The organism is Mesorhizobium sp. dw_380 (assembly GCF_018588885.1).
GTDB lineage: Bacteria > Pseudomonadota > Alphaproteobacteria > Rhizobiales > Rhizobiaceae > Mesorhizobium.
In genome coordinates, this window is record NZ_JAFFIW010000044.1 from 1 (window position 1) to 52,325 (window position 52,325).

A 52,325-nucleotide genomic window follows, 5' to 3' on the forward strand; every position below is an offset into this window, starting at 1 on the left:
AGGGGCGGGGCATTGTGATACAGGGAGAGCTGTGGGGTCCCTCCTTCTCGGCCTCGACGATGTGGAAGGAGCCTGTGCGGCGAAACGGGCTAGACGCCCCCAGGCCCAGAACTTGGGCGAAACCAACTCCCACCAAAGGACAGCCGGTTTAGTAGCCGAACAATGAAACCTCGCTCGACGAGCCGCCGTCTCTACTGTCTCCGGCCTCACGCGGTTGAAGCGAACAGCGCAGCAGCTACTGTTCCGCACAACTCGGATGGCAATTGGGACAAGTCCGCACATGTCGTCACGTACGCTGAACGCCGCAGGTACAGCCAAACTGGGGCGGGGCGTTTCTGCCGTTTTGATAGAATTCTATCAAACTGACAATTTTCCTTGCATAAATGCAAGGAGAGCTCGGTTGACTCCCCTCCTTTCTTGTCAAGGATGAGTTTGCAGGCTGCGGTGCGGCAGAAGCCGGACAGAACAGCGACCGGTCGAGTAAAGGCCTGCGCAAACCGCATATTGCGAGCGCCCGCGCGGAGGAAGACGCTCGTCCTGGTGAAAGGCAACGATGCTCAGGCGCCATTGCCATTTGCCGAGGGCGTCCGCGCGCCGAAAATTTCGAAGCAACAAAGGTGAGATCGAGAATGATGATGACGAAATACAACACAGCTCACCGTCCAGTGCAGTTCTACCGGCGGGTGGCGGAGTGGGATGGGCTGCCAAATGGAACGTAAAAAGATCAGCAAGGAGATGCTTGGCGATAGTCAGGCGCTGCGCAAGCTGCGTGAGCACCTTGTCAAGGTGGCCAAGGCGAAGACTACGGTCCTGTTGCGAGGTGAATCCGGAACCGGTAAGGAGCTGGTTGCCAAAGCCATTCACGAGCTCTCGCCTCGCGCCAAGCAGCCCTTCATCAAGGTCAATTGCGCGGCGCTCACCGAGACGCTTCTGGAATCTGACTTGTTCGGTCATGAGAAGGGTGCCTTCACCGACGCGAGCAGTTTGCGCAAGGGGCGCTTTGAGGCTGCCGACAAAGGCACATTGTTTCTGGACGAGATTGGCGAAATATCAGGTTCGTTCCAGGCTAAGCTGCTGCGTGTCCTGCAGGAGCAGGAGTTTGAGCGCGTCGGCAGCAACCACACCATTAAAGTTGATGTTCGCGTGATTGCCGCAACGAACAGGGACTTGGAAACGGCAGTTCAACGCAAGGAGTTCCGGCAAGACCTCTATTATCGCATCAACGTCGTCACTTTACGCGTGCCGGCATTGCGCGAAAGGCGAGGTGATATTCCGCTCTTGGCCGCTCAGTTTCTCAAGAATTTCAATACTGAGAATGATCACACGCTGACCTTCGCTCCCGAAGCGATTGAGGTGCTAATGAACTGCGAATTTCCAGGCAACATCCGAGAGCTCGAAAACTGCGTTCAGCGGACGGCAGTTCTGGCGACGGGTCCATCAATCCTCAGAACTGACTTTGCCTGTTACGCGGATCAGTGCTTGGCCGCGGCGCTGTGGAAGAACGGACCGCCGACGTCAGAGAAGTCGACTACGATCGAGCCTTCCGCCGCCTGTGCCGCCCCGCCCGTCGGCGACGGGCAAGCGCCGATAGGCCCTGCCACGAGTCGTGGTAGGGTGCCCGATGCCGATACGGTCATTGCTGCCATGGAAAAGTGTGGCTGGGTGCAGGCAAAGGCGGCGCGCCTGCTCGGTTTGACCCCGCGCCAGATCGGCTACGTGCTGAGAAAACGCGGTATCGAGATCAAGCGTCTCTGAAACAACCCGCCGAGCAAGAGCTGGAGCAGGTCAAGCATTGGTGCTCTGGCGAGCCCATCGGCCAGGCTTACGAAGTGGGTGTGAACAGCGCTGCCAAGATTCCGGCCGTGTGCTTTCTACCACGTAGTCATACTGGGGCTCTGCGACTGACAAACTAAAAAGGAGTAATCCTATGGCTAGTAACTTCGCTCTACACCGCAAGGGCAAATCAATTCGACGTGCCTGGATCCAGAAATAATCGATGTATTATTGGTGACACGCCAGCATGCGTAGAGGCGACGCGCAGATCTCCGCTGGCGGGACCTGGTCGATACATTAGCTGATGGCTTACCGCTCGATATCACGCAATCTGAGATGGGCATGAAAGTGAGTTCGACCGCTGGACAGTTGCCGACCTCGTCAGGTATTGGCCCCTGCGACCGGTTGATCTGCGATATCCAAATTCGCGGAAGTTGGTCGAGACGAAACTGTCGCCCCGGCTCGTGACCGACCGCGCGCCCGGCAAGACCGAGTTACAAAGTTGCCGAGGCAGTTTGATGTGCGTTCCTGCATCACTGTACGGGACACGACCTGACGGGAGACTATGATGCGTAGCCAAAAAGAAAAGATGCTCGCAGGCGAGTTTTACAATGCGGCGGATCCGGAGATCCAAGCTGACCTGTTGGCCACCGGGGCTTGGCTCAAGCGGTACAATGATACGCTGGGGCAGACCACGGGGCATTGGCATGAGCTTTTGTCCGAGCGGCTGGGAGAGGTTGGGCGCGGAACGGTCATCCGTCCGCCCTTTTTTTGCGACTACGGATTCAATATCCGCATTGGAGCCAATGCCTACATCAACTTCAACTGCGTTATTCTTGACGTGGTAGAGGTCAAAATCGGGCAAGGAACGGCAATTGGGCCTGCTGTGCAGATTTATACCGCCGATCATCCACATGATGCCGAGCAGCGGCAGGCCGGCCTGCAGGTCGGGCGTCCTGTTCACATTGGCAGCCGTGTCTGGATCGGCGGTGGAGCAATCATTCTGCCTGGCGTCACGATTGGTGATAATGCAGTGGTAGGCGCTGGCTGCGTGGTCACACGAGATGTTCCCGCCGGGGCAAAGGTAGTGGGAATTCCTGCTCGCGTGGCCGACCCACATAAACAGGCATAATCAACCTCGTTGACCCTGGAGGTGCATGCGAACTGTCGAAACTGTGCCGAATTTTTGTCGAAGCCATTGAGCGCTGCATATGTTGTCGCGACTCGGGCGCTTCAGTTCTTTTGCCACGGGGGTCACAAGATCATGTGCGTAATGCCGCCGCAACGTGCTCACGTCCCGCAGCAGCGGACCCTTTCACATCGCCCAACGAATTCAGAGCCTACGTTGTGCTGCCACTAGCATTACTACTCACGAATGTATTCCCAACTGAGTTTTCGCCCTTGGAGGCAAGCAGCGACTCACCAGCAATCGCCGGCCATTAATCCTGGCTAGCATCGACCCCGACGAGGCGAGCCGCGGCGTTGCGGATCGGCATGTCGATGACCGTGATTGCGCCTTCGGCAAGGAAACGACGTTCGTTTCTGGTCAGCGTAGCCGAATCGATCACCGCAAAATGTGGGCCAGTGGAGCGCTTCATCAGCTGTCTGGCATATGTGCGCAGCATCTGATCGTTGAAGCGGCAGCCCACGAAGAAAAAACCCCGGTTGACGCGCCGTTGCTTCACCGCGTCCGGGATCGGCGTCTGGATATCAATTTCGGTTAGGACTTCGACGTAATCGGAATCAGCCACGAGGAAGTTTGCCGCCGGCCTGACGCTGCCGTGCGGCGCATAGAGCACCGTCCTAGCCACTTGTTCGGCCTCGAGTTCTGTTCCTGACAAATCGTAAGTTCTCGTCCAGATGTTACCGATTCCGGTCGCGCGCGTCGTTCCTTGTATCTCGACAACGTCTGTTTGGCCGGCCTCTGCAAGGGCTGCTCGCATGGCGCCATCGTACCAGCTGTCGATGATGACAGACAGTTGAAGGGTTGCGAGCCAGGCGTGAAGAACGGTCGGCTCGGCGGGGGCTGCGAATATCTCCGCCATCCACGCTTGGAGAGTCCGACGATGTCGGCGCTGCTCGATAAACTGCGCGACCGACCACATATTGGTGCGAATCCTGGAAGGGGCAGGCGCCCGCTTGTTGAGGGCCGCGGCGACATCTTCAGGGGTGCAAGGTACAGGTGATTCCGGTGGGTTAAGCTGCAGAAGACCAGGACCGAGATAGGGGATCACTCGATCGGCCTTGAGAGCGCCGTTCAGCAGGTCAATCAGTTTTTTGGCAAAACTGCCCCGGACGACGACGAGATGGTCCCAGCTCAGCATCGTGTTCATACGCGTTTCCTCTCCGCCACTGAACCCACCGGCATCAGGCCCCGTCGGAAATCTTCATCGCCTCGACGGTGATCGGCAAACGCGTGTCGCGCGGAAGGTCGGGCAGCATGAGCCGCCAACCGTTCCTGAGCGTCACGGTCCCGCCCCATAAGTCAGCGTTCTCAATCTCGGTGATCGGCTCTTCGAGATCCTTCTTGGGGACATAAGCCGACAAGCCAGTAGCGGTCCTGCGAATCATTACTTTCATCCGGCTGTTCCCCCGTTGGAAATGCCTTCAGCTCCGCAGGGAACCTCGACTTTGTCGAGGCTAATGAGTTCGCGCGCTCGCATGCCGACGACCGTGCCACGATCGATCCATTCGACCGCATAGATGAAGAATTGCTGGAGAAAGGTTCCAATGTCGCGCACGTAGCCTTCGTCGCCCTTCCGCACGAGGTTTTCGCCGATCTCCTTGCCGGGATAGGTGCCGTCGTTTTTTATGTGGCGTATCGCACGGACCCGCTCACCCTGCATGAACCGTGGCGGTCTGCCGATTTCGACCTCCTGTTCGCGTCTGGACCACATGCTGTCCATTCCTTTCTCGAGGTTTTTGTTGTGGTCGCGGGTTGCAGGCGTCGTCGTGCGGCGAACCCGACCGTTTCGGTAGGAATCAAGCGGGAACGCAGGTTTTCGGTACCGGACAGACCGACACGCATTGCTGCGTATCGAAGGCCTCCTTGCATTCGGTGCACTTGTTTGGATCGATCACATAGGCGTCGCCCTTGAACTTGATCGCTTCCGAAGGACATTCGAACTCGCAGGCCCCGCATTGGGTACATTGGGATGCGATGATCTTTAAAGCCATTCTAACTCCTGGTTATCGGACGAGACGGCTCAGGCCGTCGCCGCTAGTGGTCTGATCCCAAACTCTGCCGCGTAAAGTGCGCTGACTGCGGTCTCGATGTAGTCATGGCCATAGGCGTCGGTTACGCGCAGTCCAGCTCGCGAGAGTTGTTCCTTCGGGCGATTTCCGATCTTGGCGCATAGCACTATGTGTATGCCTTCGAGCGCTGCGATGACGCCCTCGAGGATGGCGTCTTCGCCCCCGCCTCCGAGGCAATACCGCTCGACCTTCCGATGCCCGACCAAGCTGATCCCTCTAGGCGAGACTTCATAAACCTGGAATTCCTTCGCGTGGCCGAAGTGTTCGTTGACCCGTCCACCTCCCTTAGTGGCCACCGCAACCAGAAGCGACTTTTCGGAGTCTGTTGCCTTGACCATACCGATGGCCTCGCTCCTCGCCGCCTCATGATCACGGCGCTCGTGTGCGACCACCTGCCGATAGGCCTGACGCTTGCCAGCATCGTAGGCGACATCGTCGGGAATCCCGTCCAGCGTGAATTCCTGGCCACGATCTTCACCGAGCAGGCCGACAGCATCTGCCCGGCACTGCCGGCAGTGGCGCATCAACTTGGCGCCACCTTCAAGTCGATCCTGAAGAGCCATCATCTCCATTGCCGTTGGGCCGCGCTGCCCGATGAGTCCGTAGTGGGTACCGTGCGCCGGGTCCGAAATCAGAGGCATCACGTTGTGCAGAAACGCGCCCCGCTCCCTGACCATTTTGTTCACCTCAAACAGGTGCTGGTCGTTCACTCCAGGAATCATCACCGAGTTGATTTTGGTGAGGATGCCGCGCGCGCTCAGCATCTCCAGGCCCAGCATCTGCCGCGCGTGCAAGATTCGAGCGGCTTCGATGCCGAAGTAGCGGCGATTTTCATAAAAGATCCAAGGATAAATCTTTGCGCCGACTTCCGGGTCGACCATGTTGATGGTGATCGTCACGTGATCAACATTCATTTCGGCAAGCTCGGCGACATGGTCCGGCAGCACGAGCCCGTTGGTGGAGACGCACAGCTTTATGTCGGGGATTTCCCTGATGACGCAGTCGAACGTTGCCTTCGTTTTCTCCCAGTCGTAACAGGCATCCCCCGGCCCAGCGATGCCAAGAACCGAAAGCTGCGGAACTTTGTTGGCAACCGCGATGACCTTGCGTAGCGCTTGGTCGGGCGTCAGCTTCTCAGACACAACACCAGGCCGGCTCTCGTTGGCGCAATCGTATTTGCGATTGCAGTAGTTGCACTGGACATTGCAAGCCGGCGCGACCGCCACATGCATACGCGCGAAATAGTGATGCGCTTCCTCCGAAAAGCAGGGGTGATCCTTGATCCTTTCCCAAATAGCCGGATCCCCTTCGCCCGGGCTGGTCGGCGACGAGCCGTAGGAGGACGATGCGCAGACGGATTTCGCGGCTGCCAGAAAACCCTCGGATGTCGTGCTAGTCGGACCCTCAATCGAAACTGTCGGTGAGGACATCAAACGGCTCCGTTGCTGGTAACGTCGCGGTTCAAGGTGCAAGAGCCATACCAACTTAAAACAGCGGCTTCAGTTCACTATTTGGGTCAATATCGCATTGTGTCAGGCGGGCGCGACACAATTTTGTCCTGCTTGCGACAGCACAAGTCCAAATCCGTTCAGAAGCACAAAGCACTCCTTGTCGCGCACAGGGCGCGCAAGACCACTGGCCTGACGATTGGCTCATCAGGCTCTTAGAATTTCCTTCGGCTCGATACTATGCCGGCGTATCGCCTAGCCGACTTGTCGCAGCGTGAGGCCGAGAATTCGAGCCGCATTAGCCTGAACCCAGCCGGCCTTCTCCATTGTGTCGATCAGCCGTCAGGCTCCGTCCGCCGCGGTCCCAGCCCCCGTCCGGCCGTATCGTTAGAATCGCAACCGGCTATTTCGTGCTCAGGGGGCGCCGATGCGCCGAACCGGCATCGTGCTGGCCCGTGAGAGCTCGTCGATGACATTGCCACGTTCCGAAAGATTGGTTCCTTCCAGAGGAGAACGCCAAGCACGCAGTTCTCCGGCTCGCGGACGTTGCCGGGGAAATAGCATTGCGAGATCAGCTCAACTGCCGACGGCGCAAAGCCATGGTTCTCCATATTTCAAGGGTAAGCGCTGTGTCCTTCCAGGAGGACCCGGCGATCTGTGGGCCTGCCGATTCTGACGTGGATCGGAGATCGGCTTGTGTCTGAACTTGAACTTAAGATTGACGCTGAGCGGCAGCCTCGGCGTTTTCGAGGGTGATCAACGGCGCTGTTGGTCGGCGGCGTTGGTCGATGGACGACAAGGCACGGAGTCATCTCCGAGACCCTGGAGCCGACGCGGTGATCTCGGAGGTTGCCCGGCGCTACGGGCCGCGGCCGCGGCGGAACGCTCGCAAGCTTGCGACGCTGGCAGGACAGGCCACTCCCGCCTAGTGGTTTCGGTGGCGCCACCGGAACGACCCGTTGGGCCAACATCCGTGCACCAGAGCTCAAGGCCACGGCCTGAGAATCGGCCGCCGCTCACCCTTTACTTGGTTCCTCAGAGAAGGAGAGCAACTTCCGTCGGTGCGAGGGTCATTGCGTCGGCCAGTGGCGAGTTCCTGCCACGCCCAGCCATCCTGCTTCGCGACCCATTCTCGCGCTCCCGCCATCGCGGGTGGAGTGGATTAGTGCAGACGACATAGGTTCGGGGCCTGCCGTTGCCGAGCGGGTGCTCGAGCTTAAGTCCGCTTTCGTAGGTGCCTGCCTGCGCCGCACTCAGTCCGTGAGCGAGTGTCCCTCGGGAATGCCGAATGCTGTTGGCGGCGGAGTCGGCATGAAGATACCCGTCCTTCCTCCGCAACCAATTTTCGACGGGCGGCAACGATGTCGGGGGGCATGGTGCTGAATCCACTTTGACCGCTCTCGACGATGGCGCCGTCGAGATAAACGAGATGGCTGATATGGTCGGGTATCCGGTCGGCGGCGCCGGTGATGCTGATGCCGCCTAGACTGTGACCGACAAGGATCACATCGCTCAGTTCTTCCGTCACAATGTGGTTGACGATGTCGGTCACGAATGTGTCGGGCGTGATGTCCTTGCACAGCAAACGTGCGCGTTCGCCGACACCTGTCTGGGTCGGCGTGGTCATGTGGTATCCCATCTTACGAAGATTGGCGGCCACGTCCCGCCAACACCATCCGCCATGCCAGGCACCATGCACTAGCACATACGTCTTTGCCATGGGTTGTGCCGTTCCACTTGCTCACCGGCCGTTGTGGCTGCCATCCGGCACGATGGCCGGGCGTTGTCCCAAAGGGGGGCTCGACCACGTGACCGGTGGTAAGTCCGGCGCACAGGGCAGCGCCGTGGCCTCGAGGACACCGCTAACGAGTCAAGGAAATTTGAATTGCGAAAGGCCAATATTCACTAGCTCTTTGCAAGTGGATGGAGAGGCTCATGGTGTGCCGCAGTTGCTCGCTGCCGGCATGCTCTTGGCACGGTTCCGGCTGATCATCCGAACTTGAACAGGACACCAAAGCCGCCGCGCGGATAGTTCCACTCGATGTCGCCGCCTTTCTCGCACAATATCCGGCAGGTGCCGCATTCCATGCAGCCGTCGGCGGTGATCTCGACTTGACCCTTGTCATTCAACTCATAGCATTTCGCCGGACAGACGTAGGTCAACGCAAGCAAGTTCGCGCTTGGCTTGTCGTGCGGTCGCACTATAATATGGGGGCGGCCGGAATCGACCAGATAGCGGTTCTGGTAAAGTTTGTCCTCGACACGAACCTTCGTCACTGCGATCGTCATCTTGTACCCTCTTCAGCGCCATGCCAATGCCAGGCGGACCGCGTCGCTGACCAACCCCCAGCGCGAGCGCGCGTTGATGAAGGCGGCCGTGGTGTTCTTTTCCTTCTCGATCTTCGGCGTGCCGTCGACACGCATGAAGTTCTGAGCGGCATGCGACATCAACCGCGGATAGCTGTCAAAAAAGTTGCTGGAATTGGTGTGGAGCAAGGCTGGCATGTCCTTGTATTTCTTAAGATCCTTGATCACAAAGGAGTCATCCAGCATCGTCTTGTAGAGCGCAAGGTTCGCTTTGGTCATAGGACTGTTGCGGCTTTTGACTTTGATGATCGCCTCAGCCGCGACACGACCCGAGGTCATGGCAAGGTTCGAACCCTCACGGTGAATGGCATTGTTCAGTTGCGCTGCGTCGCCGACGATGACCCAACCGTCGCCGAAGAGCTGCGGAATGGCCTTGTAACCACCTTCGGGGATAAGATGGGCGGCATATTCTTTCACCTCCGAGCCAGCGATCAGCGGCCGGATCGAAGGATGGTTTTTCATCGCATCTAGGAGGGCGGACGGGCTCTCCATCGTCGCGGCGAAATCCGAGACCAGGCAGCCGATGCCGAGTGAAATCGACTCCTTGTTGGTGTAAAGGAAGCCGAGCCCGGCCATGCTGCGAGAGATCGTGCCCACGGCCTCGATTACGCAGCCTTCATCGCCCTTGACCCCGAACCGCTGGCCAATGACCTCTTCGGGCAAGAAATGCATTTCCTTGACGGCAAGCGCCACGGTCTCCGGCTTCGGCATCTCGCGCAGGCCTGCGCGAGTGCCAAGCAATCCCGACACCCCTTCTGCGAGAACGACCACATTCGCGAAGACCACTCCGCCAGCCCGGTCTGTGCGGACGCCGATCACCTTGCCATTGCCATCACGGACGAGTTCCGTCGCGGTCGTCTCACACAGGACCGTCGCGCCAGCCTCGCGCACCTTGCGGGAAAACCATTTGTCGAACTGGGCGCGGATGATCGTGTAGCGGTTGGGTTTCGCCTCATTGAAGTCGTCCGACCGGTAATGAATTCCGGTGTGAGACGTGTCGTCCATCACCCAAAGTCGCTGTTCGACCAGGTGCCGCTCGAGGGGCGCATCATCCCGGAAGTCCGGGATGATCTTCTCCAGCATGTTCGCGTACATTATGGCACCCTGGACGTTCTTAGAGCCCGGATATTCACCGCGCTCCAACTGCAGTACCTTCAGCCCCTGGCTTGCCAAAGTGTAAGCAGCTGCGTTTCCAGACATGCCGGCTCCGACCACAATGGCATCGAATTGTTCAATCATGTCCTCTCCCTCAACTCGCAAGCTTGTCTCGACTGTGCGGCGACAGCCGCCGGGTGAAGGCTTCCGTCAGTGCGGGCAGGAAGCGGATTGCATCCGTGACGATCCCGAGGTGGGCGAACTCGAAAATCGGCGCGTTCGGATCGGTGTTGATCGCGACGATGAGATCGGCCCCCTCGACCCCAACTCGGTGCTGGATGGCGCCGGAAATTCCGGCCGCGATGTAAAGCTTCGGTCGAATGGTCTTGCCAGTTTGTCCAATCTGTCGATTAGCCGGCATCCAGCCCTTCTGGACCAAGGGGCGCGAACAGCCATGCTCGGCGCCGATCGCTCGGGCAAGATTCTTCACAAGCTGAAGGTTCTCCGCCGCTCCGAGACCGAGGCCTCCCGCAACCACGACATCCGCATAGGCAAGATTTGCCATTGCCGACTGGTTATCCGGTAGGAAGCCGAGGACTTTGGTGACGATATCGTCCTCAACGAGCGACAGCTTGTGCCGCATGACACGCCCGACCGGCTTATCCACCCGTTGCGGCATAGGCATGACCCTTGGTCGCACCGTCGCCATTTGCGGCCGGTAATTTAGTGTATAGATCGTACACAACAATGAGCCACCAAAAGTCGGACGGGTCGCGGCGAGTGAACCGTCGGAATCTACATCAAGTTCGGTGCAGTCGGCCGTGAGCCCCGTCTGCAGGGTCGTCGCTACCGAGCCTGCAAGATCCCTGCCCAGTGTGGTCGCGCCGAGAAGGAGGATTTCGGGTTTATGGGTATTGACCAGATCCGTGAGCGCCTTGGCGAACGGCTCGTTCCGGTAGTCGGCGAGCGGCGGCGCATCGACGATGTAGACAAGATCCGCCCCGTAAGCGAAGGCCTCGGCAGCAGCGTCCTCGACCATCTCGCCCGGCGGTCCCAGCACGACGCCCGCGAGCTGGACTTCAAGCTTGTCGGCCAATTTGCGGCCTTCGCCCAGCAGTTCGAATGATACAGGATGCACATTGCCGCGTTCGAGCTCGAGGAAGACCCACACGTGCCGGTAGTCTTTGAAACGGTCGGGAAGTTCTTTCTTTACACCGGCACGGCCGGGGGCAATGCGAGGGGTAGTTTGGCTTGCGGTCGACATTTTCTGCTCCTGGCCGTCACGTGCCGCTGTTGAAGGCCAGCTCATGTTCCAGCGCCGGCCGGCGGGTTAAGATATCGGCGATGAGTTCATCGGCTATGTCCTGCAAGCCCCTTTCCGCGGTGTCGATCTGCGCCGCGCTTTCTGCCCGTGCGGTGGGGGCGAAAACACGCTTGACGACTGTAGGCGAGCCACGCAGACCGCACCGGGTGAGATCGTCAATGCCGGCGTCGGCTGCAGTCCACTTCACGACTTGGCTGCGCGCCGCGCACAGAGCCTGCTGGAGCGAGCCCCGGCGGATTTCGTTGGTGTCTTCCAGCATGGTAATGAGGCAAGGGAGTCTGCTCTTCAGCAACTGGGTGCCGCCTTCGGCGCGACGCGCGACTTCGATCTCTCGCGTATCGAGATCGATGGAGGCAATCTTCGCGACATAGGTAAGTTGCGATAAATCTAGGCGCTTGGCTATGCCCGGTCCGACCTGGGCGGTATCGCCGTCAATCGTCTGCTTGCCGGTGAAGACGATGTCCGGCCTGCCGAAAGTCTCCCCAATTTTTGCGATTGCTTGCGAAAGAGCAAAGGAAGTCGCCAGCGTATCGGATCCGGCAAAATAGCGGTCCGTCAAGAGAACTGCTCGGTCAGCACCGTAACCGAGCGCCTTTCGCAGCGAGTCCTCCGCCATGGGCGGACCCATTGTGAGCACAGTAACCTCGCCACCATGAACGTCGCGCAGTTTGAGCGCTTCTTCGAGGGCGAACAGGTCGTAAGGATTGATGATGGTCGGAACACCCTGACGCATGATCGTGTTCGTCACCGGGTGCACGCGGATCTGTGCCGAATCCGGCACCTGCTTAATGCAGATTACGATATGCATTGGCGGTTTCTCTAAGCTCCCAGTCCGGATTCGTGCTTGGCGGTTCACCTCATTGCCTGCATCGTTCATGCCAAGTCGTCTTCCTGCCTCTATTCCAGAAGGTGGCTTCGTTTGCTTCCGAGGAGGCGTCATGAGGACTGGATTTGTCGACTTCTCGACATTGTCGCGTCGCAGCCGTGTCGGGCTCATTACTTTCCGAACCGCTTCAGTGCAGAGTCGAGCGGGACGAAGGCGCGGCCAGGTGCGGGACATATGTTTGGATCGTGGTCCCTTAGCACCTTGAACACACGTTGCGTGAGCGGCGAGGAAGTCGCGAAATCTTCGTAGGCGCGTTCCAGCTTGGCGCGCACCCGCGCGGCGATTACCTGGTTAGGCAGACCGGAGAAATCTTCTTCGGCAAGGTATTGGCCCACGCGCTTCATGATATGGAGCCGCGAGACATTCATCACTTTCGGGTCGTAGGAGACGCCAAGGCAGGCGAAGAAGTCCTCCGCGGCCGACAGGCCCTTCAGTCGCGCTAGGATATCGGTGCGATCGATCGGGCGGCTATCAGCGGAGCAGTTCATTGTATTCTCCCGGCGCGTAATTGTGGTGTCGATGCATTGGTGACATTGCTGACGGCGTGCCGACCTCTGGCACGGCGGCTGGGCAAGAGACTTGGCGATCTCAAGCTTTTCTGAAGTGGTGAAGGCGACCCCGAGTTTGACTGCTCTCCATTGCGCAGGGTCGTCACGTTGAGGAAGACCTCACGGCTCGTCGGCTATTGTGCCGCTCGGACCCGGGCCGGAATGAAGCTGTTCCGCACCTCGCCCGCACAGTCCAGCACTGGGAACGGCCCGTAGCTTCTCGGTGATCGCAGGCAGGACCTCAAGCACGCGGTCTACGTCATCTTCGCCGTTGTCACGCGACAAGGAGAAGCGGACTGCCCCACATGCCGCGTTCATAGCGATCAGAACATGGCTCGGTTCCAGTGAGCCAGAGGCACAGGCGGACCCGGCGGAACAGGCGATTCCCAGCCGGCTCAGGACAATTGGAATTGCATCGCCTTCGATACCTTCGAATCCAATGTTTGCAGTGTTTGGCAATCGCTCTTGCGGATCGCCGTTGATGGATGTGTTTGGGATGCGCTGGATGATCCCGTTCTCAAGGCGGTCGCGCAACCATTTTATTCGTTTTGTCTCGTCCATGAATTTCAAGGCGAGTTCGGCCGCCATGCCCAGTCCGACTATGCCGGGTGTGTTTTCAGTGCCTGCACGCCGGTCGCGCTCTTGGTGCCCACCCTTGATCATGGAGGAGAAGCGCACGCCACGTCTTACATAAAGCGCGCCTATCCCCTTTGGACCATGCAGCTTGTGGGCGGAGAGCGACAGCATGTCGATCGCGGTCGATTTCAGCTCAATCGGAAGCCTTCCGACCGCCTGCACTGCATCAGTGTGGAAAAGCGCGCCGACTTCCCTGGCTAGATCGGCAAGCTTAACCACGGGAAAGATCGTACCGGTCTCATTGTTCGCCCACATTATCGAGACGATTGCCACTTGTGGAGTGAGAGCGGTTCTGTAGGCGTCCAGGTCGAGCCGGCCGTGGTGATCGACTGGGATAATGTGCACCTTGACGCCGCGCGTCTTTTCAAGGTGCGCGCACAACTTCAGAACGGCCGGATGTTCAACCGCGGAAGTCACTATTTCCGTTCGGTCGGGCATCACCTCCAGCGCCGAAAGGATGGCTGTACTGTCGCTTTCAGTCCCGCCCGAGGTGAAGATGATCTCGTCCTCGAATCCCGCGCCGATGAGGGCTTGCAACTGTTGCCTCGCCTTTCTCACGGCTTCAGCAACCGATGCGCCATAGGCGTGCATGGACGAATGATTGCCAAATTGCTCCGTAAAGAAAGGCAACATCGCTCCAACGACTGCAGGATCAACCCGCGTCGTTGCGTTGTTGTCGAGATAGACAGGGTTCATGGGAGTGATCCTTCAACTGCTGAAATGATTCAAGGGTAGGCGGGCGGCCATTGAACCTCTGGCGCATATCGTATCTGGTAAGGTGGGCGGCCGGGCGAGCGATGGCTTGGCTGACCGGTCGCTGTCGACATTGCCCTTTGGTGGCGGCATCTGCCGGGAATTCAGCTGTTTCGGGCAATTTTGTTTGCTTGCCCACGGCAACGATCGATGATCGCGATTTGGCGCATCACCGAACGCAATTGTTCCGGGCCGACAGTGCGTGTCGGCCGGTTCCAGAGCGCCGGCGGTTACCGGTTCGACGCAGTATTCCTTGGCGTCGCTATAGTCGAACATAGCCTGTTCCCTAGCAATCATTTGCAGGACTTGCCGCAGCCGCACGTCTCACGCGCATTGGGGTTATCGAAAACAAAGCCGGATGTTTCGAGCCCATTGACGAAGTCCACGGTCATGCCGGCGGCATGGGGTTGGGAGCCTCTATCCATGAACACCTTGAGCCCATCTCGCTCGATGATCGCATCGCCCTCACGTGAGACGCTCTCCAGGCCCATTGAGTATTGGAAGCCGGCGCAGCCGCCGGCATGGACCATGATGCGAAATCCTTCCGCCGGCTCGCTGGCGCGGTAAAGAGCGGCCTTGATGGCGGCAACAGCGTTGTCGGTGAGCGTAATCATGGCTCGATTTCTCCTCGGTCCGACGTTTTCGCGGATCATCTCGCATGGACCGTGCCAAAGGGAAGACGTGTCAAAAACCGTAGGACATCCCGACGTCTCTTATGCTCGATTGCTGGGGAGACGTCCGACAACCGACACTTACTGTCGGATTTGTCGCGTCCGCGTCACAGGAAGGGCGCCTGAGTTCGCGATGCACTCACGCGTAAAGCAATGAACAGAGCCAAAGATGTTCAGAGCTTGCCGCGGAGCAACTGGCACGATTTTTGTGAAGCCTTCGTTGCGGCGGCAAAATTGCCGGCCGATTCACCTTTGGGTTGCCCTCGCAATCGAAGAACGAAGGAGAGCAATATGATCCATCAGACCCGCCTTGAGTGGGAAAGCAGCACCGCCGGTGGTACCCGAATGCTCGATCGGCCGATTGGCGCCGACCACCCAACAATCGCTCTCTACCGGCGATTGGCCGCTGACCGCCCGGAGACAGGATTCGACTGGCATGTGCCTGACGATCGATCGCGTCCGCCGTGCACACCCCTGAGGCCCGTTTTTCGATCGATCGTCAAAAGAAGAACGGGGCAGGGGTAAAAACATGGATCAGCGCAAGAAGCGGTCGCCCAACGAAATCCGGCGTGCGTGGGAAGTCTGTCCGAACATTCCCGCGCGTGATTTCGCAGCCCAATTGGCCATTTCGGAAGCGGAACTGGTCGCGGCCCATTGCGGTTTCGGCGCGGCACGCATCGACCCGCGCGTCAATCACGTTCTGACGGGCCTCGAATTCGTGGGCGAAGTGACGGCGCTGACCCGCAATCAAGGTGCCGTGCACGAAAAGATTGGCGTCTTCAACAGAGTGATAACCGGCAACAATCACGCCATGGTCCTTGGTGACGAATTCGACCTTCGCGTCTTCCCGCAAGCTTGGAGGTATGGTTTCGCTGTTGAAAGGCGCCATCGCGGCGGAATCCAGCGCAGTTTGCAATTCTTCGACGCCACCGGCGCAGCAGTGCATAAGGTGCATCTCAGGCCGGTCTCCAACCTTCATGCCTATCGAAAGCTGGTGGCCGAGCTCGTATCCGCCAACCAGGAGCCGACCATGTCGCTTAAGGCGAGAGTAGCCGACCTGGGCGCGAGGACTGCGGACTGGGCCGGCACGGTGGACGACCTACGCGAGCACTGGAGCCGGCTGACTGACGTCAACCTTCTAAAGACGCTCAAGCTCAGCCGCTGCCAGGCTTTGCGCATGGTCGGCCAGGATTACGCTTGGCTGCTCGACAATGCCGCAGTTGGCGCCGTGCTCCAGCGTGCGGCCGAAGACGAATTGCCGATCATGTGCTTCGTCGGCAACCGAGGTTCTATCCAGACCCATTCCGGCTTAATCAAGTCGGTCAAGCAGATCGGGCCGTGCATCCATGTGCTGGACGAAATGTTCCGGCTGCATCTCAGGACCCACCAAATCCGTGAGGTTTGGGCCGTGCGCAAGCCGACCAATGACAGTCACGTCACCTCGCTCGAAGCATATGGGTCCGACGGCAAGATCATCATCCAGTTGTTCGGTGCGCGCAAGGAAGGCGAACGCGAGCGCGACGACTGGCGGGTTCTGGCGGAAAACCTGCCTCGTTTCCCCGACAGCTACATGAGAAAAGACCGATCGTCGTCGGTGGGACGCCGGCGCCCATCTGCCTCCGCAGCCAGTAGCCGGGCATTGAAGCCGAGACCGGGGACACGATGACGCAATAAGCGCGCTGTATTATCGCAACGCGATGAGCAGGAAGCAATTTGGCGCTGCCCCATCGACCGCATGGTTACGACGAAGCCGCGGCCTTTGGGCCGAGCTCAGAGGTGGCAATAGCGTGAACGCCGCCGACCGTCACTCCCCACCAGGCGGTCAGGTTTTGCGGTTCGGGCCGAGCAAAAATACTGTCAAGACAGCGAGGAACGTGGCAACCGCGCTGTAGACAAAGACACTGGCAATACCCGTGTGATCCACCAATAGGCCACCGAAAGTTGTGCCGGCTGCGATGGCCACTTGGAAGGTTATGACCATCAGTACACCAGCGCTCTCGGCCTGTTTCGGAGCGGCGCGTAGCACCATCCATGTCTGCAATCCGACCGGGACCGCGCCAAAAGCAAAGCCCCATACGGCAACTGCAATTGCCGAGGTCAAGGCCGATGCTCCCATGGTCAGGAGCGAGACAGCGGCTACGGCAATGAGCAGGGGCGGCAGGGCCGCGACCGCCTTGAGACTGTGTTTGGTGAGGAATGCGCCGGCTAAATTGCCGAAGACGCCGGCCGTGCCAAAAGCAAGGAACACGAGCGGGATTGACTTCTTTTCGAGCGCAGGAACGCTCTCGAGAAAGGCGCGGATGTAGGCGAAGCTGGCAAAATGGCCGGAAGCGACCAATAGCACGACTAGCACCGCAACCTTCATCGCCGGATTCTTCGCGACATCCAGCGGGCTGCGGAATCTGCGCACTTCGATCGGAGGCAGTGGCGGAATGGTTACGAGTTGCACGAGCAGCGCAACGGCACTCACGATTGCGGCGACCTTGAACGAGGCTCGCCATCCCCAAATGTCACCGACATAAGCGCCGATTGGAGCCGCGCAGACGGAGGCGACAGAAACGCCGGTGAGGATGATCGACATGGCGCGCGGCATGAGGTGACTTGGAACCAGCCGCATCGCCAACGCTGCCGAAATAGACCAAAAACCACCAAGCGATATGCCAAGGACGACGCGTGCCGCCAGCAAAACCGGCAGCGACCCCGCAACCTCTGCCAGAACGTTCGACAGGATCAGCAGGAGCGTCATCGCCCAGATGACGACCCTGCGGTCCAGACGCTTTGTCACCATGGCGATTATCGGTGCCGAGATCGCCGCGACGATTGCGGTCGCTGTTAGCGCCTGTCCAGCCGTGCCCGTGGTGATACGGAGATCATGCGCGAGCGGTGTCAGAACGCTGGCGGGCAGAAACTCTGCCGTCACAAGCCCGAAGGTGCCGAAGGAAAGCGAAATGATGGCACCCCATGCAGGGCCAGAACGTTGATATGGACTTTCTGGGTCAAGCCGATCTCGGTCGAACAAAGCCGCGTCCACTAAATCTGTCGCCGATTCGGTCATGAATGAGTTCTCCGGCTAGGAGCTGTTGCAGCAGGGGTGGCTACATCGCCGGGGATCAAAGCCGCGAGACCTTCCGGCGGCGGCCAGTCGGCATCAGTCGAGGCCTCGGCGCCCGACGCATCCGAGGCCTCATCGGAGGGCCGACGGACCCAACCGTCGACAATGCGGGAGAGTTCTCGGCGCGGTCGCATCGATCGCATTCGTGAAGTGCGGTCTGTTCACTGCGAACCAAGCAAGCCGAACGCGGTGTCCTCGATCGAGGCCTTGATGGGGGGATGATCGACGATCTCTATATTGCTTTGAAGCAGGAAGTTCCGTCGCCATATGTGGTTATCCTGGCAGCCAGAATTGAGCGGTTGTCGCAAGCACCAAGGCGGTCGCAATGAGTGCAACGAGGCGGAAGTCTGATGGATGGCTGCGGTTCGATGGCCGCGCGATCGACAAAATTGAGGTGATGAGTTATCCCTTTTGAAGCCGTTGCTCCCAATTCTGGGATAAGGTAATTGCAGGCGGTCCCAGCAACGTCGGGCGGCCTTTTTGGTGATCGAATTCATGGGACGACACTCTCGGTCCGTGACGCATCTGCGAATGACTGCGCAAGTTCCGTGCCATCAACGACAAATCTGGCTCTGCTGAGCGGGTGGTGGAGGCACGAGCGTGGGCTATCCCAAGAGCTTGCCGCAAGGTTGTTCGAAGTTGAGGTGCCGGATAGACCGCAAATATGTCGGGCGGCCTGGGGTTGGCCAACACGAAGATGCGCAAGTTCAAAAGGACGAGCTGAACCCTTGCCGATATCCGTCCGAGGCTGATCTGGAGAAGGTCAAGAACTGCGTCTTGAAGGCTTCCGCCGCACCGGCAAATGCGAAGCCAAGGTGCTGGGCAAGATGGACAGGGCCATCCAACCCGTCGACTGGACGCTCATTAATGGCGTCGGTGTGGCTCTGTAGCTGGCGAGAAAAACGCCCTGCTGAAAGACAAAAGCTCGTGTGGCCGGCTCTGAAGGACGGCCAATGAGGCAGGCGAGGAGAGGCTATAGTCCATTCGTGTAGGCTGATCTTGTCCCACGGAGGCGGCTAACCACCCCGCCAGACATCATCGAGGGGAGCGCCACTAGGCTCACCCCAAGTGTTGGTCGTTTCCACCTGGTGACCTCGGCCAAGTCACCAAGCCGCTTAGCGCAAGCTTTCGAACTGGATGCTCCCCGGGCACATGATCGGCTAGCGATCCCACCAGTTGAGTTGCTCCAAGTCGGTGTCTAGCTTTCTACATTCTGTGTCCGACGCTGGACAAGAATGTTGCAATCCCGACCAGTAAGTCAGCACAGGCGCCACCTGTTGCCCAGCAAAACGGCAAGGATTATCGAAAGACGAATTCGGCACGGAGCTTGCACCAACGATTGCATGCAAATGCCGACAGCATCTCATGAACGGTCTCTCGATTCTGGCGCGGTTAAATCGCGGCCGGTTCCAGATCATGTCCCGCCCGAAATGGTGAGGGACTTCAACCTGTTTACGTCGCCCGGCATGTTGCCGACGGCTAACGGGGATCCGCATGCCGCGGTTGCTTGCGTTCATGCCGGGCCTCCGATCTTTTATTCAACCAGCAACACGCGCGACGGTCGGGGTACCTGGGTCATCACTCGCGCGAGCGACCAGCGCCGGGTGCTGCAGGACACCGAAACGTTTTCCAGCCATCGCAGCATCTTCGCCTCTGTGCTCGGCGAGAGCTGGCCGATGATCCCGCTTGAGCTCGATCCGCCATTCCACGGTGTTTTTCGCTCACTGCTCAATCCGCTGCTTTCGCCAAAGCGGGTAATGGCATTGGAGCCGGCTGTCCGGGAACGAGCGATCAAGCTGATCGACAGGATCGCCGCATCAGGCACGAGCTGCGACATCATGAAGGATTTTGCAGTTCCGTTCGCGGTCAATATCTTCCTTCGCTTTATTGGGCTTTCGGACGACGGACTAGAAACATTTGTCGGCTGGGCTAGAGATCTGCTCCACGGCGATAAGGAGCAACGACCACCCGCAGCCCGGGCGATCGTGGCCTTCATCGACGAACTTGCCACCGAGCGCCGCAAGGAGCCGGTCGATGATTTCATGACCTTCATCGTGAAGGCAAAGGTCGAGGGTCGTCTGCTCAGTGACGAAGAAGTCCGTGGCATCGGCGTGCTTGTGTTCGTCGCGGGACTCGACACGGTCTCAGCAGCCATATGCTTCGACTTGGCCCATCTCGCGCGCAACCCCAAAGATCAGGAATTGCTACGAAGCGAACCTGACCGGATTGCCGTCGCTGCGGAAGAATTGCTGCGCGCCTATTCGACCATTCAGATGATCCGAGTGGCAACGAAGGATGTCGACTTCAAAGGCGCGCCGATCCGCAAGGGAGATTATGTTTCCTGTGCCACGATGATTGCCAATCGTGACCCGGCGGAATTCGAATGCCCGAATGAGATCGATCTGGCGCGCGAGGACAACCGGCACGCTGCCTTTGGCTATGGTCCCCATCGTTGTCTTGGCTCACACCTTGCCCGGCGGGAGATTGTCATTGGCCTGGAGGAGTGGCTGGCGCGCATCCCAGCCTTTCGGATCAAGACAGGGACTGAACCTATCACCTTCGGCGGCCATGTGTTCGGGATCGAGAATCTGATCCTGGACTGGTCCTGAAGTTTCAGCCAACGACATTGGAGTTCGCTATGCGTGTCGTCGTACATAAAGCCAGATGCCAGGGTCATGCGCGCTGCTGGGCGCGGGCGCCGAGAGTCTTCAAGCTTGATGACGCCGGCTACATCTTGCCCGGTGATATTGATGTTGCCGATGGGGAGCAACTGCTTGCCTCAAAAGGGGTACGAGCCTGCCCCGAACAAGCTCTGGAAGTTGACGAGCCCCCCGCTAACTCAGTTGTAGAGAGAGACACACGCAAAGTGCAGACTGGCATCGGGAAGGACAAAACAATCATACAATTCGCGACAGACCCTGTCGACCACGCGAAAATTACCGAACTGCGTGACCGAGAGGCGATCCGCAACTGCCTGTATCGGTACTGCCGCGGGATAGACCGCGCCGATGAGGCGGCGCTGCGTAGCGCATACTGGCCCGAAGCGTATGACAGGCACGGTCCCTATTGCGGACCGGCAGAGGACTTCATCCAATTTGCTCTCGGTCTGCCGGGGCACCGTAACATCCATCAAATCACGAACAGCCTGATCGACTTCATCAGTTCAGCAGAGGCCGCGGTCGAGAGCTATTTCACCGCGCTGCAACGCGGACCGGATACAGACCAAGAAATACGTCAGACGCTGCTTTGCGGCCGTTACTGCGATCTGTTTCAGAAGAGGCAGGACGAGTGGCGAATTGCGGAACGGACAGTCGTCTACGATTGGGTTGAGGAGCAAATCCCGCCAGCGATTCTTGAGGCAGATAGGTTCGGCCAGCGACAGCCGATTGGAGCACCACATCCAGACGATCCCATCTACCAGTTGCTCAAGGGTCACATCCCCACCGACCAAGATGGCGTCGAGGGTCCCCAACTGGGAGCTGCATAAGTGGGTAGAAATGGAGGATGAGCGCCCTACGGGAACGACATCTGTGTGGGGCCGCAACTGGCGGTCACTGCAACGATTTGGCTCGGCCCTTCATTCCGCCCAAGGTTGATGGGCTGAGATCACAAGCGGTCATCGTGGAGAAGCTCTCGTGAAACTGGCAGCACGCACCGTAATCATCACAGGCGCTGCGGGCGGGATCGGCCGTGCCCTGGTCGATATCCTTGCCGCGGACGGAGACACTGTAGTTGCGGTGGACCTTCCGGGCAGTGGTGTGGTTGAACTGGCTCGGGATCTCGGGTCGCCGCACGTCGGTCTGGAGTGCGATGTGTCGCGAGAGAAGGACATGCTCTCACTTTTCGGCCAGGTCGAAGCACGCTTCGCGCAAATCGATGTCCTCATCAACAATGCGGCGGTTGGACCCACGATGGATAGGATCATCGACACCGCTGTCGATACCTTCCGACGCGGCGTGACAGTGAACCTTATTGGGCCATTCGTTATGGCCAGGGAAGCGGCGCGGCGCATGAAGCCGGGCGGTGCGATCGTCAATGTGGCTTCGATGGCGGGCGTGGTCGGCAATCCCAGGCGCAACGCCTACGCAGCCTCGAAAGCTGGCGTGATCTCGTTGACAAAGTCCCTTGCATGCGAGTGGGCTATGCGAGGAATCCGCGTCACGGCGGTGGCGCCGGGCTCCGTCCGCACCCCAATGGTCACAGAACTGGCACGCGCTGGCAAAATGGACCTCGCGGCGATACGCCGCCGCGTGCCGATGGGGCGCTTGGCTCGCCCCGACGAGATCGCCAGGGTCGTGCGTTTTCTGAGCAGCACGCAGGCGCGCTACATCACCGGCTCGGTGCTGGCAGTCGACGGAGGCTGGATGTCATTCAACCAGCCGGGGGATGCTCACCCGCCGGTGGATGGTGCGCTCCAAGCCGAGCTCTCCTGTCCGGCCGAATGCACAGATGCGCGAATCGTGCTCGTCACCGGTGGCGCAAAAAGCATTGGCGCGGCCGTCGCTCGCCGCTTTGCCGCGAACGGCGACACCGTCGTGATTGCTGATAAAGATGGCACTGCAGCGGCAGAGCTGGCTACATCGCTCCCCGGCAAGCATCTGGCGAAATCGCTGGACGTGGCCGTCGAGAGCGATGTGGTGTCGATGTTCGAAGAACTGAGGGGACGCTTCGGGTATATCGATGTTCTGGTCAATAGTGCTGATACCGCCGACAGGATTGTGCCTGCGATCGAGCAACTGTCGAAACAGCTCGAACACGTCCTGGATGTCAACCTTACCGGCGCCTTCACCTGCGCGCGCGAAGCGATCAAGGCTATGCGCCCGGGCGGCGTGATCCTCAATCTCGGGTCGATCGACAGCTTTCTGCCGTTCGCGCCGCGCCATGCCTACGGCGCCTCCAAGGCGGGGATGGATATGCTGACCCGTTGCATGGCGGCCGAACTCGGGCCGGTCGGAATTCGGACAGCCACCGTCGCTCCTGGCCACATCCGCACGCCCGCACTTGCTCAGTTGGCCAAAGCCGGCCGCATCGACCTGACAGCAATCGGACGACGCATCCCCATGGGCAGGATGGGACGGCCAGAAGACGTCGCAGATGCATCGTTCTTCCTTGCTTCGTCTGACGCCTCATACATCAACGGCTCGATCCTCTACGTGGACGGCGGCTGGACCTCGTTCGGTGATGCGGGAAACGCCAGCGAGCTCTATGACGAATGTTTTGCGGAGGCGGCAGGTTAATTGCCAGGCCTTCGCAGGGCGACCGGCCGAGCATTATGAAGCCTCGGCTCCACGACGCACCTGAGGTGCTTGAGATCCAAGCATGCGCATGCCGAGCACATTCCCGGTCGGCTGACGTGTCTATAACGAGGAGAAATCATGGAATTTGCCACTTTCATTCTGGCCGCCCAGCGTGGCTATCACCAATCCTCAGAAAGCGTCATCCGCAACTCCATCGAACAGGCCGTCGCTTCGGAGCAGGCTGGGTTCAACACCGCGTGGTTTGCTGAGCACCACTTCAACAATTACAGCCTCATACCATCCCCGCTGATGATGGTGGCGCACTGCGCCGGCTTGACAAGCACGATTCGCCTGGGCACTGCCGTCTGCGTGCTGCCGCTTTACCAACCGCAGCGCCTGCTGTCCGAGATCGGCTTCGCCGACATCGTTGCGAACGGCCGTCTCGAGCTCGGCGTAGGCTTGGGATACCAGCAGTTCGAGTTCGAACGGTTCGGCGTGGACATCGATGAGGCGCCGGCCGTCTTTTCGGAATACCTGGACATCATTCTCAAGGGCCTCAACCAAAACGTCTTCGAACACGACGGCCAATATGAGAAGATCCCCCCAACAGCGATTTCGGTCCGCACAGTCCAGCAGCCGACGCCGCCTATCTGGATCGCTGGCGGAGCCGCACGGATGGCTCGGGCCTACCGCGAGGGGCACAATTTTTTTGTCACAGCCTTCCACGACGGCTTAGAGACTTTGACCACACTGCGTGAATCAGTCGAGAGGGCGGCGGCATCCGAGGAAAAGAACGTCACCGACGTCAAGATATCGCTGCTGCGCTGCTGCTATGCCAGCCACGACGAGTTGGAGATCAACAGCTATCTCGACAATGCCCGCTTCCAGCGCCGGCTTTCTGAAGCCCTGCATCAGCGCCGCCAACAGAGCCACGATGGCTACCTGCTGCAGGAGACACCGACCCAGCAGGATCTGTCCTTCGAGACCATGCGCAAAAATTTGCCGATTGGCAGCGTAAATCGCGTGATTGATCGCCTGCTGGAAGAGATCGATATCTTGAAACCGGACCAGATCGCAGTTCAGACTCAATTGGGCGACTTCGACCAAAAGACGATGCTGCGCCAGATCGAGCTCTGGGGCGACAAGATCATCCCTGCGGTCAACAAGGCGCTTTGTCATGCCGGAAGCTGAAGCCGGCCGTTACGATGATGGCTGCCTATCCAGCGCGCAATGGCGTGGGTCCGAGCTAGGGAGGAGCTTCGATCAGCATGTGCTGCCCTGCGTACATTCACGTTCGCTTGAGGAGGTCCAGGCGGGCGAGGTGTTGGCGACGGAGGGGACAGGCCTTTCGTCTGTCGAATTGCGTGATGTCTTGGCCGCAACTTTCCCGTCTACCTCCAGCAGCGTATTCGCTTTGGAGGAGTTGAGCGAGCCCGAGCCGGAACTGGAAGAGGAACTGCTACGCCGGCTGCTGCTAGCGCATGCTGCGCCGGCCGACCCGGCGAGCGCCCGCTTGGCCAAGATCATCGCCCGGCGTGCGATGCGCATGGACCATCTTTGGCGGGATCTTGGCCTCTCAAATCGCGCTGAGCTCAGCCGCCTGCTTGCCAGACATTTTCCCGCGCTGGCGGCAGGCAACACAGAAAACATGAAATGGAAAAAGTACTTTTACCGCAAGCTGTGTGAGGCCGAAGGCTTTTCGTCATGCACAGCACCCAGTTGCGGGGAATGCCATGACTTCGAAAGCTGCTTCGGCCCGGAGGAAGTTGAGAGTTGCCTCTCGCCGACCACGAATGTCGGTTAGTCACTTCGCTTGATCGCAGCTGCGGACAAACGCTTATCGCGGCGCCGTCGTATGGAGGAAGGGATGTTCATCGCCTCGCGATATTTGGTGACGGTACGGCGAGCGACATCGATGCCGGTCTCCTTGAGTTGAGCAACGATGTCTTCGTCGGAATGTACCTTGTCGAGCGATTCTTCGGCTATGATTGCCTTGATCCGATGGCGGACAGCTTTGGCGGAGTGCGCATCGCCGCCCTCGCAGGATGCGATTGGCGCAGCGAAAAAATACTTCAGCTCGAACACCCCGCGCGGAGTTAACATGTACCTGTTCGAAGCCACCCGGCTTACCGTCGACTGGTGCATGCCGATCTCGTCAGCGACATTTTTGAGACAGAGAGGCCGCAGATGGGCGGCGCCGTGTGTAAAAAAGGCATCCTGCTGGCGCACGATTTCGGTCGCAACCTTAAGGATCGTCTTAGCGCGCTGCTTGAGACTGCTGATCAGCCAGTTCCCTGTTTCCTGGCAATGGTCGAGAAACGCTTTGCCTTCCGGATTTTGCTTGGTCAGCTGCGAGATTTCGGCGACATAGGTTTGGTTAATCAACACTTTGGGCAGCGTGGCCGGATCAAGCTCCACCCGCCATCCACCTTCGGACGAGGGCATTACCCAGACGTCCGGTACGATGGTTTCCGGCGTCCCGGACTGGAACCGGTCTCCAGGCTTGGGATCGAGCGCGCGGATTTCGTTCCTCATGTCGAGGAGATCCTCCTCGTCGACTCCGCAACGCTGCTTCAATCCCTGAAAATCCCCCCGTGCAAGCATCTCGAGATTGGCGACCAAAGCTGCCATAGCCGGGTCGAACCGGTCTTGCTGGCGCAGCTGAATCTCCAGGCATTCGCTGAGAGTTCGCGCAAAAATGCCCGGCGGATCAAATTGCTGCAAGATTCCGATGACCCGTTCCACATCAGCTTGCCGAACGTTTAACCTACTGGCCAGATCGAAAAGGTTTACCTGAAGATAGCCAGTGTCCTCCAGATGAGCGGCGAGCTGTCCGGCAATCAGCCGCTCCTGGGGGGTGAACGGGGTGAGGGCGACCTGGCGGGCGACATGGTCGTGCAATGTTTCGGTGTGGGCGGTAAACTCCTCGACGGCAGGTCGATCGTTGCCGCTACTGCGTTGCGACTTCCATTGCCCGCGCCCGCCAGACGGCCCGCCAATGGGCGATTCGCCGATTTCGCTTCTGCTTTGACTGCTCCGCTGATCCACCCCTGGCAGCGGCGAATCGTCGTCAAACGGGTCAGGCTTCAAAACGGGGTTCTTCTCGAGTGCCTGCTGCACGAGCTGATGGAGTTCAGTATGCGTCAATCGCAGCAAGCGAATAGCTTCAATGGCTTGAGGCGATAAGACCATACGTTGCTTCTGGCGTTGAAGCAGGCTTGCTGAGAGATGCATGTTGAACCGTGATCTGCCGAGGAGGCTCTAGTGTGTGCTTGGGTTGTGTGAGACTTTCCACTTCTGGGTCATGCCGCCGCCTTCAATTTGTCGAGAACGTTTTGCGGGGATGAAACGCCATAGGGGTCCGTCTCGCAGTTGTCACAGAAGCCTTCCTCCTCGAACCACTGCTCCACCACGCCATCGTCGATCAGAGCGGCGTATCGCCAGGAGCGCATGCCAAAGCCCAGATTGTCCTTCGCGACCAGCATGCCCATTTTGCGCGTGAACTCGCCCGACCCGTCTGGGATCAGCTCGATCTTCTGCAGCCCCAAGGACTTTCCCCACGCATTCATGACGAAAGCATCGTTGACCGAGACGCAGTAGATCGCGTCAATTCGCAGTTCCAGAAATTGATCATAGAGTTTTTCGAAATCGGGCAGTTGGAAGGTCGAGCAGGTCGGGGTGAAGGCGCCAGGCAGCGAGAACAGGATGATGCGCTTGCCCCCGAAATAATCGTCGGAGGTCTTGTTCTCCCACCGATAAGGATTTGGCCCCCCGATCGACTCATCGCGAACACGCGTGCGAAAGGTCACGAGAGGAACGTTCTTTCTATAGGTCATTGATTTGCTTCCAGGCCAAAGTGGTACGGTGCATTTTTCGGTTAAACTGAAGCGGCATCGACTTCGGTCGACAGTTCCGGCAGCCTCGCGCCTTGGCGTGGTTGCCTCGGACCGGTCTTGTGCAAGACCGCCCCCGAGCAGGCACGTTCAACGGCGACGAGCTTCCGCGGAGACGGGGAATTTTGCTCGCGTGCTTTATCGAGCTTTGAGAGGTAGGCATGGTCTGCAACCGTGATTTTGACTGCGTTCTATCGACCGAGTCGCAAGCGCCATGCCAATTGACCCGATGCCTTGGGTTCACTTCGGTTTTTGCAGCAACTTTCGTGTTGTGCAGTAATGCCGGTCGATATTATTGCTCAAGCAGCACTGGAAATTGGGTGCGACTCCGTTCGGCAAACCCGGCCTTTGTCCGAAGCCGGACACGAATGTCGGAAATAGCCAAACGCCAGGATCTGGGGCGGGTTAAGAAACGTTACCGTGGGCACCGGCTTCAGCACAATTGCGCCACGCGAGCATGGCTCCCAGCGTCAATGCCGTGCAGCAGCGAGACGAAGTCACTGCAGAATATCAACCTCTGCGAAGTCGTTGAAACCCAGCATGTGCGAGCCGTTCGAGGCGCAGATCAAGGCATGCTCGAGGAAGAGCTCGTGCTCTCGGCAGCAAGTGTTGCGACGTCTGACAAGGATCGTCGCGCTTCAAGGAAAAGAACCTGAATGGTGCACGGCTTGTGAAGGCCGGCGCATGGAAATGGCTGGGCTGATCATCCTCCATGAGGGTTGAATGAAGAGCTGGCCCCTATCTCCCTCAGCTGCAACGGGGGGAGATAGGGCATGTCCGTCTATCGCGCTGGGTAACATTCCTCGGTGATGCAATAAGGGGGAGCAATTTCTCATTTCGGCAGACACGACCCAGCTCTCCTTTCATGCGCTGATTCCCCCAGGGGAAATCGCGACTCCAGGCTTCCTATGCAGCGAATCGCGGTGCTGTCCGATGTCCGACAATGTCGGATGCGGATCGTAGCTGGGCTAGATCCGTCACTTTGCCTCGATGGTTTCCCACTGGCCTCATATCTGCTTCGCCCAAATGCGGCGACATAACCTGTGCGGCATCTGTGAATGGATCGACTTCAATCCAGACCTCGGAGGTCCCGATGCGCGAAGGGAGCTTGCCGATATGACGGCCACCATAGCGAACCACGGTCCGGACGACGAGGGGACTTGGATCGGCGGGCCTGCGGCGCTGGGACACCACCGCCTGGCAATCATCGATATCCAGGGCGGCCGCCAGCCGAGGATGCTCCAGGAGGATGGCCGACCTGACTTGGTGCTCGTCTACTCGGGTGAGACTTACAACTACCGCGAGCTGCGTCAACAGCTGGCCGGCCTAGTCCATCGCATGAACACGAGCAGTGACACCGAGGTGGTGCTGCACCGCCCCCGCGAGTAGGGCTCTTCGGCGGGTACACTTTTTTCACGAAATCCGTGAATGTTTCTCGCGACATCATCCCGCAATCGGTGGTGCAGCGGGTGAAGAGCCCGTATCCGGCTATCCAGAATGCCGCCTACGACAAGATACTACGTACGCGATTCACTGTGATGCTGGACGACCTAGTGCCGGCAGCGGCACCGCTGTTGTCCGTCGACAGGTCCCGCGCTTGCTCGGTGCGACCAACAACCTTAAGCGCTAGGGCGTAACCTGACCCTGCAAGATCTCCTCACCGACTATAAGGTGCGCCTCACGATCTGAGACGATGGGACAGGATGGCTAAGGAGGTGCGCCGTCTTGCATGCCCCGCCAGCGAGGCGAACCCTCTTGGCTACGCGCGCCACCAGCGACGCTCCATATCGTCAGGCCTGCGTCTCATGCTCAGATGAGCCGGTATTTGGCTCTCTCATCAGCAAACCGAGAGAGCCCATGCCAAGACGGAAGCAAGCAAGACGAACGAGCGTCAGAGATATCCTGCGCCTGACCCATAAACAGGGCAGTCCGGTGGGCCAGGTGGCAGAGCAACTGAGGTTCGGCAAGACTTCGGCTTCCACCTATCTGCGGGCGCTGGAGACGGGCTGTCGTGCAGGCCCTGCATGCGGCTTTGAGGACGATGCGATGTTGAAACACCGTCTGTTGGGCCGAATCGGCCGTCGGCCACACGTTGGGTCGTCATCAGGTTCTCGACAGCTTCCCGGTGTCAAATCCAAACCGTGGTCGGCGATCCCCACCAGGGTGGGAAGGCAGCGCTGATATAGCCGAACGTCGATCAAGTCACGATCAACGATTGCCTCATGTCACATGCCCTGCGGGACTGAAAAACGGAGAAGAACATGTGCGATGCAAAACTGAAGACCGTGCTTTCGCTTTTTTCGCCGGTGGCCAGCAAATTAGATGCTCTCTCGTCCAACGGACCAGCGACGGATGCAAATTGCGTTAAGCTAAATACGAACGAGAACCCGTTTCCGTTGCCGAAGAGCGTAATGCAAAGTGCAATTGCTGCGATCGAACACCAGTATCTTTATCCGGAAGACGACAATCTCAGCTTAAGGGCAGCTGCCTCCGATGCTTACGGATTTTCCAAAGATCAGGTGATTGCCGGCAACGGTTCGTCGGAGCTGCTCGGACTCATCTACAGAGCTTTCCTCGCCCCAGGAGATAGAGTGGCAATGCTGTCGCCCGGATTTTCGTTCAACCGTAAACTTGCCATGTTGCAGGGTGCCGAGTTTCTCGAAATCGCATCGAGCGAAGCTCATCCCCTGCCGATAGAAAAACTGCTGTCCGGCCCTGCAAAAGACGCGAAGTTCATTCTGTTGGCTAATCCGAACAATCCGACCGGAACATTCGTGCCGGTGGCCGAAATCGAACGCCTTGTGGAGCAAGCAGATCGCTTGATCGTCTTGGATGAGGCCTACGTTGACTTCGCACCCGACCATGCCCTGCGCCTCGTCAATAGACATCCGAATCTTTTGATCTTGAGGACTTTTTCAAAGAGCTATGCTGCTGCTGGCGTGCGAGTCGGCTTCGGTTTCGGTCACCCAGAAATCATTGGCAGGCTGCGCAACATCCAGAATGTCTTCAACATGAACGTGATCGGGCAGGCGGTCGGGAAAAGCATTCTTGCGCATCGCCACGCCTACGAAGAGAACCACAGGCACATCAAGCATGAACGACAGCGAGTGACCCTGGCGCTGTTGCAACTTGGCTTTTCCGTAACACCCTCCCACGCAAACTTTTTGCTGGCCCGTGTGCCAGCGGGACAGGAGGGCTCATGCTGGCAAGCCGCGTTGAAAGAGCAGGCGATCCTCATCGCCAGCTTTCCTGACGTAGATTTGAAGAACTGTATTCGCGTCAGCATTGGCACCACAGAGCAGATGGACAAATTCCTTGCTGCCGCCAAACGCGTCTGTATGAGCTTTAAGAAGAATCGCGGTGTGCTCAAGCATGAAGTCAATTCACATTAAGCATCAAGTAATGATATGTCTGAGCTATGATGGTTAGCGAATAAATATAGGTAATTTGGAGAACAATTAATTGAAGAAAATTTCCGCTTCGGGCCTGACCTTCGGCATCTTCGATCATCTGGACGAAAACGGCGATGACATCGCACAGCAATATGCAGATCGGCTGAGCCTAGCAGAAGCGTGCGATGGCTTTGGCTTTTATGCGTATCATCTCGCCGAGCACCACTGTACCCCGCATGGCAGAGGTCCATCACCGAATATGTTCTTAGCGAGCGTCGCCCAGCGAACCCGCAGTCTTCGTGTTGGTCCCATGGTAATGCTACTTGCGCTCTATCATCCGCTGCGTGCCTTCGAGGAGATCTGCATGCTTGATCAGTTGAGCGGCGGCAGGCTTGAACTCGGCATAGGGCGCGGCTCTGCTCCCACTGAATTGGGATACTTCGGGGTTGCTGTAGAAGCAGCACCAGAACAGTATGCGGAGGCCAGTGAGATTCTCATCAATGCGATGAAAGGCGGGACGCTTTCTTATCAGGGCCGCCACTTTGAGTTGAAAGATGTTCCGCTGACGTTGAGACCTCACCAATATCCCCATCCGCCGACATGGATCGCCACCAATCGACCCGAGCCGGCTAGCTGGGCCGCTGCGAATGGGGCAAACATCGCCTGCGTCGGACCCTCCACTTCTGTTCGCAGCGTTACCGACGCGTTCCGCGCCGCCCGAATTCACGATGCTGACATTGGCCAGCAAGCGCCATTTCTTGGATTGCTCCGAATGGTGGTGATAGGGCCTTCTGAAACAGATGCGTATTTGCTCGCAGCACCTGCCTATGAACGATGGCTCAATAGCTTCAAATTTCTATACGAACTAAATGCCATTTCCACTCCACCAAACTTGCCTTTGAACTTCGATGCAGCAATTGAAAGTGAATTGTGCGTCGTGGGAACGGCAGATTCTGTCCGAAAAGCTCTCCTTGATCAGCTGGAAGAGGCAGGTGCTAATTATCTTCTGTGTCAACTGGCATTTGGAGATTTGCCGCTGGATGCCTCACTATACACCGCATCGGCCATTCGATCCGAAATCATGGCTCGAGTTGCCGCATCGTGAATCCGTCGTGTGATTGGAGGAGCAGCGGCAGCGCTGCTCCTCATTGCGAAACGGTTGTGGGGGCCGGACTCCTGTGTCAGGTGTAAACCATTGGAGCACGTCCTATCTGATCCAGGTCATATCCTGCGGCTTTGAAGTAGTTGGCACATTCGGCTGGGGTGAAGAGGTCGACGACCGCGCCGAGGCGTCCTGACCTTGCCCCTCTGATCTAATCCGGTTTGAAGTTCGTTCTGGCCCATCCAGAGGACCAGGACATGAAACGCAGCCGCTTCTCTGAAGAGCAGATCATCGGAATTTTGAAGAAACACGAGGCCGGGGTATCGGTTGGCGATCTGTGCCGCAAGCACGGGGTCAGCGACGCCTCGATCTACAATTGGAAGGCCCGCTTCGGCGGATGGATGTCACCGAGGCTCGGCGACCTGAAGGCGCTGGAGGACGAGAACACGCGCCTGAAGCGGCTTTTGGCCGACGCCATGCTCGACAATGCCGCGTTGAAGGACCTTGTGGGAAAGAAATGGTGACGCCCGCCGCCAAGCGGAAAGCTGTCGCTCGCCTGAAGGAAGGCTTCGGGATGAGCGAACGGCGGGCGTGTAAAGCCATCGGCTGTTGCCGCATGACGGTTCGCTACCAGACCAGCAGGCCGGACGACCGGGAGGTTCGCGAGCGGATGAAGGCGATCGCGCAGGAGCGTCGCCGGTTCGGCTACCGGCGTCTTCTCGTGATGCTGAGGCGGGAGGGCCTGGTCGTGAACCACAAGAAGCTGTTCCGGCTCTATCGGGAGGAGAAGCTCGCCGTTCGCCGCCGTGGCGGCCGCAAGCGGGCGATCGGGACCAGGGCGCCGATGCTGGTGCCGCTGAGGCCCGACGAGCGCTGGTCGCTCGACTTCGTATCGGACCAGCTCACCGACGGGCGCCGCTTCCGCATCCTGGCCGTCGTCGACGACTGCACGAGACAGTGCCTGGCACTCATCGTTGATACGTCTCTCTCGGGCATGCGGGTTGCCCGCGAATTGGACCGGCTCATCACCAGCGCGGCCGGCCCAGGATGATCGTCAGCGACAATGGCAGCGAGTTCACCTCGAACGCCATCCTCTCCTGGGCGGATCAGAACCGCGTCGAATGGCATTACATTGCGCCCGGCAAGCCGATGCAGAATGGCTTCATCGAGAGCTTCAACGGCCGACTGCGCGATGAACTGCTCAACGAGACGCTGTTCACCTCGCTGGCTCAGGCGCGCGTAGCCATCGCCCTGTGGCACGCCGACTACAACACCGCGCGGCCGCACTCCCCCCTGGCAGACCCCGGCCAAGTTCGCCAGCACCTTCAATCCGCGACGGTCGCTCGCGCTGCGCTATGCCAAAGGCTCCGCGCCAGCGCCCGTCGCTTCACCCGCCCAGCAGGGCACAACCCACGCCGGAAACGAACTCAAAACTGCTGGGGCAACGTCAGTCCCATAGAGCCTTGATGGTTATCTCGGCCTTTGCTCGCAGCAGCGCCTTAGGTTGGGCGAAGGCGTTCTCAATCGGATTGAAGTCGGGACTGTAGGGCGGCAGGTAGAGCAGGCTCGCCTGCGGCCTCAATCGCGCCGCGCAGGGTTCTCCAGGCGGATGTCGCCAATGTCAAATTTGCTGGCATCCATGTCGCCCTCGCCAACCGCACAAGCGAAGGCCAGAAAGCCAACATGTGTTCTGCGGCTTAATTAAGAGCCAGCCGATGTCGGCCGAACATCACCTTGTCTCGAAGTCGACGATCGGACAGCAGGTTGCGAAAGTTGGCGCGATGCGAAACAAACTGCTGAAGCGCTCAACTTTTATTGATCACGCGTGTTGGACGCGACGCACTCCCGTTCCAATCGGGCTGAGCGCAAATTCTCCCGGTTCACAAAACTGAGTCGCTGGAGTAGTGGGGGCGCAGAGAAATCTCCGGTCGCAGCCTTACCCGGTCAAAACAAGGATACCAATGATGAAGACTCTCGCCGTCTGCTCTGGCGGATTGGACTCCGTTTCCCTTGCTCACATGGTGGCAGCGGAGCACGAACTCACCGGCCTTCTATCTTTCGACTATGGCCAACGGCACAGGAAGGAATTGGGCTTCGCCGCTCTTTGCGCGCAGCGACTGAAGGTCCCGCACCAGATCATCGACATCGGCGAAATTGGCCGTGGCCTTTCCGGCTCAGCGCTGACTAGCAGTATCGACGTGCCGGACGGCCACTACGCCGAAGACACGATGAAGATTACGGTGGTGCCGAACCGCAATGCCATCATGTTGGCAATCGCCTTCGGTCTCGCCGCCGCCCACAGCGCCGAAGCGGTGGCGGCGGCCGTGCATGGTGGGGACCATTTCATCTATCCCGATTGCCGTCCGGCCTTCATTGAAGCTTTCCAGACAATGCAAGACCGCGCGCTCGACGGCTATGCGCAGATACGCCTCTATGCACCGTATGTGAATCTCAGAAAAGCTGACATTGTTGCGGATGGCGCAAGATACGGCACCCCGTTTGCTGAGACCTGGTCCTGTTACAAGGGCGGCGTGCGTCACTGCGGACGATGCGGGACCTGCGTCGAGCGGCGCGAAGCGTTCCATCTCGCCGGGCACGCTGATCCCACCGACTACGAGGACGCCGATTTCTGGCTTGAGGCGCTGCGCAGGAGGCGCGCGTAATGTTCCACATCAGCAAGGAATTCCACTTCTCGGCCTCGCATCAGCTCACCTCCTTGCCTCCCAACCATCAATGCGCGCGCCTGCACGGGCATAACTATGTCGTCGTAGTGCAGCTGTCGGCCAAGGAACTGGACGCCCACGGCTTCGTGCGCGACTATCACGATCTGGCGCCGCTCAAACGCTACATTGACGAGAGCTTCGACCATCGGCACCTCAACGACGTGCTGGGACATGAGAAGGTCACGGCGGAATGCCTGGCCAGACATTTCTATGAATGGTGCAAGGCACGTCTGCCGCAGACCGCGGCCGTGCGCGTTAGCGAAACACCGAAAACTTGGGCGGAATACCGTCCGTGACCGACATGCATCCCGCAATCCGTGTGAGCGAGATATTCGGGCCGACTATCCAGGGCGAGGGCGTGCTCATCGGCTTGCCGACGGTGTTCATCAGAACCGGCGGATGTGATTATCGCTGTTCATGGTGCGACAGCCTTCACGCGGTGGACAATCAGTATCGCCATGAATGGCTACCGATGCCGATCGATGCCGTGTGGCAAACCGTCCATGCGCTTTCCGGCGGCAGGCCGGTTATGGTCTCCTTGTCAGGCGGCAACCCGGCCATTCAGCCGTTCGGTCCCCTCATAGAACGCGGCCATCGCGAGGGCTATCGTTTTGCACTGGAAACGCAGGGTTCCGTGGTGAGGGAGTGGTTTGCGGATCTTGACGTGCTGACCCTTAGCCCAAAGCCGCCGTCCAGCGAGATGACGACCCGTTGGGCTGCGTTTGATGCATGCCTCGAAGCGGCGCAAGAGAAGCCGCAAATCGTGCTCAAGCTCGTCGTTTTCGACGAGAGTGACTATGCCTACGCCAAAGAAGTCGCGGCGAGATATCCGCACCTTCCGATCTATCTGCAACCCGGCAATCACACGCCGCCGCGCCCTGGCAGTGAAGACGCCTCTGTCGACTTGGACGGAATAATGATGCGAATGGAATGGCTTGTCGAAAGGGTGACTAGCGACAGGTGGTTCGAAGCCCGCGTGTTGCCGCAGCTGCACGTTCTGCTTTGGGGTAACAAGAGGGCGGTCTAGTCTGCGGCTTGCGTCGCACCGGAAGGCCGGGCTCCAACGGCTTGGCAGGCTCTCTTCGCGTGCCGAGTACAGCCGAGCTTTGTTCGCGTCAGCGGTCTCGCGATTGTGCGGCTGGAAACCGCCCGGACACCCCGCTGCCGGCGTGTGTCACCTTGACTCCGATGAGCTGTCGTCACGCAAAGTTGAAATCCGCAAGAACTGGCCTTCTCGCCCCACCTGCTCCGTCGCAAGCACGTCATCCCCTCATCCTTGTCCAGCTCTTATCGATGTATCTCATTGTCCGGCCTGACGCACGACTGTCAGCATGGGAATGCATCCATTGCGCAAATGCCTTCCATAAAGAAGATCGATTTCCTCACTGGCCCAACGTGAAATATAGCAACGTTTTCGTGGCGTGGGTCGGCTGCGTCGGGAGTAGCGATGAAAACGTATTAGGGTCGCCTGCGTCTCCTTGGGCAGCGAGTGTAAAGTATAGCGATGCGGCCTCCGGCGCGAACGGCAGCCGCGCAGTGATCACCTTCGCCTGTGCCTTTGCGGCGGGGGTCAAGCGCTGGTCTGCTCAAATTTTTTATCGTTTAGCTGGTTGAAACTGCTCCCGTTGCGGGCTGCAGAAGCCGGCCAGCCGAGAAACGGCAGCCGCACTTATGAAAGCACGCCAAGGCATGCGGGCATCTATCAGTTGCAAAGGACAATACTGGCCGCGCCGATTGGCCATCACGCGTCCATTAGGGCAGCCACCAACATCAGTTCGCAAGAGGAGCAAAAGTAATATGTATCGTCGTCACCTGATCAAAGGGTTGGTTGCGCTCGGCGCATGCCGGATTTGCGTTCAAGCCGCCCAAGCGACCAGTGCCCATTGGGGGTACACCGGTCCGGTCGGACCGGAGCACTGGGCTGATCTGGATAAGGAAAATTTCGTATGCTCTGCCGGCACGCAGCAATCGCCGATCAATATCAACAGCGCGGTCAAGGCGGATATCCCGCATATCGCCATCGGCTGGCACAAGGGCGGCGGCAATATGGTGAACAACGGCCACACCATTCAAATCAATATGCCACAAGGCAGCACGCTGACCCGCGGCGATCGTGTCTACGAACTGGTACAGTTCCATTTCCATGCGCCAAGCGAACATCACGTGGCGGGCAAGAGCTTCCCGATGGAGGTGCATTTCGTTCACAAGGACACGCAAAGTGGTACTCTGGGCGTGCTGGGCGTCTTTTTAACGCCCGGCGCGACAAATGCCAGCTTTGCTGCCCTTGCTGCGGCCTTTCCCGAACTGCCGAATGGGGAGGTGACGATCGACGAGGTGAATCCCAACTGGCTTCTGCCAGCCTCGCTTGGCTATTGGACTTATGAGGGCTCACTGACGACGCCGCCGTGCACCGAAAACGTCGAGTGGATGGTGGCGATGGAACCGGTTGACGTTGATCCGGCAGACATCCAGCGATTTGCCTCCCTCTACCCGTCGAACGCGCGCCCTATTCATTCACCCAATCGACGCTTCATCCTGCGCCAGAGTTGAGCGCCGCCCCAGCGGTTCCGCACGGTCCAACATTCTTGGCACAAGTTGGCGCGAAGCCTCCTCTTCCGGTCTGGCGGTCTGACGGCGCTCCCCAAGCTGGCTAGTCTAAATGATAGGGATTCGGTGCCGACACCACTCGTCCCAAAGACGTCGCGGCGAGGTTTGTCTGCAACCCGGCAATCACACGCCGCCCCGCCGTGGTAATGAAGACGTCTCTGTCGAGTCCGACGGAATATGATGCGCATGGAATCGCTGGTAGAAAAGGTGACCAGCGACAGGTGGTTCGAAGCCCGCGTCTTGCCGCAGCTGCACGTTCTACTCTGGGGTAACAAGAGGGTGGTGTATACCTTCTCCTAGCTTCGCCGCCAACTACTCGGTTTTCCGAATTGCTCTCTATATTCTTGAAGACGATGCGTTCGTTAAAGACATGTGCTGCGCACCTGGTGTAAAAGCTGCTCTCATCATGCAGAGGTCAAGCCAGTCGGGCTCATCCGAGGCTATGGCCGTGAGCACTGTTCAGTTCGGCAGAGAGGGCGCTTTTGTACACACTTTGCGATCGTGGCGGCCCCGTGGGCAGATCTGCAAGCTGCCGCGACACTAACCTCTCGAAGCCTGCCCGCCCGCCTGTTGATGCGTGTCTCCCAGTAAGATCCTGTCCAAGAACGTGATAATCTTCTTGCCAGTGTTGTAGCTGATGTTGCCCTTGATGCCGCAGCCTACCGCGGCGGGACCAAACTCAATGGCAAGCAGGCCGGCTAGGATCGTGCAGCCAGTCGCGAGCCTCGCCCACAACGGGGTCTCACGCGCATGAGGGCGCCGACCATGGGTTCGGCGGTTCGTACGCGTATAACACGTATCTTTCTGAAAAAATCAATGCTCTCGGCTAAGCTACTGAATTATCTGGCTTCCATATAGCGCGTCGGCGGAACCAACTTGTAGACGGGCTATGAAAGGTTAAGCGCGGATGTCTATCGGCCGCCGGCGTTCCCGCTCTGTGAGCCTGCCTGAACTACCCGCGCCGCGGTCAAGCCCCAGGCTCCTGCTCATCCAGCGACCGCCCGATCAATGGCAGGCTGGAAAGACAAGAGCCGATGTCTTCCGATGGTCTCGCCATCAGCTTTGGGCTAACTTCCCCATTCTCCCGCTTCGAGCTCGACTCACGGCGGTTTGGATGGCGCACGACAATCTGTGTCGGCTTTGTCGTGTCCGTGACAGACGCCTGAAAGGCCCGTTCGCGCGTTTTGCCGCCATCTAAGCGGCTGGAATTTAATGACAAAGTTTCTTCTGGGATCGGCCGATCACGCTGGTACGCTTTTTGCGATGCTTGGTGTGAGGCGGCACGAGCTGCCTATCGGCACTTGTGTCGCGGGCAGTCGCGATGATTAGAACGAAGGAAGGAAAGCTATTATGTCAGGTCTGCGTCAGATCGCCTTTTACGGAAAAGGCGGCATCGGCAAGTCCACCACGTCCCAAAATACGCTCGCTGCCCTTGTCGACCTCGGGCAGAGAATCCTCATCGTAGGATGCGACCCCAAAGCCGATTCCACACGCTTGATCCTGAATTCGAAAGCTCAGGATACCGTCCTGGATCTCGCCGCACAGGAAGGTTCGGTGGAAGACCTCGAACTCCAGGACGTGCTCAAGGTGGGCTACAGAGGCATCAAGTGCGTGGAGTCCGGCGGCCCCGAGCCGGGTGTCGGTTGCGCCGGCCGCGGCGTCATCACCTCGATCAATTTCCTCGAGGAGAATGGCGCTTATGACGATGTCGATTATGTCTCCTATGACGTCCTCGGCGACGTGGTATGCGGCGGCTTCGCCATGCCGATCCGCGAAGGCAAGGCCCAGGAGATCTATATCGTCATGTCCGGCGAGATGATGGCGCTCTATGCCGCCAACAACATCGCCAAGGGCATCCTCAAATATGCCCATTCGGGCGGTGTGCGGCTGGGCGGGCTGATCTGCAATGAACGTCAAACCGACCGCGAACTCGATCTGGCCGAAGCACTGGCTGGCCGATTGAATTCCAAGCTCATCCACTTCGTGCCCCGCGACAACATCGTCCAACATGCCGAACTCAGGAAGATGTCGGTGATCCAGTACGCGCCGGACTCAAAGCAGGCAGGGGAATACCGCGCTCTGGCCGAGAAGATCCACGCCAATTCGGGCCAGGGTACGATCCCGACGCCGATCACCATGGAGGAGCTGGAGGAGATGCTGCTCGACTTCGGCATCATGAAGACCGACGAGCAGATGCTTGCCGAGCTTCACTCCAAGGAAGCGGCGAAGGCGGCAGCCCAGTAGTGACATTAGCGCTGCCATCAATCGGCGCGCCTTGCAGAGAACGGCGCCTATTCTTTGAGGCGTCACCCAACCTTGAAAGGGGGACTCATGAGCCGGGAATACGAGAATGACGGTGCTCTTCATGCGAAGCTTATCGAAGAGGTGCTGTCGCATTATCCCGACAAGGCGGCGAAGCGCCGCAAGAAGCACCTCAACGTCGCAAAGAGCGGCAACGAGGCTGGCGGGGAAAGCGAGGTCCTTTCCGAATGCGACGTCAAATCGAACATCAAGTCCATTCCCGGGGTGATGACGATTCGCGGCTGTGCATATGCTGGTTCGAAAGGCGTGGTGTGGGGGCCAGTCAAGGATATGGTCCATATCTCGCACGGCCCGGTCGGCTGCGGCCAATATTCTTGGTCGCAGCGCCGCAACTACTACGTCGGTACAACGGGCGTCGACACGTTCGGGACAATGCAGTTCACCTCCGATTTCCAGGAGAAGGACATCGTCTTCGGCGGCGACAAGAAGCTGGAACAGATCATTGACGAGATTGAAGTCTTGTTTCCGCTCAACAACGGCATCACCGTGCAGTCCGAATGCCCTATCGGCCTGATTGGCGATGACACCGAGGCCGTTTCTCGCAAAAAGACCAAGGAGTATGACAAGACGATCGTGCCGGTACGCTGCGAGGGCTTCCGCGGCGTCTCGCAGTCGCTTGGCCACCACATCGCCAATGATGCAATCCGGGATTGGGTCTTCGACAAAAAGGATGTCAAGTTCGAGGCCGGCCCCTACGACGTCAACGTCATCGGCGACTACAATATCGGCGGCGATGCCTGGGCCTCGCGCATACTGCTTGAGGAGATAGGGCTGCGCGTGGTTGGCAACTGGTCGGGTGACGCCACACTCGCAGAGATCGAGCGCGCCCCGAAGGCTAAGCTCAATCTTATCCACTGCTACCGGTCGATGAATTACATCTGTCGGCATATGGAGGAAAAGTATGGCGTCGCCTGGATGGAGTACAATTTCTTCGGTCCCTCCCAGATCGAAGCCTCTCTGCGCAACATAGCCAAGCATTTTGGGCCGGAAATCGAGGAGAAGACCGAAAAGGTCATTGCCAAGTACAGGCCGCTTGTTGATGCGGTCATCGCCAAGTACCTGTCGCGCCTGGAAGGAAATACCGTGATGCTCTATGTGGGCGGCCTGCGCCCCCGCCACGTCGTCACGGCCTACGAGGACCTCGGCATGGTCATCGTGGGCACCGGCTATGAATTCGCCCACAGCGACGACTATCAGCGCACCGGCCACTACGTGAAGAACGGCACGCTGATCTACGATGACGTGACCGGCTATGAGTTGGAGAAATTCATCGAAGGGATTCGCCCAAATCTGGTCGGCTCGGGAATCAAAGAAAAATACCCGGTGCAGAAGATGGGCATACCGTTCCGCCAGATGCATTCCTGGGATTATTCAGGCCCGTATCACGGCTACGATGGCTTTGCCATTTTCGCACGTGATGTGGATCTCGCCATTAACAACCCGGTCTGGGACCTATTCCACGCGCCTTGGAAAAGAAGCCGGGGCGATGAGCGGGCGATGGCTGCCGAATAAACATTTGCTTCAGCCCCAGTCTCCCACTGAGACGGTGAACTCCCGCGGCCTCTGATCCGCCGGAGCCTGGAACGTCTTGACGTCCTGAGCTGCCGTCCCGCGCAGCCAGATGCAAAAGAGGTAATCATCATGCCGCAGTCGGCTGAAAAAATTCTCGATCACGCTCCCCTGTTCCGCGAGCCGGAATACAGAAAGATGCTCGCTGAGAAGAAGCTAAACTTCGAATGTCCGCACCCCGATGAAATCGTTTCCGATCAGCGCGATTTCACCCAGACGTGGGAATACCGCGAAAAGAACCTCGCCCGCAAAGCGCTTGTCGTGAACCCGGCCAAGGCCTGCCAGCCGCTGGGTGCGGTATTCGCTGCCGCCGGCTTCGAGCGAACCATGTCCTTCGTCCACGGCAGCCAAGGTTGCGTCGCCTATTACCGCTCGCACCTGTCGCGCCATTTCAAGGAGCCTGCCGCGGCGGTCTCCTCCTCAATGACCGAGGATGCGGCGGTGTTTGGCGGCCTGAAGAACATGGTCGACGGGCTCGCCAACACCTACCAGCTCTACGACCCCAAGATGATTGCCGTGTCGACGACCTGTATGGCAGAGGTCATTGGCGACGACCTGCACAGCTTCATCCAGAACGCCAAGGACGAAGATTCAGTCCCGCGCGACTTCGACGTGCCCTTTGCCCACACCCCGGCCTTCGTTGGCAGTCATGTCGACGGCTATGACAACATGGTCAAAGGCATTTTGGAGCACTTCTGGAAAGGTCAGGAGCGTACGCAAATCGAAGGAACCATCAACATCATTCCGGGCTTCGACGGCTTCTGCGTCGGCAACAACCGGGAGCTCAAGCGCCTGCTCGATGTAATGGGCGTGTCCTATACATTGATCCAGGATGCCTCTGACCAGTTCGATACGCCTTCGGACGGTGAATACCGCATGTATGACGGGGGCACGAAGATCAACGAGGTGAAGAAGGCCCTCAACGCCGAGGCAACGCTTTCGCTGCAGCATCACAACACCCGAAAGACACTGGGCTATTGCGAGGAGGTCGGGCAGGCGACGGCCTCGTTCCACTATCCGCTCGGCGTTCAGGCGACGGACGAATTCCTGATGGAGGTCGCGGCGATTTCCGGCAAGGAGATTCCCGAGGCAATTCGCCTCGAGCGCGGCCGACTGGTAGACGCCATGGCGGACAGCCAATCCTGGTTGCATGGTAAGAAATACGCCATCTACGGTGATCCCGACTTCGTTCACGCAATGGCCCGCTTTGTCATGGAGACCGGCGGCGAGCCAACCCATTGCCTCGCCACCAATGGCACCTCGGCATGGGAAGCCGATTTGAAGAAGCTGCTAGCATCCTCGCCTTTCGGCAAGGCTGCCCAGGTTTGGGCGGGCAAGGACCTGTGGGCGCTGCGCTCACTGCTCTTTACCGAGCCGGTGGACCTTTTGATCGGCAATTCCTACGGCAAGTACCTGGAGCGCGACACCGGAACACCGCTGATCCGGCTGATGTTTCCGATTTTCGATCGGCACCATCATCACCGCTTTGCGCTCTTTGGCTACCAGGGCGCGTTGCGCGTGCTGACGACGATCCTCGACAAGATCTTCGACAAACTCGATCGCGAGACGAGCGAGACGGGTGTGACGGATTATTCCTATGACCTCACGCGCTAAGAGCCGTGGCCGGCTTTTCGCCGAGGCCATTCCTTGCCCAATGGACTGGGGAGGCTGAGCAATGTCCTCCCTCAGCGCCAAAATCAAGGACGCCTTCGATGAGCCCGCCTGCGATAAGAACCGTGGCAAAGATGCCAAGGCGCGCAAGGAGGGCTGCTCGAAGTCGCTGACACCAGGGGCGGCAGCCGGCGGCTGCGCCTTTGACGGAGCCAAGATCGTCCTGCAGCCGATCACCGACGTTGCGCATCTGGTCCATGCGCCGCTCGCCTGCGAGGGCAATTCTTGGGACAACCGTGGTGCGGTTTCGTCAGGGCCGACCTTGTGGCGGACAAGCTTCACGACCGACCTCACCGAACTCGACCTTGTGATGGGGCAGGGCGAGCGGAAACTCTTCAAGGCGATCCGCGAGATCAAGCACACATACGCGCCGCCGGCGATCTTCGTCTACTCGACTTGCGTAACGGCGCTGATCGGTGACGACATCGAGGCCGTGTGCAAACGCGCCACGGAAAAGTTCGGTTTGGCCGTGGTGCCGATCAATGCGCCTGGCCTGGCAGGCTCCAAGAACCTCGGCAATAAGCTCGCCGCCGAGGCGTTGCTCGATCATGTCATCGGCACGGTCGAACCCGACGACCCCGGACCCTACGACATCAACATCCTTGGCGAATTCAACCTCTCGGGCGAATTCTGGCTTGTAAAGCCGCTCCTCGATCGGCTCGGGATCCGGGTGCGCGCCTGCATTCCCGGCGATGCGCGTTACCGCGACATTGCTTCCGCGCACCGCGCCCGGGCGGCAATGATGGTGTGCTCGACCGCGCTGATCAGTCTTGCCCGCAAGATGGAGGAGCGCTGGGACATCCCGTTCTTCGAGGGCTCCTTCTATGGCATCTCCGACACATCGCAAGCTCTTCGAAACCTTGTCAGGCTGCTGGTGAGGAAGGGCGCCGATCCGGAGATCCTCGAGCGCACAGAGACGCTGATCGCGCAGCAGGAGGCGATCGCGTGGAAGAAACTCGAATCCTACCGGCAAAGGCTCCAAGGCAAGCGCGTGCTGCTCAACACAGGCGGTGTGAAGTCCTGGTCGGTTGTCCATGCGCTGATGGAGATCGGAATCGAGATCGTCGGCACCTCGATCAAGAAATCTACGGTGCAGGACAAGGAGCGCATCAAACAAGTTCTCAAGCACGACAAGCACATGTTCGAATCCATGGCTGCGAGCGAGCTGTACGCCATGCTCTCTGAACACAGGGCCGATATCATGCTGTCGGGCGGTCGCACGCAATTCATTGCGCTCAAGGCCAAGACGCCCTGGCTCGATATCAACCAGGAGCGCCAGCATCCTTATGCCGGCTATGACGGCATGGTGGAACTCGTACGCCAGATTGACCTCGCCATTCACAATCCGATCTGGTCTCAGGTGCGCCAGCCGGCCCCGTGGGATTGCCAGCCTGAGCTGATAGGCGAATTGCCGTGCACGAGGAACGAGACCGCGTACCTGTTTGATGAATTCGCCTGCGCGACGGCACACGAGTGTTGAGGCGACCGATGGCCCGCATCCTTCCCCAGAGCAAATCGGCGGCAGTCAACCCGCTGAAGTCGTCGCAGCCGCTGGGTGCCGCCTTTGCCTTTCTTGGCGTCGACGGTGCGATGCCGCTGTTCCACGGCAGCCAAGGCTGCACAAGCTTTGCGCTCGTTCTCTTCGTGCGGCACTTCAAAGAAGCGATTCCCTTGCAGACTACGGCGATGGATGAGGTGGCGACCATCCTCGGCGCAGCCGACCATCTGGAAGAGGCGATCCTCAACCTCAAGAACCGCACGAAGCCAACGCTGATCGGAGTGTGCACGACCGCGCTGGTGGAGACGCGTGGCGAAGATTGCGCGGGTGATATTGCCAACATCATGCGGAAGCACACGCAACAGCTTGCGGGTACGGAGGTCGTGCTGGCCAACACGCCGGATTTTGACGGCGCGATCGAAGAGGGCTGGGCCAAGGCAGTCACCGCAATGATCGAAGGGATTACGCGCTCGGGCGAACGGGCGCGGCACCCGAAGAAGATCGCAATCCTGCCCGGATGCAACCTCTCTGTCGCCGACATCGAGCATATGCGGGACATGGTTGAAAGCTTTGGGCTCAAGCCGGTTATTCTGCCCGACATTTCAGGCTCGCTCGACGGTACGGTTCCTGACCGCTGGGTAGCGACCACATACGGCGGCACCAGCGTCGAAGACATTCGCGAGTTGGGTACGGCCATGCGATGCATCGCCATCGGTGAGCACATGCGCCGCCCGGCGAAAGCGCTGCTCGGGTTGACCGGCGTGCCTTACGTGTTGTTCCAGTCACTGACTGGGCTGCAGGACACGGACCGCTTCGTGTCGCTGCTGTCTTCGATTTCGGGCGCGGCGGTACCGGCCCGCGTGCGCCGGCGCCGGGCGCAATTGCAGGACGCGATGCTCGACGGACATTTCCATTTCGGCGGCAAGAAAATTGCCATCGCTGCCGAACCAGACCAGCTGTTCCAACTTGCAACCTTCTTTGCTGGTCTCGGCTCCGAGATAGCCGCGGCCGTCACAACGACCGACAGGTCTAAAATTCTCAAGAAAGTCCCGGCGGTTTCGGTTCAGATCGGCGATCTCGGCGATCTGGAAAGTCTTGCCGTCGGTGCTGACCTGCTTGTCACGCATTCGCACGGGCGCCAAGCATCGGAGCGGCTCGGAATTCCGCTCATGCGCATCGGGTTCCCGGTCTTCGATCGACTAGGCAGCCAGCACAAGCTCGCAATTCTCTATCAGGGCACCCGCGACATGATCTTCGAGGTCGCCAGCATCTTCCAGGCCAACCAACACGCGCCCACTCCTGAGGCGCTTGATCCACTCCGTAATCGAGAAATATCACGATGAACGCTGTTCGCCGCCTCTCGCTGGTCAGTAATGAGGTTTTCGCCCCGATGCCTGAACGACGTAAGGGCGCATTGCGCGTTGCGATCGCCACTCAGGACATGCAGGACCTCAACGCCCATTTCGGGTCGGCCAGGCGCTTTGCTGTCTACGACGTGACGCGCGAGGAATGGAATCTCGTAGAAGCCGTGGCCTTCGATGACGTGTCCGATGAAAGCGGGGAGCATCGGGCCGAGCGCGATGATCGCATCACGCCAAAGGTGGATGCGCTCAAGGGCTGTCAGATCCTGTTTTGTCTGGCAATTGGCGGCCCTTCGGCAGCCAAGCTTGTCGCGGCAAAAATCCACCCGATCAAAGTGGCGGAGCCCCAATCGATCCCACAGGTGCTCTTGCGCACGCAGATGATGCTCAGGACGTGTCCTCCGCCTTGGCTGCGCAAGGTGCTGGCGCGAGCGGGCATTGCCGAAAAGAAACCGTCCTTCGAGGACGAGGACTGAAAAGAGGAGGACGCCAATGCCTGACCCCGCAATCCCCCCAGCTGTCGCCGAAGACGAGGCGGCTCTTTGCACCCCGTTCGTCAAATGCCTCGTGCGGCTGATCCGTTCTCAGGATTCCTATGGCTCGTGGGAACGCAAAGCGGACGCTGAGCTGCTGGGCGACTTCATCATTACCAAGGATCAGCGCCGAGGGATCCCAATCATCGGAGATCCCGATCCCGACGTGCTGTGGAGGCTCGACAAGTACTACGCCGCCATCGGGCTTGCGATCGAGGAGCGCTGCGGCCTTATGGCATCGCCGATGATCCAGGTGAGCCATGAGGGTTTTGGTCGGGTGCTTTTCACGACCGGACGGCTGGTCGTTCTGTCCAAAACGCTGCGCGATGTCCACCGGTTTGGCTTCGAGACGCTCCTGAAGCTCGCCACGGCCGGTACGAAGTTGGTCGACGATGCGATTTCAGTCATCGAAACCTTTCCCCACGTGGCGCTGGCATGATGGGCGCGATTTTCGAGAAAGGCCATCATGACGGACCCGAGAAACTATGTTGGCCAGTCCCCTCGATCCAGGGACTCGAGGCCGACCAGGTTGTTGGGGTATCGCCGATGAAGAAGCCGCTGGTCCTGATCTGCTCGCAAGATGCCGAGTTCTATCTGCTCTACAGCCACATACTGGAGGTTGACGGTTTCAGCAGTGAGACGGCAGACGGCGCGAAGGCTGCGCTGGCCTTGGCCGAACAACGGGAGCTTCAGGCCGTAGTGCTGGATTGCGACCCAGCCAGCATAAACGGGTCCGCAATTTGCGCCCACCTCAAGCGGGAACCGCGCACCACCGACCTGCCTATCATCGCCCTGATCGCGCCTGGCGCCGAGCACCAGCACCTCGATCTCTTGAAGGCAGGCGTTGAGAGCTTTGTGCGGCCGGTGGCTCCGGCCAAGCTGCTCGACTGCCTGCGGGCGAGGCTCGGGCTGACCAAGCGTGGTCCGAACGGGGTTGAAAACGACAGTTGGATTTGTTGTGGAGGCCTGGAGATGAAGCTCGATGCCCATCGGGTTCGCGGTAATGGCCACGACATCCATCTCGGACGGATCGATTTCAACGTGCTGCGGCTTATGATTGAGGCCCCCGGCAAGGTCTTCAGCCGGGACGAGCTTATCGGGGCGGCCTGGCTGCCCAACATTCATGTCGGTGCACGCACCGTCGATGTCCATATCAGCCGAATCAGGAGGGCGCTGAAAACGGCCTTGCCCGGCAGCGTCATTCGCACCGTCAGGTCGGCCGGCTACTCGCTCGAGAAGCCGGACGACTGAAATCGGTGATCGAACGTGGTGCCGCTCTCTCTTCCTCCTGAGAGCGGTGTTGCCGCTTTGAGGCGCTCCTAACGAAGACCAGGAGAAGCAGGCAAATGGAATTTAAAAGCATATTCAGTGTGACGGGTGCTGATCATTCTGATGAGGACCTCACAACAGCTGCCGGACTGTGTGCCGAGGTCGGCGCGCACCTATCGGTACTCATTATACCGCCTCCATTGCTCTTGATGTTGTCTCCGCCCCCCGAATGGAATACAGGACGTGCACAGGCAATTGCAGTACCGAACTATCGATTTCAGCAAATCGAGAAATTTTCACAGGACGTGACCAGAATGGAAAGACGGTCCGCGGATATCCTCAAAAGGCTGAAAGCTATGTCGCTTTCCTGTGACGTTGACACCGACTATTGCGATCCGGCTAGCCTCGGTGAAGTGGCACGACAGCGGGCGCTCTGCGCTGACCTGACGATCGTTGGAGGAGACCTCCTCAACGATGAGACTCTCGGACCTCCTGTTGTCAACGGCTGCTTGTTCGATAGCGGAAAGCCGGTGCTCATCGTGCCGAAGGGCGTTAAGGCGACGCTGTCGCCTCGACGCGTGCTGGTCGGCTGGGATTCGCGTGTAGAGGCCTCGCGTGCGGTTCGGGAAGCTCTTAGTATCCTATCCGCTGCCAAGGAAGTCTGTGTCGCTATGGTCGATCCAAAGGCGCAAAACAACGGGAAAGGCGCGCAGTCTGGAGCTGACATCGCTGCCTATCTTACTCGGCACGGTGCTCGGGTCTCCGTTGACCTGCTTAAGAGCGCCGGCAAATCGGCGGGCACAGTGCTGACCCAGCACGCGAACGACATCTGTGCTGACATGATGGTCATGGGTGCTTATGGCAGCCGTGGGCTGCGTGAGCGGATTTTCGGCGGTCCGCCGAGCTGGAGCTTTGGGAAGACCACATTGCCGCTGTTTTTGGCTCGCTGATCAGCTCCGTAGGAACACCGATCAGGTCGTAGGACCGCCAACCAGTCCGAAGTCGTCGTCGGTTACCGGTCGGATTGCGGAGACATGGCTGGATCCGCGAACATCTTGCGACGCTTGTCAGAGCCAAACCGGACGCCTCGACTGCTTCACGACGCTCTCGTGAACCAACTCGTGCGAGATCGTCCGCAACGGGCAGTAAAGACGAACGGCTGCAGCAGACCGCAGCCAAGCCACAGGGCGGGTGTACCAGGAGACCCCGCCTCGTGCGCGAACCCTGTTGGAAGGCCCCTTATCAGTACCCGGACGCGCGTCAAATCGGCGGCTGTCCCTGTCAGCCTGCGGTGTGCAAGGGCCGCTGCCGCGGAGCTTCCCCTGCCCGATCGTCGGGCGTGCGACAATGTCGGATTCCAGACGAGCTGGAACTGCGCGAACTCGTTGGTTTGACAGGTCTTTATCCGGCACGCCGCATGCATGGGAGTCTCCGAAAGCATTAAGAGCCGTTATCCATGGTTACGCCCCTCGAAAGAAAGAGCCGCTTCCGTCGTGGCAGGGAAACAGCCACTCCTGGGGTGGAGGCCGGCGCTAGAAGCCGCCGTAAGATCCGGAAGAGCCGCGCGACAGCATCACACACTTTCCTTCTGCTCTTGGGTTCGGATCACGCCGCGCCGCTGTCGATGCCGCCGACATTGAGCCCAAGACCTGGAAGGCGGCACACGCTTTTGCTGTCCTCTCAGTCGGGACCGCGGCTCAAGCATGCCTGTGAGGTTCGCATTGCTCAATGCCCGGCAATCGACGTCAACATGCCGCTGAGTTGGAAAACACTCCTAGAGGAGTAAGGATAAGTGGACCTCTTTTGTATTGGTGTGGGTGCTGGACCATCTAATTTGAGCCTTGCGTGTCAGATACAGGAAGAGATTGCGCAAGGGGCACTGTTCCTGGACCGGGAGGTCGATTTCCGAGGACATCCAGGCAGCGCTTTCGATTGCGCGGAGCTCCAGGTCGGCCACTTCCAGGATCTGGTTACTCTGGTCAATCCGCGATCAGCCTACACATTCGTAAACTACCTCCACGAGAACGGGCGTCTTTACAATTTCCTCAATGCGCAATTTCACGGGGTGCTTAGAGCCGAGTTCGCCCAATATCTCAACTGGGCGTTCCAGAAGAATCCGCTTGTCCGTGGCGGCGAGGCCGTTCGCGAAATCCGCTTTGACGGCGAGTTTCGCGTGCGGACGGACAACGCGGTCCTTGATGCAAGAAACCTCGTCATCGACATAGGCAAGCAGGCGCAAATTCCGCCTCAGTTTCATGGCTGGACTGGACCCAACCTGTTCCACTCATCTGAGTTGGCCCACATCAATCCTGAGGTGCAAAAAAAGCATGTCTGCGTTGTTGGCGGCGGACAGTCGGGAGCCGAGCTGCTACTGCACCTTGTCGGCCGGCCGAAAGAACGGCGGCCCGCGGCGATCACATGGGTCTTGACGCGCGAGATGCCTTTCGACGACCACGCGTTCACAAACGGGCTGTTCACGCCATGCTTCTCGGATCGTTTTGCTGCGATGAGCGAGGTGCATCGACAGCTGTTCCTGCGGCGTTTCGCGCTTGCCTCCGAGGGCATTTCAGAAAGCAAGTTGCGCGCGGTCTATCAGGCGCTCTACCACCACGCCTTTCTCGAGCCACACCAATGCGAGATCACATTGCGGCCAAGTTGCAACGTGTCGCGCTGCATCAATGCCGGAGCAGGGCACAGGCTCACGCTGCAACGCGGCTTGGACAACATCGGAGAAGTAACCGCCGATATCGTCATCCTGGCCACCGGGTACGAGAAACCGCTGCCGGGTTTCCTAGAACCGATCGCAGATCGCCTCGAACAGATCGGCAATGAGCTCGCCATCGGCGAGGATTTTTCGGTGTACTGGGACGGACCGCGAGACCGACGCCTTTTCGTTCAGAACGCCTGCCTTGGACAGCGCGGGCTGGCTGATCCGAACTTTGGGCTGCTGGCCTGGCGAGCGCGCCGCATCCTTGACAGCCTTCTGCGGCGCGCGCCATGCGCCAATCCCGAGCATCTAGGGTTCATCAACCGTCCCTTGACGGAGTGCTGGCCCGACCTCGGAGTCGAACAAATGGGCAGCGGGATATGATTCGTCGATATTGATGATCGGCGGTGGCATTCAGGAAAGATTTCCGCCTCTGGCGGCAAAAGCGGGACGAGCAATATTCCTACGGCGTCAGATCGCTCTGCTCGCGCTTGAGCAAGGTAGCGTCGCGCGACTCCTGCTTGGCGTGAAACAGCAAAGGGCATTCAATCACGATGCAGCTTTACGTGCTGTCGGGCTCAACGCCACGTGGATCGAGCCCAACGCCGCCGTTGGCAACCGCGACGCGAATTATGACGCCGGGCCACATGCGGCGGTGGCTGCAAGGGTACCGAGCCTCTCCCGCACTTTCGACCCCATCGCCGAAGTGCGACTACTCCAGGACGCCGAAGCCGGTCTTATCGCCAGCGGGCCAGCCAAACTCTCACCTTCCTAAACGGCAGCCGCTAAGGTGAGCCGTCGAAAGCCGACATTCAGGTTAACGTCAGCTGGCCGTGTTAGGGCTCGCTTATTCAAGGCGGTACCGGCGCTTGCCGAAGCTAAGAAGGGTTGGCATGCCCTTTGCCGTGCTTGATGTGCGGCAACACGGTGAGAGCTCCGCTGAAGCAAGCGAGAGGGAGCAATGCCCTCGAGACCGTGTCCGATTTTGACTGGAAAATATTCCGCGACAAAAGAGACGAAAGGTGTGGAATGACTTTGGACACCAAGATGGAACTGCGTATGGGGTCCCCGGCTCCTGCGCTGAAAGTGGAGAACTGGCTGCGTGGCGAGCCCCTCACGAGCCTTCGGCCCGGCAAGGTCTACCTCGTTGAATTTTGGGCGACTTGGTGCCGACCATGTGTCCACGCCATGCCCCATTTGATCGAACTGCAGGAGAAATATAAAGACAGCGGATTTGAGATTATCGGAGTCGCAGCTTGCGAAAAGGCTGCAACCGCGGACGAAGCGCGGACCAACGTGGATGCCTGGCTGACCGAGAAGTTCCCGAATCTGAATTATCGGACAGCGTTCGATTGCACTGGCGAAATGAAAAAGCTCTGGCTGGAACCCAGCTCTTCGTTCGGGATTCCCACCTCGTTCGTGGTCGACCGCGACGGCCACATCGCTTATATCGGCCACCCGGCACCTCTCGATGACGTTTTGCCGAAAGTCCTTAACGGCAGCTGGCGCAGCAGCTATGAAGCGAAAGCCGTCGATGCAAAGCGAATCTCGCGTGTGCGCGAATCGTCGCTGAGTCAGCCGATATACGCCAAACTTGGGCCGGCGATGCAGGACGAGGATTGGGCAGCGGCACTATTGGCCATCGAAGAAGGCCTCGCCGTGATGCCAGACTCTTTTGATTTTCGGCGGGTTCATGCGGATATTCTGCTTCACAAGCTGCGCGACATCAAAACCGGCTTGCCGCTTATGCGCGAATTGGTCGAGGACGCGATCAACAAAAAGTTCGAAGCGATGTCTTGGGTGGTGATGGCGCTGAACCAACTCTTCCATCCCACGATCGACAACTCCCATCTTCCGCATGATGATCGCTTTGCGATGGGCAAGGAGCTCTCCGAACAGATCCTGGAACTTAATCCTCCGCAAGGCGATGGAGACTTTAAATTCGGGTGTTACTTTCCGGTCGCTCAGTATTATTACGAGAGCGGCAACAAGGACCGGGCGATCGAGTTGATCGAGGTGGCAATCAAATCGCTGGACCATTCGGAGCCAGTGCCGGACCAAACCAAACAGCGCTACCTCACCTCGTTGCTCCAAGCCCTGGCCAACTACACGGGTGAGCCTGCCTGTCACGCGGGTCTCTGTGTGGCTCCGCAAAACAAGACTTCCGAAACTCAAAACGCTGTCACTTCCTGAGCAAGGATCGCGAAGGGCATGACAATTGGAATTGAACACCGGCAAATCCGCCCGCCCAGGCGCACTTCGCAGCAATAACGTCGATGCCGCAAAAGTGCGCGGCTTGCGGCAGGTGGAATTTCCATTGCGTTTACCTCGGGTCGAACCGCGGCGCAGGCGTTCGCGCCGCGGTGAAAGGTCTCGCATTGGTGGACGTGCTCGAGGTCGGCCACGGGACACTGTTGCGTGGGATCGGCTCGCCCAAGCCATTCCCCGCCCACGCAAGCGCCCGAACCACACATCGCAGAAAAAGAGATCGTCCTTCAAGAGGAGTACTGAAATTGGGGAAAAGCGAAATTCCTCATGAACCGGTTGGCCCTGCTGTCCACGGGGACGACGAG

Annotated in this window: 43 protein-coding genes and 6 pseudogenes; 30 read left to right on the top strand and 19 right to left on the bottom strand. The window is 58.9% G+C overall.

What is annotated here, in order from left to right:
- Positions 1 to 711: 711 nt before the first annotated feature.
- Both nifA and JT360_RS27950 read left to right on the top strand, forming a co-directional pair.
- Positions 712 to 1,755: pseudogene (gene nifA / locus JT360_RS27945) on the top strand (nif-specific transcriptional activator NifA); the annotation flags it as partial.
- Positions 1,756 to 2,338: 583 nt separating this feature from the next.
- Complete coding sequence (locus JT360_RS27950) at positions 2,339 to 2,905, top strand: sugar O-acetyltransferase (protein ID WP_024505228.1); 567 nt, start codon at positions 2,339 to 2,341, stop codon at positions 2,903 to 2,905.
- 307 nt (positions 2,906 to 3,212) lie between these two features.
- Here the strand turns inward: JT360_RS27950 and JT360_RS27955 are convergent, their stop codons facing one another.
- From JT360_RS27955 to JT360_RS28025, 15 genes are all read right to left on the bottom strand, one after another.
- Positions 3,213 to 4,106, bottom strand: coding sequence for an SIR2 family NAD-dependent protein deacylase (locus tag JT360_RS27955; protein ID WP_024505229.1), 894 nt, complete (start codon positions 4,104 to 4,106; stop codon positions 3,213 to 3,215).
- 34 nt (positions 4,107 to 4,140) lie between these two features.
- The gene (gene nifT, locus JT360_RS27960; RefSeq protein WP_024505230.1) at positions 4,141 to 4,353 is read right to left on the bottom strand and encodes a putative nitrogen fixation protein NifT; all 213 of its coding nucleotides are present in this window, start codon (positions 4,351 to 4,353) and stop codon (positions 4,141 to 4,143) included.
- Entirely contained in the window at positions 4,350 to 4,670 is a 321-nt protein-coding gene (locus JT360_RS27965) for a nitrogen fixation protein NifZ (RefSeq protein WP_024505231.1), read from the bottom strand. Before JT360_RS27965 ends, nifT begins: the two co-directional genes overlap by 4 nt.
- A gap of 85 nt (positions 4,671 to 4,755) precedes the next feature.
- Positions 4,756 to 4,950 carry a 4Fe-4S binding protein gene (locus tag JT360_RS27970; protein ID WP_024505232.1) on the bottom strand — a complete coding sequence of 65 codons (195 nt, stop codon included), beginning with the start codon at positions 4,948 to 4,950 and terminating at the stop codon, positions 4,756 to 4,758.
- Between the two features lie 29 nt (positions 4,951 to 4,979).
- Positions 4,980 to 6,458, bottom strand: coding sequence for a nitrogenase cofactor biosynthesis protein NifB (gene nifB, locus JT360_RS27975; RefSeq protein WP_127318073.1), 1,479 nt, complete (start codon positions 6,456 to 6,458; stop codon positions 4,980 to 4,982).
- Positions 6,459 to 6,731: 273 nt separating this feature from the next.
- Entirely contained in the window at positions 6,732 to 6,803 is a 72-nt protein-coding gene (locus JT360_RS27980) for a helix-turn-helix domain-containing protein (protein WP_442921306.1), read from the bottom strand.
- A gap of 889 nt (positions 6,804 to 7,692) precedes the next feature.
- The gene (locus JT360_RS27985) at positions 7,693 to 8,196 is read right to left on the bottom strand and encodes an alpha/beta fold hydrolase (protein ID WP_245463579.1); all 504 of its coding nucleotides are present in this window, start codon (positions 8,194 to 8,196) and stop codon (positions 7,693 to 7,695) included.
- A gap of 269 nt (positions 8,197 to 8,465) precedes the next feature.
- Positions 8,466 to 8,765 carry a ferredoxin family protein gene (locus JT360_RS27990; protein WP_024505235.1) on the bottom strand — a complete coding sequence of 100 codons (300 nt, stop codon included), beginning with the start codon at positions 8,763 to 8,765 and terminating at the stop codon, positions 8,466 to 8,468.
- Positions 8,766 to 8,777: 12 nt separating this feature from the next.
- Complete coding sequence (locus tag JT360_RS27995) at positions 8,778 to 10,082, bottom strand: FAD-binding protein (protein WP_127318071.1); 1,305 nt, start codon at positions 10,080 to 10,082, stop codon at positions 8,778 to 8,780.
- A 10-nt stretch (positions 10,083 to 10,092) separates the two neighbouring features.
- A complete protein-coding gene (locus tag JT360_RS28000; RefSeq protein WP_127318069.1) occupies positions 10,093 to 11,202 on the bottom strand; it encodes an electron transfer flavoprotein subunit alpha/FixB family protein in 1,110 nt (369 codons plus the stop codon).
- A gap of 16 nt (positions 11,203 to 11,218) precedes the next feature.
- Positions 11,219 to 12,070: an electron transfer flavoprotein subunit beta/FixA family protein gene (locus tag JT360_RS28005; protein ID WP_127318067.1), complete on the bottom strand. Its 852-nt coding sequence runs from the start codon at positions 12,068 to 12,070 to the stop codon at positions 11,219 to 11,221.
- 188 nt (positions 12,071 to 12,258) lie between these two features.
- Positions 12,259 to 12,636 carry a nitrogenase stabilizing/protective protein NifW gene (gene nifW, locus JT360_RS28010; RefSeq protein WP_024505239.1) on the bottom strand — a complete coding sequence of 126 codons (378 nt, stop codon included), beginning with the start codon at positions 12,634 to 12,636 and terminating at the stop codon, positions 12,259 to 12,261.
- 180 nt (positions 12,637 to 12,816) lie between these two features.
- Positions 12,817 to 14,028: a cysteine desulfurase NifS gene (gene nifS / locus JT360_RS28015; RefSeq protein WP_126063817.1), complete on the bottom strand. Its 1,212-nt coding sequence runs from the start codon at positions 14,026 to 14,028 to the stop codon at positions 12,817 to 12,819.
- 12 nt (positions 14,029 to 14,040) lie between these two features.
- The gene (locus JT360_RS28020) at positions 14,041 to 14,361 is read right to left on the bottom strand and encodes a hypothetical protein (RefSeq protein WP_127318065.1); all 321 of its coding nucleotides are present in this window, start codon (positions 14,359 to 14,361) and stop codon (positions 14,041 to 14,043) included.
- 17 nt (positions 14,362 to 14,378) lie between these two features.
- Positions 14,379 to 14,699, bottom strand: coding sequence for a HesB/IscA family protein (locus JT360_RS28025; protein ID WP_127318079.1), 321 nt, complete (start codon positions 14,697 to 14,699; stop codon positions 14,379 to 14,381).
- A 586-nt stretch (positions 14,700 to 15,285) separates the two neighbouring features.
- On the opposite strand from JT360_RS28025, the pseudogene JT360_RS28030 reads away from it, so the two are divergent.
- Positions 15,286 to 16,317, top strand: a pseudogene (locus JT360_RS28030) (hemin-degrading factor); the annotation flags it as partial.
- Between the two features lie 261 nt (positions 16,318 to 16,578).
- Here JT360_RS28030 and JT360_RS28035 read toward each other — a convergent pair.
- On the bottom strand, positions 16,579 to 17,811 hold the full coding sequence (locus tag JT360_RS28035) for an MFS transporter (RefSeq protein WP_127318061.1): 1,233 nt from the start codon (positions 17,809 to 17,811) through the stop codon (positions 16,579 to 16,581).
- Positions 17,812 to 19,298: 1,487 nt separating this feature from the next.
- Here JT360_RS28035 and JT360_RS28040 point away from each other — a divergent pair.
- The 6 genes and pseudogenes from JT360_RS28040 to JT360_RS28060 all read left to right on the top strand — a co-directional run bounded on the left by JT360_RS28040 (position 19,299) and on the right by JT360_RS28060 (position 24,909).
- The gene (locus tag JT360_RS28040; protein WP_024505246.1) at positions 19,299 to 20,477 is read left to right on the top strand and encodes a cytochrome P450; all 1,179 of its coding nucleotides are present in this window, start codon (positions 19,299 to 19,301) and stop codon (positions 20,475 to 20,477) included.
- A gap of 29 nt (positions 20,478 to 20,506) precedes the next feature.
- Positions 20,507 to 20,629, top strand: a pseudogene (locus JT360_RS33790) (ferredoxin); the annotation flags it as partial.
- Between the two features lie 138 nt (positions 20,630 to 20,767).
- Positions 20,768 to 21,355, top strand: a complete 588-nt coding sequence (locus JT360_RS33795) for a nuclear transport factor 2 family protein (protein WP_245463580.1) — start codon at positions 20,768 to 20,770, stop codon at positions 21,353 to 21,355.
- Between the two features lie 148 nt (positions 21,356 to 21,503).
- Positions 21,504 to 23,105, top strand: coding sequence for an SDR family oxidoreductase (locus JT360_RS28050; RefSeq protein WP_063169384.1), 1,602 nt, complete (start codon positions 21,504 to 21,506; stop codon positions 23,103 to 23,105).
- Positions 23,106 to 23,243: 138 nt separating this feature from the next.
- Positions 23,244 to 24,296 carry an LLM class flavin-dependent oxidoreductase gene (locus tag JT360_RS28055; protein ID WP_024505249.1) on the top strand — a complete coding sequence of 351 codons (1,053 nt, stop codon included), beginning with the start codon at positions 23,244 to 23,246 and terminating at the stop codon, positions 24,294 to 24,296.
- Positions 24,283 to 24,909, top strand: coding sequence for a nitrogen fixation protein NifQ (locus JT360_RS28060; protein WP_024505250.1), 627 nt, complete (start codon positions 24,283 to 24,285; stop codon positions 24,907 to 24,909). Before JT360_RS28055 ends, JT360_RS28060 begins: the two co-directional genes overlap by 14 nt.
- On the opposite strand, the gene rpoN is transcribed toward JT360_RS28060, so the two are convergent.
- Complete coding sequence (gene rpoN / locus JT360_RS28065) at positions 24,906 to 26,339, bottom strand: RNA polymerase factor sigma-54 (protein WP_127318057.1); 1,434 nt, start codon at positions 26,337 to 26,339, stop codon at positions 24,906 to 24,908. The two genes, JT360_RS28060 and rpoN, sit on opposite strands and share 4 nt — an antisense overlap.
- 68 nt (positions 26,340 to 26,407) lie before the next feature.
- Positions 26,408 to 26,941 (bottom strand): peroxiredoxin, encoded by a 534-nt coding sequence (locus tag JT360_RS28070; RefSeq protein ID WP_024505252.1) that lies wholly within the window; start codon positions 26,939 to 26,941, stop codon positions 26,408 to 26,410.
- Positions 26,942 to 28,024: 1,083 nt separating this feature from the next.
- On the opposite strand from JT360_RS28070, the gene JT360_RS28075 reads away from it, so the two are divergent.
- The 4 genes and pseudogenes from JT360_RS28075 (at position 28,025) to JT360_RS28090 (ending at position 32,951) form a co-directional block, all read left to right on the top strand.
- Positions 28,025 to 28,387, top strand: coding sequence for a class II glutamine amidotransferase domain-containing protein (locus JT360_RS28075; RefSeq protein WP_127318075.1), 363 nt, complete (start codon positions 28,025 to 28,027; stop codon positions 28,385 to 28,387).
- A gap of 872 nt (positions 28,388 to 29,259) precedes the next feature.
- Positions 29,260 to 30,390, top strand: coding sequence for a histidinol-phosphate transaminase (hisC, locus tag JT360_RS28080; protein WP_127318055.1), 1,131 nt, complete (start codon positions 29,260 to 29,262; stop codon positions 30,388 to 30,390).
- A 70-nt stretch (positions 30,391 to 30,460) separates the two neighbouring features.
- Positions 30,461 to 31,495, top strand: coding sequence for an LLM class flavin-dependent oxidoreductase (locus JT360_RS28085; protein WP_127408329.1), 1,035 nt, complete (start codon positions 30,461 to 30,463; stop codon positions 31,493 to 31,495).
- 254 nt (positions 31,496 to 31,749) lie between these two features.
- Positions 31,750 to 32,951, top strand: a pseudogene (locus JT360_RS28090) (IS3 family transposase).
- Here the strand turns inward: JT360_RS28090 and JT360_RS28095 are convergent.
- Positions 32,943 to 33,062, bottom strand: a pseudogene (locus JT360_RS28095) (transposase); the annotation flags it as partial. The pseudogenes JT360_RS28090 and JT360_RS28095 sit on opposite strands and share 9 nt — an antisense overlap.
- Before the next feature lie 394 nt (positions 33,063 to 33,456).
- On the opposite strand from JT360_RS28095, the gene queC reads away from it, so the two are divergent.
- The 17 genes and pseudogenes from queC to JT360_RS28175 all read left to right on the top strand — a co-directional run bounded on the left by queC (position 33,457) and on the right by JT360_RS28175 (position 51,945).
- Positions 33,457 to 34,155 carry a 7-cyano-7-deazaguanine synthase QueC gene (queC, locus tag JT360_RS28100; protein WP_024505257.1) on the top strand — a complete coding sequence of 233 codons (699 nt, stop codon included), beginning with the start codon at positions 33,457 to 33,459 and terminating at the stop codon, positions 34,153 to 34,155.
- On the top strand, positions 34,155 to 34,511 hold the full coding sequence (gene queD, locus JT360_RS28105; RefSeq protein ID WP_024505258.1) for a 6-carboxytetrahydropterin synthase QueD: 357 nt from the start codon (positions 34,155 to 34,157) through the stop codon (positions 34,509 to 34,511). The genes queC and queD overlap by 1 nt, the downstream gene beginning before the upstream one ends.
- 5 nt (positions 34,512 to 34,516) lie before the next feature.
- Positions 34,517 to 35,242 carry a 7-carboxy-7-deazaguanine synthase QueE gene (gene queE / locus JT360_RS28110; protein WP_164752747.1) on the top strand — a complete coding sequence of 242 codons (726 nt, stop codon included), beginning with the start codon at positions 34,517 to 34,519 and terminating at the stop codon, positions 35,240 to 35,242.
- 770 nt (positions 35,243 to 36,012) lie between these two features.
- Positions 36,013 to 36,765, top strand: coding sequence for a carbonic anhydrase (locus tag JT360_RS28115; protein ID WP_063169372.1), 753 nt, complete (start codon positions 36,013 to 36,015; stop codon positions 36,763 to 36,765).
- A gap of 160 nt (positions 36,766 to 36,925) precedes the next feature.
- Positions 36,926 to 37,122: pseudogene (locus JT360_RS33800) on the top strand (7-carboxy-7-deazaguanine synthase QueE); the annotation flags it as partial.
- 1,050 nt (positions 37,123 to 38,172) lie between these two features.
- Complete coding sequence (nifH, locus tag JT360_RS28120; protein WP_024505261.1) at positions 38,173 to 39,066, top strand: nitrogenase iron protein; 894 nt, start codon at positions 38,173 to 38,175, stop codon at positions 39,064 to 39,066.
- 87 nt (positions 39,067 to 39,153) lie between these two features.
- The gene (nifD, locus tag JT360_RS28125) at positions 39,154 to 40,656 is read left to right on the top strand and encodes a nitrogenase molybdenum-iron protein alpha chain (RefSeq protein ID WP_024505262.1); all 1,503 of its coding nucleotides are present in this window, start codon (positions 39,154 to 39,156) and stop codon (positions 40,654 to 40,656) included.
- A gap of 129 nt (positions 40,657 to 40,785) precedes the next feature.
- Positions 40,786 to 42,327: a nitrogenase molybdenum-iron protein subunit beta gene (gene nifK, locus JT360_RS28130; protein ID WP_024505263.1), complete on the top strand. Its 1,542-nt coding sequence runs from the start codon at positions 40,786 to 40,788 to the stop codon at positions 42,325 to 42,327.
- Positions 42,328 to 42,388: 61 nt separating this feature from the next.
- Complete coding sequence (gene nifE / locus JT360_RS28135; protein WP_095489376.1) at positions 42,389 to 43,864, top strand: nitrogenase iron-molybdenum cofactor biosynthesis protein NifE; 1,476 nt, start codon at positions 42,389 to 42,391, stop codon at positions 43,862 to 43,864.
- Between the two features lie 8 nt (positions 43,865 to 43,872).
- Positions 43,873 to 45,225 (top strand): nitrogenase iron-molybdenum cofactor biosynthesis protein NifN, encoded by a 1,353-nt coding sequence (nifN, locus tag JT360_RS28140; RefSeq protein WP_126104986.1) that lies wholly within the window; start codon positions 43,873 to 43,875, stop codon positions 45,223 to 45,225.
- The gene (gene nifX / locus JT360_RS28145; RefSeq protein WP_126097324.1) at positions 45,222 to 45,719 is read left to right on the top strand and encodes a nitrogen fixation protein NifX; all 498 of its coding nucleotides are present in this window, start codon (positions 45,222 to 45,224) and stop codon (positions 45,717 to 45,719) included. The genes nifN and nifX overlap by 4 nt, the downstream gene beginning before the upstream one ends.
- A 16-nt stretch (positions 45,720 to 45,735) precedes the next feature.
- Positions 45,736 to 46,215 carry a NifX-associated nitrogen fixation protein gene (locus JT360_RS28150; protein WP_127308803.1) on the top strand — a complete coding sequence of 160 codons (480 nt, stop codon included), beginning with the start codon at positions 45,736 to 45,738 and terminating at the stop codon, positions 46,213 to 46,215.
- The gene (locus JT360_RS28155) at positions 46,212 to 47,027 is read left to right on the top strand and encodes a response regulator transcription factor (RefSeq protein WP_063169370.1); all 816 of its coding nucleotides are present in this window, start codon (positions 46,212 to 46,214) and stop codon (positions 47,025 to 47,027) included. Before JT360_RS28150 ends, JT360_RS28155 begins: the two co-directional genes overlap by 4 nt.
- 95 nt (positions 47,028 to 47,122) lie before the next feature.
- On the top strand, positions 47,123 to 47,995 hold the full coding sequence (locus JT360_RS28160; RefSeq protein ID WP_126087041.1) for a universal stress protein: 873 nt from the start codon (positions 47,123 to 47,125) through the stop codon (positions 47,993 to 47,995).
- 842 nt (positions 47,996 to 48,837) lie between these two features.
- Positions 48,838 to 50,136 (top strand): lysine N(6)-hydroxylase/L-ornithine N(5)-oxygenase family protein, encoded by a 1,299-nt coding sequence (locus JT360_RS28165; RefSeq protein ID WP_063169368.1) that lies wholly within the window; start codon positions 48,838 to 48,840, stop codon positions 50,134 to 50,136.
- A gap of 13 nt (positions 50,137 to 50,149) precedes the next feature.
- Positions 50,150 to 50,527 carry a hypothetical protein gene (locus JT360_RS28170; protein ID WP_024505270.1) on the top strand — a complete coding sequence of 126 codons (378 nt, stop codon included), beginning with the start codon at positions 50,150 to 50,152 and terminating at the stop codon, positions 50,525 to 50,527.
- A 272-nt stretch (positions 50,528 to 50,799) separates the two neighbouring features.
- A complete protein-coding gene (locus tag JT360_RS28175; RefSeq protein ID WP_063170388.1) occupies positions 50,800 to 51,945 on the top strand; it encodes a TlpA family protein disulfide reductase in 1,146 nt (381 codons plus the stop codon).
- Positions 51,946 to 52,325: the final 380 nt, after the last annotated feature.

Coding starts and splice junctions, on each gene's coding strand:
- JT360_RS27950 (WP_024505228.1), top strand. CDS start 2,339: ATGATGCGTAGCCAAAAAGAAAAGATGCTCGCAGGCGAGTTTTACAAT.
- JT360_RS27955 (WP_024505229.1), bottom strand. CDS start 4,106: ATGAACACGATGCTGAGCTGGGACCATCTCGTCGTCGTCCGGGGCAGT.
- nifT (WP_024505230.1), bottom strand. CDS start 4,353: ATGAAAGTAATGATTCGCAGGACCGCTACTGGCTTGTCGGCTTATGTC.
- JT360_RS27965 (WP_024505231.1), bottom strand. CDS start 4,670: ATGTGGTCCAGACGCGAACAGGAGGTCGAAATCGGCAGACCGCCACGG.
- JT360_RS27970 (WP_024505232.1), bottom strand. CDS start 4,950: ATGGCTTTAAAGATCATCGCATCCCAATGTACCCAATGCGGGGCCTGC.
- nifB (WP_127318073.1), bottom strand. CDS start 6,458: ATGTCCTCACCGACAGTTTCGATTGAGGGTCCGACTAGCACGACATCC.
- JT360_RS27985 (WP_245463579.1), bottom strand. CDS start 8,196: ATGGCAAAGACGTATGTGCTAGTGCATGGTGCCTGGCATGGCGGATGG.
- JT360_RS27990 (WP_024505235.1), bottom strand. CDS start 8,765: ATGACGATCGCAGTGACGAAGGTTCGTGTCGAGGACAAACTTTACCAG.
- JT360_RS27995 (WP_127318071.1), bottom strand. CDS start 10,082: ATGATTGAACAATTCGATGCCATTGTGGTCGGAGCCGGCATGTCTGGA.
- JT360_RS28000 (WP_127318069.1), bottom strand. CDS start 11,202: ATGTCGACCGCAAGCCAAACTACCCCTCGCATTGCCCCCGGCCGTGCC.
- JT360_RS28005 (WP_127318067.1), bottom strand. CDS start 12,070: ATGCATATCGTAATCTGCATTAAGCAGGTGCCGGATTCGGCACAGATC.
- nifW (WP_024505239.1), bottom strand. CDS start 12,636: ATGAACTGCTCCGCTGATAGCCGCCCGATCGATCGCACCGATATCCTA.
- nifS (WP_126063817.1), bottom strand. CDS start 14,028: ATGAACCCTGTCTATCTCGACAACAACGCAACGACGCGGGTTGATCCT.
- JT360_RS28020 (WP_127318065.1), bottom strand. CDS start 14,361: ATGTTCGACTATAGCGACGCCAAGGAATACTGCGTCGAACCGGTAACC.
- JT360_RS28025 (WP_127318079.1), bottom strand. CDS start 14,699: ATGATTACGCTCACCGACAACGCTGTTGCCGCCATCAAGGCCGCTCTT.
- JT360_RS28035 (WP_127318061.1), bottom strand. CDS start 17,811: ATGACCGAATCGGCGACAGATTTAGTGGACGCGGCTTTGTTCGACCGA.
- JT360_RS28040 (WP_024505246.1), top strand. CDS start 19,299: ATGGTGAGGGACTTCAACCTGTTTACGTCGCCCGGCATGTTGCCGACG.
- JT360_RS28055 (WP_024505249.1), top strand. CDS start 23,244: ATGGAATTTGCCACTTTCATTCTGGCCGCCCAGCGTGGCTATCACCAA.
- JT360_RS28060 (WP_024505250.1), top strand. CDS start 24,283: ATGCCGGAAGCTGAAGCCGGCCGTTACGATGATGGCTGCCTATCCAGC.
- rpoN (WP_127318057.1), bottom strand. CDS start 26,339: ATGCATCTCTCAGCAAGCCTGCTTCAACGCCAGAAGCAACGTATGGTC.
- JT360_RS28070 (WP_024505252.1), bottom strand. CDS start 26,941: ATGACCTATAGAAAGAACGTTCCTCTCGTGACCTTTCGCACGCGTGTT.
- JT360_RS28075 (WP_127318075.1), top strand. CDS start 28,025: ATGCGGCGACATAACCTGTGCGGCATCTGTGAATGGATCGACTTCAAT.
- hisC (WP_127318055.1), top strand. CDS start 29,260: ATGTGCGATGCAAAACTGAAGACCGTGCTTTCGCTTTTTTCGCCGGTG.
- queC (WP_024505257.1), top strand. CDS start 33,457: ATGAAGACTCTCGCCGTCTGCTCTGGCGGATTGGACTCCGTTTCCCTT.
- queD (WP_024505258.1), top strand. CDS start 34,155: ATGTTCCACATCAGCAAGGAATTCCACTTCTCGGCCTCGCATCAGCTC.
- queE (WP_164752747.1), top strand. CDS start 34,517: ATGCATCCCGCAATCCGTGTGAGCGAGATATTCGGGCCGACTATCCAG.
- JT360_RS28115 (WP_063169372.1), top strand. CDS start 36,013: ATGTATCGTCGTCACCTGATCAAAGGGTTGGTTGCGCTCGGCGCATGC.
- nifH (WP_024505261.1), top strand. CDS start 38,173: ATGTCAGGTCTGCGTCAGATCGCCTTTTACGGAAAAGGCGGCATCGGC.
- nifD (WP_024505262.1), top strand. CDS start 39,154: ATGAGCCGGGAATACGAGAATGACGGTGCTCTTCATGCGAAGCTTATC.
- nifK (WP_024505263.1), top strand. CDS start 40,786: ATGCCGCAGTCGGCTGAAAAAATTCTCGATCACGCTCCCCTGTTCCGC.
- nifE (WP_095489376.1), top strand. CDS start 42,389: ATGTCCTCCCTCAGCGCCAAAATCAAGGACGCCTTCGATGAGCCCGCC.
- nifN (WP_126104986.1), top strand. CDS start 43,873: ATGGCCCGCATCCTTCCCCAGAGCAAATCGGCGGCAGTCAACCCGCTG.
- nifX (WP_126097324.1), top strand. CDS start 45,222: ATGAACGCTGTTCGCCGCCTCTCGCTGGTCAGTAATGAGGTTTTCGCC.
- JT360_RS28150 (WP_127308803.1), top strand. CDS start 45,736: ATGCCTGACCCCGCAATCCCCCCAGCTGTCGCCGAAGACGAGGCGGCT.
- JT360_RS28155 (WP_063169370.1), top strand. CDS start 46,212: ATGATGGGCGCGATTTTCGAGAAAGGCCATCATGACGGACCCGAGAAA.
- JT360_RS28160 (WP_126087041.1), top strand. CDS start 47,123: ATGGAATTTAAAAGCATATTCAGTGTGACGGGTGCTGATCATTCTGAT.
- JT360_RS28170 (WP_024505270.1), top strand. CDS start 50,150: ATGATCGGCGGTGGCATTCAGGAAAGATTTCCGCCTCTGGCGGCAAAA.
- JT360_RS28175 (WP_063170388.1), top strand. CDS start 50,800: ATGGAACTGCGTATGGGGTCCCCGGCTCCTGCGCTGAAAGTGGAGAAC.